General features: G+C 35.1%; 44 protein-coding genes and 1 pseudogene (1 of these 45 running past the window's edge). 39 read left to right on the forward strand and 6 right to left on the reverse strand.

What is annotated here, in order from left to right; all coding sequences use genetic code 11:
- The 27 genes from CWO92_RS18605 to CWO92_RS18735 all read left to right on the forward strand — a co-directional run.
- On the forward strand, positions 1 to 697 hold the 3' portion of the coding sequence (locus CWO92_RS18605; protein ID WP_101355756.1) for a ClpP family protease. Its footprint begins 38 nt before the window's first position; 697 of the gene's 735 nt are visible here — the last part of the coding sequence; its start codon lies beyond the left edge, outside the window; it ends in the stop codon at positions 695 to 697.
- The gene (locus CWO92_RS18610) at positions 694 to 900 is read left to right on the forward strand and encodes a YlzJ-like family protein (RefSeq protein ID WP_101355714.1); all 207 of its coding nucleotides are present in this window, start codon (positions 694 to 696) and stop codon (positions 898 to 900) included. The genes CWO92_RS18605 and CWO92_RS18610 overlap by 4 nt, the downstream gene beginning before the upstream one ends.
- A 108-nt stretch (positions 901 to 1,008) precedes the next feature.
- The gene (locus CWO92_RS18615; protein ID WP_101355715.1) at positions 1,009 to 3,318 is read left to right on the forward strand and encodes an FtsK/SpoIIIE family DNA translocase; all 2,310 of its coding nucleotides are present in this window, start codon (positions 1,009 to 1,011) and stop codon (positions 3,316 to 3,318) included.
- Between the two features lie 256 nt (positions 3,319 to 3,574).
- A complete protein-coding gene (locus CWO92_RS18620) occupies positions 3,575 to 4,300 on the forward strand; it encodes a GntR family transcriptional regulator (protein WP_101355716.1) in 726 nt (241 codons plus the stop codon).
- A 50-nt stretch (positions 4,301 to 4,350) separates the two neighbouring features.
- Positions 4,351 to 5,430 (forward strand): BMP family lipoprotein, encoded by a 1,080-nt coding sequence (locus CWO92_RS18625; protein ID WP_158175352.1) that lies wholly within the window; start codon positions 4,351 to 4,353, stop codon positions 5,428 to 5,430.
- A gap of 156 nt (positions 5,431 to 5,586) precedes the next feature.
- Positions 5,587 to 7,122, forward strand: a complete 1,536-nt coding sequence (locus CWO92_RS18630) for an ABC transporter ATP-binding protein (RefSeq protein ID WP_101355718.1) — start codon at positions 5,587 to 5,589, stop codon at positions 7,120 to 7,122.
- Positions 7,115 to 8,158, forward strand: coding sequence for an ABC transporter permease (locus CWO92_RS18635; RefSeq protein WP_101355719.1), 1,044 nt, complete (start codon positions 7,115 to 7,117; stop codon positions 8,156 to 8,158). The genes CWO92_RS18630 and CWO92_RS18635 overlap by 8 nt, the downstream gene beginning before the upstream one ends.
- Complete coding sequence (locus CWO92_RS18640; RefSeq protein ID WP_101355720.1) at positions 8,159 to 9,118, forward strand: ABC transporter permease; 960 nt, start codon at positions 8,159 to 8,161, stop codon at positions 9,116 to 9,118.
- Between the two features lie 247 nt (positions 9,119 to 9,365).
- Positions 9,366 to 10,661, forward strand: a complete 1,296-nt coding sequence (yfmF, locus tag CWO92_RS18645; protein ID WP_101355721.1) for an EF-P 5-aminopentanol modification-associated protein YfmF — start codon at positions 9,366 to 9,368, stop codon at positions 10,659 to 10,661.
- Entirely contained in the window at positions 10,642 to 11,931 is a 1,290-nt protein-coding gene (gene yfmH, locus CWO92_RS18650) for an EF-P 5-aminopentanol modification-associated protein YfmH (protein WP_101355757.1), read from the forward strand. Before yfmF ends, yfmH begins: the two co-directional genes overlap by 20 nt.
- Before the next feature lie 55 nt (positions 11,932 to 11,986).
- Positions 11,987 to 12,709 carry an elongation factor P 5-aminopentanone reductase gene (gene ymfI, locus CWO92_RS18655; protein ID WP_101355722.1) on the forward strand — a complete coding sequence of 241 codons (723 nt, stop codon included), beginning with the start codon at positions 11,987 to 11,989 and terminating at the stop codon, positions 12,707 to 12,709.
- Between the two features lie 158 nt (positions 12,710 to 12,867).
- Positions 12,868 to 13,128: a DUF3243 domain-containing protein gene (locus CWO92_RS18660; protein WP_101355723.1), complete on the forward strand. Its 261-nt coding sequence runs from the start codon at positions 12,868 to 12,870 to the stop codon at positions 13,126 to 13,128.
- Positions 13,129 to 13,325: 197 nt separating this feature from the next.
- Entirely contained in the window at positions 13,326 to 14,117 is a 792-nt protein-coding gene (locus tag CWO92_RS18665; protein ID WP_101355724.1) for a DUF3388 domain-containing protein, read from the forward strand.
- Positions 14,118 to 14,167: 50 nt separating this feature from the next.
- A complete protein-coding gene (locus CWO92_RS18670) occupies positions 14,168 to 15,088 on the forward strand; it encodes a helix-turn-helix domain-containing protein (RefSeq protein WP_235851638.1) in 921 nt (306 codons plus the stop codon).
- 99 nt (positions 15,089 to 15,187) lie between these two features.
- Positions 15,188 to 15,766: a CDP-diacylglycerol--glycerol-3-phosphate 3-phosphatidyltransferase gene (gene pgsA / locus CWO92_RS18675; RefSeq protein WP_101355726.1), complete on the forward strand. Its 579-nt coding sequence runs from the start codon at positions 15,188 to 15,190 to the stop codon at positions 15,764 to 15,766.
- 16 nt (positions 15,767 to 15,782) lie between these two features.
- A complete protein-coding gene (locus tag CWO92_RS18680) occupies positions 15,783 to 17,036 on the forward strand; it encodes a competence/damage-inducible protein A (protein ID WP_101355727.1) in 1,254 nt (417 codons plus the stop codon).
- A gap of 219 nt (positions 17,037 to 17,255) precedes the next feature.
- Positions 17,256 to 18,293 (forward strand): recombinase RecA, encoded by a 1,038-nt coding sequence (gene recA, locus CWO92_RS18685; RefSeq protein WP_101355728.1) that lies wholly within the window; start codon positions 17,256 to 17,258, stop codon positions 18,291 to 18,293.
- 385 nt (positions 18,294 to 18,678) lie between these two features.
- Positions 18,679 to 20,241 carry a ribonuclease Y gene (rny, locus tag CWO92_RS18690; protein WP_101355729.1) on the forward strand — a complete coding sequence of 521 codons (1,563 nt, stop codon included), beginning with the start codon at positions 18,679 to 18,681 and terminating at the stop codon, positions 20,239 to 20,241.
- 135 nt (positions 20,242 to 20,376) lie between these two features.
- Entirely contained in the window at positions 20,377 to 21,174 is a 798-nt protein-coding gene (gene ymdB, locus CWO92_RS18695) for a 2',3'-cyclic-nucleotide 2'-phosphodiesterase (RefSeq protein WP_101355730.1), read from the forward strand.
- Between the two features lie 252 nt (positions 21,175 to 21,426).
- Positions 21,427 to 21,687 carry a stage V sporulation protein SpoVS gene (gene spoVS, locus CWO92_RS18700; RefSeq protein ID WP_055740338.1) on the forward strand — a complete coding sequence of 87 codons (261 nt, stop codon included), beginning with the start codon at positions 21,427 to 21,429 and terminating at the stop codon, positions 21,685 to 21,687.
- Positions 21,688 to 21,951: 264 nt separating this feature from the next.
- Positions 21,952 to 23,496 (forward strand): tRNA (N6-isopentenyl adenosine(37)-C2)-methylthiotransferase MiaB, encoded by a 1,545-nt coding sequence (miaB, locus tag CWO92_RS18705; RefSeq protein WP_101355731.1) that lies wholly within the window; start codon positions 21,952 to 21,954, stop codon positions 23,494 to 23,496.
- Between the two features lies 1 nt (position 23,497).
- Positions 23,498 to 23,929 carry a YlbF/YmcA family competence regulator gene (locus CWO92_RS18710; RefSeq protein WP_101355732.1) on the forward strand — a complete coding sequence of 144 codons (432 nt, stop codon included), beginning with the start codon at positions 23,498 to 23,500 and terminating at the stop codon, positions 23,927 to 23,929.
- 308 nt (positions 23,930 to 24,237) lie between these two features.
- A complete protein-coding gene (locus CWO92_RS18715; RefSeq protein WP_101355733.1) occupies positions 24,238 to 24,777 on the forward strand; it encodes an outer spore coat protein CotE in 540 nt (179 codons plus the stop codon).
- A 155-nt stretch (positions 24,778 to 24,932) separates the two neighbouring features.
- On the forward strand, positions 24,933 to 25,307 hold the full coding sequence (locus CWO92_RS18720; RefSeq protein ID WP_101355734.1) for a VOC family protein: 375 nt from the start codon (positions 24,933 to 24,935) through the stop codon (positions 25,305 to 25,307).
- A 130-nt stretch (positions 25,308 to 25,437) separates the two neighbouring features.
- Positions 25,438 to 28,035 carry a DNA mismatch repair protein MutS gene (gene mutS / locus CWO92_RS18725; protein WP_101355735.1) on the forward strand — a complete coding sequence of 866 codons (2,598 nt, stop codon included), beginning with the start codon at positions 25,438 to 25,440 and terminating at the stop codon, positions 28,033 to 28,035.
- A 12-nt stretch (positions 28,036 to 28,047) separates the two neighbouring features.
- Complete coding sequence (gene mutL, locus CWO92_RS18730; RefSeq protein WP_101355736.1) at positions 28,048 to 29,952, forward strand: DNA mismatch repair endonuclease MutL; 1,905 nt, start codon at positions 28,048 to 28,050, stop codon at positions 29,950 to 29,952.
- A gap of 209 nt (positions 29,953 to 30,161) precedes the next feature.
- Entirely contained in the window at positions 30,162 to 30,386 is a 225-nt protein-coding gene (locus CWO92_RS18735) for a WYL domain-containing protein (RefSeq protein WP_101355737.1), read from the forward strand.
- A gap of 47 nt (positions 30,387 to 30,433) precedes the next feature.
- Here the strand turns inward: CWO92_RS18735 and CWO92_RS18740 are convergent, their stop codons facing one another.
- Together CWO92_RS18740 and CWO92_RS18745 are read right to left on the reverse strand one after the other, a co-directional pair.
- Positions 30,434 to 31,045 carry a hypothetical protein gene (locus CWO92_RS18740; protein ID WP_158175346.1) on the reverse strand — a complete coding sequence of 204 codons (612 nt, stop codon included), beginning with the start codon at positions 31,043 to 31,045 and terminating at the stop codon, positions 30,434 to 30,436.
- 149 nt (positions 31,046 to 31,194) lie between these two features.
- Positions 31,195 to 31,518 carry an SPW repeat protein gene (locus CWO92_RS18745; RefSeq protein WP_101355739.1) on the reverse strand — a complete coding sequence of 108 codons (324 nt, stop codon included), beginning with the start codon at positions 31,516 to 31,518 and terminating at the stop codon, positions 31,195 to 31,197.
- A gap of 543 nt (positions 31,519 to 32,061) precedes the next feature.
- Between CWO92_RS18745 and CWO92_RS18750 the strand changes: the two genes are divergently transcribed.
- The 8 genes from CWO92_RS18750 (at position 32,062) to glnA (ending at position 41,876) form a co-directional block, all read left to right on the forward strand.
- Positions 32,062 to 34,455: a penicillin acylase family protein gene (locus CWO92_RS18750; RefSeq protein WP_101355740.1), complete on the forward strand. Its 2,394-nt coding sequence runs from the start codon at positions 32,062 to 32,064 to the stop codon at positions 34,453 to 34,455.
- A gap of 220 nt (positions 34,456 to 34,675) precedes the next feature.
- On the forward strand, positions 34,676 to 35,626 hold the full coding sequence (gene miaA / locus CWO92_RS18755) for a tRNA (adenosine(37)-N6)-dimethylallyltransferase MiaA (RefSeq protein ID WP_101355741.1): 951 nt from the start codon (positions 34,676 to 34,678) through the stop codon (positions 35,624 to 35,626).
- 31 nt (positions 35,627 to 35,657) lie between these two features.
- A complete protein-coding gene (hfq, locus tag CWO92_RS18760) occupies positions 35,658 to 35,888 on the forward strand; it encodes an RNA chaperone Hfq (RefSeq protein WP_101355742.1) in 231 nt (76 codons plus the stop codon).
- Between the two features lie 389 nt (positions 35,889 to 36,277).
- Complete coding sequence (gene spoVK / locus CWO92_RS18770) at positions 36,278 to 37,219, forward strand: stage V sporulation protein K (RefSeq protein WP_101355744.1); 942 nt, start codon at positions 36,278 to 36,280, stop codon at positions 37,217 to 37,219.
- A 122-nt stretch (positions 37,220 to 37,341) separates the two neighbouring features.
- Positions 37,342 to 38,592 (forward strand): GTPase HflX, encoded by a 1,251-nt coding sequence (gene hflX, locus CWO92_RS18775; protein WP_101355745.1) that lies wholly within the window; start codon positions 37,342 to 37,344, stop codon positions 38,590 to 38,592.
- A 16-nt stretch (positions 38,593 to 38,608) separates the two neighbouring features.
- On the forward strand, positions 38,609 to 39,871 hold the full coding sequence (locus CWO92_RS18780; RefSeq protein ID WP_101355746.1) for a methionine gamma-lyase family protein: 1,263 nt from the start codon (positions 38,609 to 38,611) through the stop codon (positions 39,869 to 39,871).
- A gap of 200 nt (positions 39,872 to 40,071) precedes the next feature.
- The gene (locus CWO92_RS18785; protein WP_101355747.1) at positions 40,072 to 40,476 is read left to right on the forward strand and encodes a MerR family transcriptional regulator; all 405 of its coding nucleotides are present in this window, start codon (positions 40,072 to 40,074) and stop codon (positions 40,474 to 40,476) included.
- Positions 40,477 to 40,541: 65 nt separating this feature from the next.
- Positions 40,542 to 41,876 carry a type I glutamate--ammonia ligase gene (glnA, locus tag CWO92_RS18790; protein WP_101355748.1) on the forward strand — a complete coding sequence of 445 codons (1,335 nt, stop codon included), beginning with the start codon at positions 40,542 to 40,544 and terminating at the stop codon, positions 41,874 to 41,876.
- A 53-nt stretch (positions 41,877 to 41,929) separates the two neighbouring features.
- Here the strand turns inward: glnA and CWO92_RS18795 are convergent, their stop codons facing one another.
- The 4 genes from CWO92_RS18795 to CWO92_RS25855 form a co-directional block, all read right to left on the reverse strand.
- Positions 41,930 to 42,352 carry a hypothetical protein gene (locus CWO92_RS18795; RefSeq protein ID WP_101355749.1) on the reverse strand — a complete coding sequence of 141 codons (423 nt, stop codon included), beginning with the start codon at positions 42,350 to 42,352 and terminating at the stop codon, positions 41,930 to 41,932.
- Between the two features lie 198 nt (positions 42,353 to 42,550).
- Complete coding sequence (locus CWO92_RS25565; protein WP_165786709.1) at positions 42,551 to 42,721, reverse strand: hypothetical protein; 171 nt, start codon at positions 42,719 to 42,721, stop codon at positions 42,551 to 42,553.
- A 276-nt stretch (positions 42,722 to 42,997) separates the two neighbouring features.
- Positions 42,998 to 43,156 carry a hypothetical protein gene (locus tag CWO92_RS25570; RefSeq protein WP_165786721.1) on the reverse strand — a complete coding sequence of 53 codons (159 nt, stop codon included), beginning with the start codon at positions 43,154 to 43,156 and terminating at the stop codon, positions 42,998 to 43,000.
- Between the two features lie 172 nt (positions 43,157 to 43,328).
- Positions 43,329 to 43,472, reverse strand: a complete 144-nt coding sequence (locus tag CWO92_RS25855; RefSeq protein WP_207767818.1) for a hypothetical protein — start codon at positions 43,470 to 43,472, stop codon at positions 43,329 to 43,331.
- A 1,959-nt stretch (positions 43,473 to 45,431) separates the two neighbouring features.
- Between CWO92_RS25855 and CWO92_RS18810 the strand changes: the two are divergent.
- The 4 genes and pseudogenes from CWO92_RS18810 to CWO92_RS25575 form a co-directional block, all read left to right on the forward strand.
- A pseudogene (locus CWO92_RS18810) lies at positions 45,432 to 46,121 on the forward strand (IS3 family transposase); the annotation flags it as partial.
- Between the two features lie 1,494 nt (positions 46,122 to 47,615).
- A complete protein-coding gene (locus tag CWO92_RS18815) occupies positions 47,616 to 49,331 on the forward strand; it encodes an SIR2 family NAD-dependent protein deacylase (protein ID WP_101355751.1) in 1,716 nt (571 codons plus the stop codon).
- Positions 49,332 to 50,322: 991 nt separating this feature from the next.
- On the forward strand, positions 50,323 to 50,679 hold the full coding sequence (locus CWO92_RS18820) for a hypothetical protein (protein WP_101355752.1): 357 nt from the start codon (positions 50,323 to 50,325) through the stop codon (positions 50,677 to 50,679).
- Positions 50,680 to 51,323: 644 nt separating this feature from the next.
- The gene (locus CWO92_RS25575) at positions 51,324 to 51,491 is read left to right on the forward strand and encodes a hypothetical protein (RefSeq protein ID WP_165786722.1); all 168 of its coding nucleotides are present in this window, start codon (positions 51,324 to 51,326) and stop codon (positions 51,489 to 51,491) included.
- The last annotated feature ends 52 nt before the right edge of the window (positions 51,492 to 51,543 follow it).

Genomic DNA, 51,543 nt, shown 5'->3' on the forward strand with positions numbered 1-51,543 from the left:
GGATGTAAAGTCAAATATTGTAGAGAAAATCCAACAGCTTGGACAAACGAACGTTCCACAGCTTCCACAGGATAGTAATATCCATTGTTTAACAATCGTTGGCCAAATTGAAGGTCACATGCAACTGCCTCCACAAAATAAAACGACGAAGTATGAACATATTATTCCGCAGCTGGTTGCAATAGAGCAAAATACGAAAATAGAAGGCTTAATTATTATTTTGAACACAGTTGGTGGTGATGTAGAAGCAGGATTAGCCATCTCTGAAATGATTGCTTCATTATCTAAACCAACTGTTTCCATCGTATTAGGTGGAGGTCATTCAATCGGTGTACCAATTGCTGTTTCAACAGATTATTCTTTTATTGCAGAAACAGCAACGATGACAATTCATCCAGTCAGATTAACAGGTCTTGTTATTGGTGTTCCGCAGACATTTGAATATCTGGATAAAATGCAAGAACGTGTGATTAAATTCGTAATGAGACATTCAAATGTAAAGGAAGAGGTATTTAAGGATCTTATGTTTGCCAAAGGAAATTTAACTCGGGATATTGGTACGAATGTGGTTGGGGAGGAAGCTGTAAAATATGGTTTAATTAATGAAGTAGGCGGTATTGGTCATGCCTTAAAAAAATTAAATCAATTAATTGAAAGCAGAAGAGCAAATAAGCAGCATGAGGGGTTCATACAATGATACTTTATACAACGGTACCACAGGAATTAATTTTCCCGACTGAAGCTTCTGCATATGGCAAGCAAGAAATAATTACTTATAATGGCATCCCCATGATGGTGGAAAAAGTAGAGGAAGGAAAGCGGATTATTCGAATATTAAGCACGAATCCCGCAGATTATATGGAACAAAGTATTATGCCAGGACAAATTATTTCCGGTTAATATTAACGTAAGGTAAATACCTTAATAAAGATGGTTATGATATAATGAAAAAAAAGGAGAAGCAGCCTTATTATGGCTGCTTTCTTATATATTAAGTAGGGTGATGTAATGGCTAAGACAAAAAAAAGGACGCGAAAGGAAAAACAAATAAAATCGAATATAAGGTTCGAATTGACAGGAATGATTTTAATTGCATTGAGCATTATATCGATCATCAAATTAGGTGCTGTTGGCAAAGCGCTCGTTTTTTTCTATCGCTTTTTTCTTGGTGAGTGGTACATAATTGCGTTAGTAGGAATGATATGGCTAGCAGGATATTTCATCATAAAAAGAAATATACCTTTATTTTTTACGAGAAGGCTGGTCGGAATTTATTTAATTGTCATGAGCCTATTGCTGTTAAGTCACGTTAAACTTTTTGAGCTAATTTCTCAGGAAGGAAAACTTGTAAATGCTAGTGTTGTCACCAATACATGGGAATTATTTTGGCAAGAAGTCAAAGGTGAGTCGTCCACACCGGATTTAGGCGGAGGTATGATCGGTGCCGTTCTTTTTGCAGTATCTCACTTTTTATTTGATTCACTTGGTACGAAAATATTATCCATTGTTCTCATATTAATTGGATTTGTATTAGTAACAGGCAAGTCATTAGGACCATTTTTCGAAAAAGTGGGCAATAAACTTGGAGAATTCATAAAAGGTCAATGGAAGTCTTCAAAAATGGATCTTGAAACCTGGCGTAATAATCGAAAAGAGAAGAAGGAGCAAAGACAATTAACGGAGAGCATTGAACCTGCCGAGATTCCGATTAAAGATTCCAATGTTGAACATAAGAAAGAACCAACACCTATTATCTCTAGTTTTACAGAAAGAGCATATACTCCGGACGAAATGGATAATGAGCGAAAACAAGAATTCCAAGAAGCATCAGAAGGAGAACCAATGGAAGACGATTTGCCTCCCAATATTAGCTTTTCAGAGGTCGAAAATGAAGACTATCAGCTGCCTCCTATTACATTGTTAAAACGACCTAAGGCAACAGATCAAAGCAGTGAGTATGAATTAATTCATGCGAATGCGGCAAAATTAGAACGAACGTTTAATAGTTTTGGCGTAAAAGCACATGTTACCCAGGTTCATTTAGGACCAGCCGTAACAAAGTATGAAATTCATCCGGATATTGGCGTGAAGGTAAGCAAAATTGTCAGTCTTAGTGATGATCTCGCGTTAGCACTTGCCGCTAAAGATATTCGAATGGAAGCGCCAATTCCTGGGAAATCGGCAATTGGAATCGAAGTACCTAATTCAGAAGTTGCAATGGTTTCGTTACGAGAGGTGTTAGAATCTAAGGGAAATGATCACCCAGAGGCAAAGTTACAAATTGCTTTAGGAAGAGATATTACAGGTGAAGCGGTTTTAGCTGAGTTAAATAAAATGCCGCATTTACTTGTTGCCGGTGCTACCGGAAGTGGAAAGAGTGTATGTATTAATGGGATCATAACTAGTATTTTGATGAGAGCTAAACCGCATGAGGTAAAACTCATGATGATTGACCCTAAAATGGTAGAACTCAATGTCTATAATGGTGTTCCACATCTTCTTGCTCCGGTTGTGACAAATGCTAAAAAGGCTTCTCAGGCGCTAAAAAAAGTAGTAAGTGAGATGGAGAGAAGATATGAGTTATTTTCTCATAGTGGAACACGTAATATTGAAGGTTATAATGAACATGTTAAGCGCGACAATCTGGAAACGGGAACCAAACAGCCATTATTGCCTTATATTGTTGTAATTGTGGACGAGCTTGCAGACTTAATGATGGTTGCCTCAAGTGATGTAGAGGATTCCATTACAAGATTAGCACAAATGGCACGTGCTGCCGGTATTCATTTAATTATTGCCACTCAACGTCCATCCGTTGATGTTATAACTGGTGTAATTAAGGCAAATATACCATCACGCATCGCCTTTGCTGTTTCTTCTGCAACAGACTCTAGAACAATTCTAGATATGGGAGGGGCTGAAAAACTGTTAGGACGCGGGGATATGTTATTTCTGCCAGTCGGTGCTTCTAAACCAATACGTGTACAAGGTGCCTTTCTTTCTGATGAGGAAGTGGAGGATATAGTAGAGTTTGTTATTTCCCAACAAAAAGCTCAGTATCAAGAGGACATGATTCCAGATGACATACCTGAAGTTTCCGAGGAAGTAGATGATGAATTATATGACGATGCCGTGCAATTAATAGCTGAAATGCAGACAGCATCGGTTTCAATGCTCCAACGTCGCTTTAGAATTGGATATACACGTGCAGCAAGATTAATAGATGAAATGGAAAACAGGGGTGTGGTAGGCCCATATGAAGGTAGTAAACCGAGAGCTGTTTTAATTCCAAAACCTACAGAAGAACAATCATCTTAATGTGATTCTAGCTTAGAAAAGTCGTTTTTCTTAATACCCTGTTTCTTATAGGGCTTAATTAGGAAGAACGGCTTTTTTATTAATTTTTAATTCATAATATTCTTTATCTATTGAATGTTTCTACTTCGTTATTTTTCGACAAAATTTTAAATTTATATTTATTAACACAATAAAAAATGATATAGTAATTTCGATTAGTAGAAATAATACATCAGAGGTCTGATGTCTTAAGAATGTTTGGTGGTGGTTTCTTCAAATGTCAGTCAAAGCAGATAATCGTCATTTGTATCTTCAGGTCATTGATCACTTGAAAAATGATATTGAAAATGGCGTATATAAGGAAAAAGAAAAGCTTCCTTCAGAATTCGATTTGGCAAAGGAACTTGGGGTCAGTCGGGCAACATTACGAGAGGCTTTACGCATACTGGAAGAAGAAAACGTTATCACCAGGAGACATGGTGTAGGAACGTTTGTTAATGCCAGACCTTTATTTTCTTCTGGAATTGAACAGCTTAACAGTGTAACCAATATGATTTGTCAGGCTGGAATGGAACCTGGGACAATTTTCTTAAGTACAACAACTCAAGGACCAACAGAGGAAGATATCAAACGTCTATCTTGTCAAAAGGAAGAGGAACTTGCTGTTATTGAGCGAGTGCGTACTGCAAATGGGGAGCCAGTTGTCTATTGTATTGATAAAATTCCGGCACAACTATTCCCGTGGAATTTTTCGAATAGAGATGGATCGATATTTGAAACGCTAGAGACATATAGTAAAAAAAGAATCTCGTATGCTATTACAAATATCGAGCCAATCGGATATCATGAGAAAATTTCACCTATATTAGAATGTGATCCGGAAACGGCCCTACTAGTTTTAAAGCAGCTTCATTATGATGAAGAAGACCAGCCGATATTGTACTCTGTGAATTATTTTAAAGCAGATAAATTTAGTTTTCATGTATTGAGAAAGAGAATTTAAGTTTATGTGCTAAATATTTCTACTAAATCATGATTATAGGAGGAACAAAGGTGAAAAAGCGTAAAATTGGTTTAGCTCTATCACTAGTACTAGCTGCTGGAACACTTTTAGGTGCTTGTGGTACAAGTACAAGCACAAAGGATGATGGCAAGTCAAATGGTGGAAAGAGTAAATTTACTGTCGCGATGGTAACAGATGTTGGAGGAATTGATGATAAGTCATTCAACCAATCCGCATGGGAAGGTTTACAAAAGTTTGGAGCGGATAATGGACTCCAAAAGGGGACAAATGGATACAACTATTTACAATCACAAAGCCCAGCTGACTACACAACGAATTTAAATACAGCTGTTAGAAATAATTTTAAATTAATTTATGGAATTGGATATAACCTCCAAAAGGATATTGAAACAATTGCAGGACAACGTCCGAAGAGTAATTTTGCTATTGTTGATAGTGTTATCACTGGTAAAAAGAATGTTGCAAGTATTACGTTTAAAGAGCAAGAAGGATCTTTCCTTGTGGGTGTAGTTGCAGGCTTAACGACAAAAACAAATAAAGTTGGTTTTGTTGGTGGAACAGATAGTGACTTAATTAATAAGTTTGCTGCAGGTTTCCAAGCGGGAGTTAAAGCGGTTAATCCAAAAGCAAAACTAGATATACAATTTGCCGGTGCATTCGATAAAGCTGATAAAGGACAGTCCATGGCAGCTGCAATGTACCAATCTGGTGCGGATATTATATATCATGCTGCAGGTGCTACAGGTAATGGAGTTTTCACAGAGGCAAAAAATATAAAGCAAAAAGATCCTAATAAAAATGTTTGGGTAATCGGGGTAGACCGTGACCAAAATGATGAGGGTAAAGTTACTGTAAAAGGAAAAGAGTACAATGTAACCTTAACTTCCATGGTAAAGAGAGTGGATTTAGCAGTAGAAGACTTATCTAAAAAAGCAATGGAAGGGAAATTTCCTGGTGGACAACAAATTGAATATGGTCTAAAGGAAAATGCAATCGGAATCGCTCCATCTCAAGAAAATGTTTCAAAAGATGTTTTAAAAGCAGTGGATGAATGGAAACAAAAAATTATCAATGGGGAAGTTGACATTCCATTGAAACCAACTAAGTAATGGTTAAGGGATTGGCATTTGCCAATCCCAATAAAAATGTTAACGGAAAAGCAGAAGAAAATTTTACTTTTCCGTTAGGATTTTTAACCTTCCTAATGTCAGACCTCTAACCAATTCATAAGGGGAAAAAGATTTTTTAACAAGGAGTAGATGCGGGTGGAATATGTAATAGAAATGCTTAACATTCGAAAAGAATTTCCAGGCATCGTTGCGAACGATAATATAACGCTACAATTAAAAAAAGGGGAGATTCACGCACTGCTTGGGGAGAATGGGGCTGGTAAATCAACTTTAATGAATGTTCTATTTGGATTATATCAGCCTGAAAAAGGGGAAATTCGTGTAAATGGAAAACCGGTAAAAATAACCAATCCAAATATTGCGAATGAATTAGGAATTGGAATGGTTCATCAGCATTTTATGTTAGTGGAGAAATTCACTGTAACAGAGAATATTATCCTTGGTAAAGAACCAAAGACAGCAGGTGCCATTAATATAAAAAAGGCTGAAAAGGAAGTTAGGGAAATATCAGAAAAATACAATTTATCCGTAGATCCTCACGCGAAAATTTCCGATATCTCTGTTGGTATGCAGCAAAGGGTGGAAATATTAAAAACATTATATCGCGGTGCCGATATTATTATATTTGATGAACCAACTGCTGTTTTAACACCTCAGGAGATTACAGAGCTTATTCAAATTATGAAGGCATTAATTCGAGAAGGTAAGTCTATTATTCTTATTACTCACAAATTAAAGGAAATCATGGAAGTATGTGATCGAGTAACAGTAATAAGAAAAGGAAAAGGGATTGACACTTTAAATGTAAAAGATACCAATCCAAATGAATTAGCGAATTTAATGGTGGGTCGAGAAGTTGTTTTTAAAACAGAAAAGTCAGAAGCGCGGCCAAAAGAAAATATCTTGGAAATTAATAATTTAGTAGTGAATGACGCTCGAGGTGTACAAGCAGTAAAAGGTCTGGACCTAGACGTTCGCGCTGGTGAGATTGTAGGTATAGCTGGTGTTGACGGTAATGGTCAAACAGAATTAATTGAGGCTATTACTGGATTAAGAAAATCTGAGAGTGGGTCTATTAAGTTAAATGGAAAAGAAATAATAAATCAGAAACCACGTAAGATTACAGAATCTGGTGTTGGACATATACCTGAAGACCGCCATAAACATGGACTTGTGTTAGATTTTCCTATTGGGGAGAATATGGTTTTACAAACATACTATCAAAAGCCATTTTCAAAAGGCGGAATATTAAATTTTAAAGAAATTTATAAAAAGGCTAAACAATTAATTGGTGAGTTTGATGTTAGGACACCAAGTGAATTTACATTAGCTCGTTCTTTGTCAGGTGGGAATCAGCAAAAGGCAATCATTGGGCGAGAGATAGATCGCGATCCGGATTTTTTAATTGCAGCACAACCTACACGCGGTCTTGACGTTGGAGCAATTGAGTTTATTCATAAACGACTAATTGATCAGCGTGATAAAGGTAAAGCAGTATTACTTATTTCATTTGAATTAGAGGAAATCCTTAACGTCAGTGACCGAATTGCTGTAATTTATGAAGGGAAAATAGTTTCCATTGTTGATCCAAGAACGACGTCAGAACAAGAATTAGGTTTACTCATGGCGGGTGCAAATCCTGAGAAAGAAGGTGAAACTAATAATGTCTAACAAATATATAAATATATTAATTCCAATAATCGCTGTATTGCTAGGTTTAATTGCTGGTGCCATTATCATGCTAATAAGCGGTTATAATCCTATTGCTGGGTATGCAGCTCTTTGGAATGGTGCATTTGGACAAACTTTTTATATAGGTGAAACCCTCCGTCAAGCTACTCCTTACATTTTTGCAGGGCTTGCGGTTGCATTTGCCTTTAGAACTGGGTTATTCAATATTGGCGTGGAGGGACAACTTCTCGTTGGATGGATTGCTTCTGTTTGGGTTGGATTAGCTTTTGATCTGCCAAAGATAATTCACTTACCACTTGCTATCCTTGCAGCTATGATAGCTGGTGCTTTGTGGGGATTTGTACCTGGGTTCTTAAAGGCAAGATTAAGAGTTCATGAAGTAATTGTAACCATTATGATGAATTATATTGCACTACATGTTACTAATTATTTGGTAAGAAATGTGCTGTCTAAGCAAAAAGATTCAACTGCACATATTCACAATTCTGCATCATTACATTCTGATTTTTTACAAAAAATAACAGATTTTTCTACTTTGCATAACGGACTTTATCTTGCAATTATAGCCGCAATTATCATGTGGTTCTTACTTGAAAAGACTACTAAGGGATTTGAACTCAGATCGGTTGGTTTTAATCAACATGCATCACATTATGCCGGTATGAATGTTAATCGAAATATCGTTCAGTCTATGGTGATATCTGGAGTTTTTGCTGGTCTTGCAGGTGCAATGGAAGGGTTAGGAACATTTGGGTACGCCTTTTTGCAGCCCGACTTTTCTGGTATTGGTTTTGATGGTATTGCGGTAGCGTTATTAGGTGGTAATACAGCTATAGGTGTAGTAATAGCAGCACTTCTTTTTGGTGCTTTAAGAGTGGGTTCGTTAAATATGCCTATAGAAGCAAATGTTCCCAATGAACTAGTTGAAATAGTCATCGCCTTAATTATTTTCTTTGTTGCATCCAGTTACATTATCAAATGGGCAATAGGACGTTTTAAAAGGGAGGCGAAATAAATGAATTTTATGACGGCGCTAGAAATAATTGTATCATCATCCCTTTTAGTTGCTGCACCGCTGATTTTCACTGCATTAGGTGGCGTATTTTCAGAACGAGCTGGGGTTGTTAATATTGGTTTAGAGGGTCTTATGATTATAGGGGCTTTTACTTCAATTGTTTTTAACTTAACTTTCGCAAAAACGTTCGGTCCTGCTACACCATGGCTTGGACTTTTAGTAGCAATGATAGTTGGTGGAATATTTGCGCTAATCCACGGTCTTGCTTCTATCACATTTAGAGCGGATCAAACGGTGAGTGGTGTTGCAATTAACTTTTTAGCACTTGGACTTGCTGTTTTCTTAGTGAAGAAATGGTATGGCAAAGGGCAAACAGATATGATTGTTCAAAACTTTAGAAAGATTGATATACCAGGTTTAAGTCACATCCCAATAATAGGGGACTTATTTTTCAAGAACGTTACGTATGCTTCCTATTTGGCTATTATTATATCATTTGTTGTTTGGTATGTGATTTACAAGACCCCATTTGGACTTAGGTTAAGATCTGTAGGTGAGCATCCAATGGCAGCAGATACAATGGGCATAAATGTTATTAGAATGAGGTATGTAGCCGTGTTCCTATCTGGTGTATTTGGTGGAGTTGGTGGTGCCGTTTATGCGCAAACTATAACCCTGGATTTTAGCCATGCTACAATTACTGGTCAAGGTTTCATGGCACTAGCTGCGATGATCTTTGGAAAATGGCATCCGCTTGGTGCGATGGGTGCAGCCTTGTTCTTTGGTTTTGCACAAAGTTTGAGTATTGTAGGAGATCAAATACCATTCTTAAAAGATATACCAAGCGTTTACTTATTAATTGCACCTTATGTACTAACCATTCTTGCATTAGCTGGCTTTGTTGGAAGAGCAGAAGCGCCAAAAGCAGATGGTATCCCGTATATAAAAGGTCAACGATAATAAAAAGTTCCGATTTTCGGAACTTTTTTTATTTCATTGGTTTTCTCATTAAGGTTGAAAGGTATCCATATTAATAATGACTAAGTTTGCTTTTATTTGTTCACTGGGTTGTTATATATTAGCTAGCAATATTGTAGAGAAAATATCCTCTAATAAAGGTAAATACTTGTAGGACAACCTGATAAAAATGTATAGTTAGAATAACTTCTTTCCAAAATAGTAAAAGAAACCAAAAGGAGGTTTGTTCATGACGGTCGCTACCGAAACAATTATCCATAAAAATGGATATAATCTACATATTGTAAAAACAAAAAAATATAAAACAAATACATTAGTTTGGAAAATGAAAGCTCCATTAAATGAAGAAACCGTAACATTTAGGGCACTTCTCCCTAATGTATTACAGAGCAGCACAAAACAATACCCTACCACTACTGCCCTGCGTTCGTATTTGGATGATCTTTATGGCGCAGGATTTTATGTCGATTTAGCAAAAAAAGGTGAATATCATGTAATGTCTTTTACAGTTGATATTGCCAATGAGAAATTTTTAAAGGATTCTACTCCTTTGCTGCAAAAAGCAATTGACTTTCTTTCTCAAGTGTTGTTACATCCAAATGCAGAAAATGGATCATTCCATGAAGAAACGGTGGAAAAGGAAAAGAGAACATTAAAACAACGAATTCAGTCAATCTATGATGATAAAATGAGATATTCAAGTGTACGGCTTGTAGAAGAAATGTGCAAAGGAGAGCCATATGCTTTAGATGCAAATGGAAAATTAGACCAAATAGATAATATTACGGCAACATCTCTATATGAATATTATCAAAAAGCGATAAATGAAGATGAATTAGATTTATATATTATTGGGGATATCGATGAAAATCAAGTGGAATCATTTTGCAAGGAACTTGATTTTGCTGTACGTTCTCCACAGAGAATTGAAGCTAGAACGGATATACAAGTTGGAGAACCTAAAGAAATAAAAGAAAAACAGGATGTAAAACAAGGAAAATTGAATATTGGTTATCGTACCAAGGTGCGTTTTGGAGACCCTGATTACTTTGCGCTACAAATGTTTAATGGTATTTTTGGCGGATTCTCTCACTCCAAACTATTTATAAACGTACGAGAAAAGGCAAGTCTTGCATATTATGCTGCAAGCAGGCTAGAAAGTCATAAAGGTTTATTGATGGTAATGAGTGGAATTGAAGCAAAAAATTATGATCAGGCAGTTACCATCATTCGGGAGCAGCTCGAAGCAATGCGAAATGGAGAATTTTCTGATCAAGAAATAGAACAGACGAAAGCCGTCACCAATAATCAGTTACTCGAGACAACTGACACTTCTCGCGGGTTGGTCGAAATTTTATATCATAATGTTATTGGAAATGAAACATTTTCGGTTAATGATTGGTTAGAAAATATAAATAACGTAACAAAAGAACAGATTGTCAACGTTGCTTCAAAAATTGAATTAGACACGATTTATTTTTTGACAGGATTGGAGGGAACAGATGATGAAAAATCAAGTATTTGAACAGCTTAAAGAAACCCTATATTTTGAAAAGATGGATAACGGCCTGGAAGTGTATATCCTGCCAAAAGAAGGTTTTAATAAAACCTTTGCAACGTTCACAACAAAATATGGCTCTGTAGACAATGAGTTTATCCCTCTTGATAATAATAAATACCATCGTGTTCCCGACGGGATTGCACATTTTTTAGAGCATAAGCTATTTGAAAAAGAAGATGGAGATGTTTTTCAACAGTTTAGTAAACAAGGTGCATCTGCAAATGCTTTTACTACCTTTAATCGAACTGCATATTTATTTTCGAGTACCACTAATGTTGAAAAAAATTTGGAAACATTAATTGATATGGTTCAAAGTCCTTATTTCACAGAGAAAACAGTGGAAAAAGAAAAGGGAATCATTGGACAGGAAATAACGATGTACGATGATAATCCGGATTGGCGCCTATATTTTGGTGTCATTGAAAATATGTATAAGCACCATCCTGTAAAAATCGACATTGCAGGAACGATTGAATCAATTTCCCATATAACCGATAAATTATTATATGAGTGCTATAATACATTCTATCATCCAAGCAATATGCTTCTTTTCATTGTAGGACCTGTTGATGTAGAAAATATTATGAAATTGGTGCGGGATAATCAGAACAATAAAGATTATAAAGAACAGTCTGAAATTAAGAGGCGTTTTGAACAAGAGCCTCTTGAAGTGGCAGAAAAGAAAAAAGTATTAGAAATGAATGTTCAAACTCCTAAATGTTTGGTTGGAGTAAAGGCAAAGGATGTTCAGCTTGAAGGGGGAGAAATGCTGAAAAATGAGCTAACGATGAATGTTTTATTGGATATGCTCTTTGGAAAAAGCTCTGAGAATTATTATAGCCTATATAATGAAGGCTTAATTGATGAGACATTTTCATATGATTTTACATTAGAGTCAGGATTTGGCTTTGCTATGGTAGGCGGAGATACAGACCGACCGGATGAACTGGCAGAACGTTTACAAAAAGTGTTGATGGAAGCGAAAGATGGAATGCATTTAACAGAAGAAGCCCTTGATCGAACTAAGAAAAAGAAAATAGGAGGATTTTTAAGACAACTTAATTCCCCTGAGTTTATTGCGAATCAATTTACGAGGTATTTCTTTAATGGTATGAATTTATTTGACGTTGTACCTGTACTAGAAGATATAACATTTGCTGATTTAAAAAAGGCTGCGAATGAATTTATAGAGGAAGAAAGATTCACTGTTTGCCAAGTTATTCCAAAGAAATGAGGTTTGAAAAACTCGGTGCTCCGAGTTTTTTTGTTGCCGAAAGGGAGAGAGTTAGATGAAAAAATATGCTCTAATAACAGGAGCTAGTGGAGGAATTGGAAAAGAGACTGCGATACTCTTAGCTAGAAAAGGATGGAATTTATATCTTCATTATCATCAAAATAAAAAAATAATTGAAGAAATCGTATCTGCGGTCGCATCTTATCAAGTGGAAATCATCCCTATACAAGCAGACCTATCATCCCCACAGGGAGTGGAAAAGATTTTAAACAATACGTTTCATATCGATGCTATTTGCTTTATAAGTGGTATTGCACATTATGGTTTATTTATGGATACTTCCGAAACAATAATGAATGATATGTGGAACATACATGTACAAGCACCAATGCTTTTAACAAGTAAGCTTTTGCCAAAGTTAATGAGAAACCAGTCTTCACAGATCATCTTCGTAAGTTCGATTTGGGGACAAACTGGAGCATCATGTGAGGTTGTTTACTCCACCGTTAAAGGCGCGCAAATTGCTTTTGTAAAAGCACTAAGTAAAGAGGTAGCAAGCAGTGGAGTAAGAGTAAATGCAGTTGCCCCGGGGGCAGTAAAGACAAATATGCTTGCAAAATTTTCGGAAGATGAATTGCATGAGTTAGAATCGGAAATTCCATTAGGAAGATTGGCGGAACCTAAGGAAATTGCAGGAACTATAGCCTTTCTTTTATCTGAAGAAGCTAGCTATATAACTGGGCAGGTACTTGCCGTTAATGGAGGTTGGTATACATAAAGTGGAACTACGAGATGCAAAGATTTAATAACATGTTAGCAACGGATTAATTTTTGTCGTTATGGAAAAACACCAGCGAAAAATTCTTTGACTTATAGGTATAAGAATCTCTCTCTGTAGCAAAATAACTACGAACAAATATGAAGGAGGTTTATACTATGTCTGTCTTAGATAATTGGGATCAATGGAAAAATTTTTTAGGAGATCGCCTTAATCAAGCGAAATCACAAGGGATGTCTCAAGAAACAATCAATCAGCTTGCTGGCCAAGTTGGTGATTATTTAGCTGGCCAAGTTGATCCTAAAAATGAACAGGAAAGAGTATTGGCAGATCTTTGGTCCGTTGCAAATGAACAAGAACAGCAAGCTATTGCCAACGTAATGGTAAAATTAGTTCAAAATAATGGTACACAACAATAGGTAAAAATGCAGGGAGGGGACATTTAACCCCTCTTTTCTTTTTTTTTAGGAGTATTCATAAAAAAGGGGAGTTTTTCCTTTCATCTTGATTAAAAATCATTTATTATATAACCTAGGGTCAACGAATGTTTTTCTTTTAATATCAGAGGGTGAGGAACTCCAGTTGATAAAGATTTACTTTTTTGAAGGAGGTTTATATGGATCGTAAAGAATGGTATTTAGAATATGAAATTCAAATAAACCGACCAGGACTTTTAGGTGATATATCTTCCTTATTAGGGATGTTGTCTATAAATATTATTAGTATAAATGGCGTAGATGAGGGAAAACGAGGTCTTTTACTACTAGTAAAAAATGAAGAACAAATTGTTAGACTTGAATCTATATTACAAACGATGGAAACAATAAAAATAACAAAAATCCGAGAACCAAAATTGCGAGATAAGTTAGCTGTAAGACATGGCCGCTATATTCAAAGAGATGCGGACGATAAAAAGACGTTCCGCTTTATTCGTGATGAGCTTGGTATATTAGTTGATTTTATGGCTGAAATATTTAAAAAAGAAGGGCATAAACTAATTGGCATAAGAGGGATGCCTCGTGTCGGAAAAACAGAATCTGTTGTAGCAGCAAGTGTTTGTGCGAGTAAAAAGTGGCTCTTTGTTTCTTCTACTTTACTAAAACAAACTATTCGCAATCAGCTTATCAGTGATGAATATAATGCCAATAATATTTTCATTTTGGATGGAATAGTATCGACACAAAGGGCAAATGAAAGACATTGGCAACTAGTAAGAGAAATCATGAGAATCCCAGCTGTGAAGGTCATTGAACATCCAGATATTTTTGTGCAAAATTCTGAGTACACCTTAGAAGATTTTGATTATATTATCGAACTGCGAGATCATCCTGATCAAGAAATTACATACGAAGTGATTCAACGGAATAACTTTTTGAACGATGAAGGCTTCGGCGGTTTTGATTATTAGATAATGATTATAGTACATAACCACGAAAAGTTTTAAAATGAGATTGGCAGGTGTTATTGTTGACGGAACTAGGTAGCCGATTAAAAGAAGCAAGGAAAGCTAAGGGACTAAGCCTAGATGACTTGCAAGAAATAACGAAAATTCAAAAGAGATATTTAAGAGGAATTGAAGAAGGAAATTATGATAGTATTCCTGGAAAGTTTTATGTACGTGCTTTTATAAAGCAATACGCTGAAGCAGTTGGATTGGAATCTGAACAAATATTTGAGGAATTTAAAAGCGAGGTTCCGGTAACTCACAACGACGACATTAGTGAACAAATTTCTAGAGTTCAGTCGAGACGATCGGTTTCTGCGGGTACATCGAAAGTATTTAATATATTGCCGACGATTCTGGTAGTTGTTTTTATTGTTGCTGCAGCATTTTTGATTTGGGTTTTGGTTCAGAAATTTTCTGGATCTGGACAAGCTGAAAATCAAAACGTAAACAATAATAGCTCTCAGGTGAAGGTTAAGGAAACAGGACAGTCAAACACGGCAAAATCAAACAATAATGCTGATAATAGCCAAAAAACAAACTCTGAAAATGCTAATACGAAAAAAGATAAAAATGAAACCACGGATACCAAGGATGAAACAAAGCCTGAACAAGAGTTAAAAGTTGATAGTACCAGCGGAATTAATACAACTTACAAATTATCCAATACGGATAAATTCAAATTAACTGTTTCATCAACTGGGAGAACATGGATTTTGGTGAAGAATGGAATAAATGGTAAAACTATATATACTGGTACATTAAACGAAAATGAAAAACAAACTTTTGATTTTTCAAACGAAAGTCAAGCATATATCAGTATAGGGAATGTTCCTAACACTGAAATTTTAGTGAATGATCAAAAATTGGAGTATGCTAATAAAAACACTACTCAAAAAATTACAATTCAATTTGATCCTTTAAAAACTGAATAGTCATCTCCTGATGACTATTTTTAACTTTAAAGTTGGTACAAGCTTAAAATTTGCATACAGCTTGAATACTAGTCAGAAAAATATATTGGAGGAAGTACCTTGAATTTGCCTAATAAAATTACTGTAACACGAATTTGCTTAATCCCAGTATTTATTATTATAATGCTCGTCCCTTTCCCTTGGGGAAATGTAGAGCTGTTAAGTATCAGCATGCCTACAGCTCATTTAATTGGTGCGATTATTTTTATTATAGCTTCAATAACTGACTGGTTTGATGGACATCTTGCTAGAAAATATAATCTTGTCACAAACCTTGGAAAGTTCTTAGATCCATTAGCTGATAAATTACTAGTTTCTTCCGCACTCATTATTTTAACCGAGCTTGGTTTAGTTCCATCGTGGATTGTAATCGTCATTATTAGTAGGGAATTTGCGATTACTGGCTTGCGCGCAATATTAGCTGGAGAAGGAGAAATTGTTGCTGCAGCTATGCCAGGAAAAATTAAGATGTGGGCACAAACAATAGCTATTGCACTATTATTGCTTCATAATTTTCCATTTGAACCGATACATTTTCCTTTCGCTACCATTGCATTATGGATTGCTATGATTTTTACTGTTTATTCAGGCTGGGATTATATCTATAAAAATCGTTCCATCTTTTCCAATTCTAAGTAAAAAGGAGAAGCAACAAATGAATGCTGAAATTATAGCCGTTGGATCCGAGTTGTTACTTGGACAAATAGTGAATACTAATGCCAAATTTCTTTCTATCTCATTAGCGGAGATGGGAGTAAATGTGTTTCATCATACAGTTGTCGGTGATAATCCCCAAAGATTAAAAAAAAGCATTGAAATTGCTGAACAACGTGCAGACTTGATCATTTTTACAGGCGGTTTAGGACCAACGAAAGACGACTTGACAAAGGAGACGATCGCGAACCATTTGGGCAGAAGGCTTGTAACTGATGAAGCTGCTTTAAATTCTATTGAAGCATACTTTCTAAAAGTGAACAGACAAATGACGGAAAATAATAAAAAGCAGGCTTTAGTATTGGAAGGGGCCACAGTTCTACCCAATGAATTTGGAATGGCGCCTGGAATGTTTATCCATAATCAGAATCATTATTATATGCTTCTTCCTGGACCTCCATTTGAAATGGAACCGATGTTTACTAAATATGGACGTAGAGCAATTCTCGCTAAAATGGATAAGCGCGAACATATAGAATCTAGAGTATTGCGCTTTTTTGGAATCGGTGAAGCACAGTTAGAAACAGAAATCGAAAGTATAATTGAAGGTCAGTCTAATCCTACTGTGGCACCGTATGCTTCTGATGGTGAATGCACGTTGCGAATTACTGCTAAGCATCAATCTAGTGAGGAAGCATTGAGAATGATTGATGAAACGGAACGTATCATTCAAGAACGTGTAGGAGAATTCTGCTACGGATATAATGAAACCACATTAATGATGGAAACAGTGAAAAAATTAAAACGTTCAGGTCTAACTATCGCTTGTGCAGAAAGTTTAACAGCCGGAATGTTTGCAGCGGAAATGGCATCTATATCTGGAGTAAGTAATATTTTAAAAGGCGGAGTAGTATGTTATTCCAGTGAAGCTAAGGAAAAGCTAGTAAAAGTTAAAAAGGAAACATTAGATAAATACGGTGCAGTTAGTAAAGAATGTGCGGCAGAGCTTGCAGAGAATATTCGCACGATATTGGATACAGATATTGGAATCAGCTTTACAGGTGTTGCTGGTCCTGACAGCCTCGAAGGTAAAGAAGCCGGGACAATTTGGATTGGAATAGCTGTAAAAAACCAACCAGTAAAAACATTTTTACTATCACTAGCTAGTAATAGAAATAGTAATCGCCTTCGTACAGTGAAGTATGGCTGCCACTATTTAATGCGTGAATTAGAATCGACAAGCAACAAATCATAATTGTTAAATTATGGAAGAAACAATCGTTTTTAGAAGTACCTATTTATAAAAAAGGCATTTTCTCTAATGTAAATGCTCTTTTTTTATGCTTGAAATGAGGTGAAAATAATCGAATAGATGTTCGTTTTTTTGCTTGGCAAATCGCTGAAAAACAGGTATAGTAAGAATAAGGTATTTTTATAAAGTTAATAGAATAAGTGGAATGAGGAGGAAACATTTGTGAATGATCGTCAAGCAGCCCTAGATATGGCTCTTAAGCAAATAGAAAAACAATTTGGTAAAGGGTCCATTATGAAACTTGGTGAACAAACAGATAGAAAAATTTCAACAGTACCAAGCGGATCCCTTGCTCTAGATGTTGCATTAGGTGTTGGTGGCTATCCTAGAGGCCGTGTTATTGAAATTTATGGTCCTGAAAGTTCCGGTAAGACAACGGTTGCGTTACATGCTATTGCTGAAGTTCAGGCAGCAGGCGGACAAGCAGCTTTTATAGATGCTGAGCATGCACTTGATCCCGTATATGCTCAAAAATTAGGGGTTAATATTGATGAATTGCTTTTATCACAACCAGATACTGGAGAACAAGCACTTGAAATCGCAGAAGCATTAGTACGAAGCGGAGCTATTGATATTATCGTTATTGACTCGGTTGCAGCTCTAGTTCCAAAAGCCGAAATTGAAGGTGAAATGGGAGATTCCCATGTAGGTTTACAGGCACGTTTAATGTCTCAAGCCCTTCGTAAACTTTCCGGCGCTATTAATAAATCAAAAACAATCGCAATCTTTATCAACCAAATCAGGGAAAAAGTTGGAGTCATGTTTGGGAATCCAGAAACAACTCCTGGAGGTCGCGCACTTAAGTTTTATTCCTCTGTTCGTTTAGAAGTGCGTCGCGCAGAACAACTCAAACAAGGAAATGACATTGTTGGAAATAAAACTAAGATCAAAGTGGTGAAAAATAAAGTAGCTCCGCCTTTCCGTACTGCCGAGGTAGATATCATGTATGGAGAAGGAATATCAAAAGAAGGCGAAATTGTCGATATGGCTTCTGAGCTTGATATCGTTCAAAAAAGCGGTTCATGGTATTCTTATAATGATGAACGGGTTGGACAAGGAAGAGAAAATGCGAAGTTATTTTTAAAGGAAAATACTGATATCCGGGACGAAATTATGTTTAAGATTCGTGAGCACTTTGGTTTAGATGAAGCTAAGGAAGCACCGATTGATGAAAGTCAAGAGGAATTTGAATTAGATTAAGTTCGAAAGCAAAGCCATACGGCTTTGCTTTTTTCGCATAGATAATGTTTAGTGCAAATATTTTCTGCTGCCGCACTTATGGGATGTCTCCAGAGAAAAGTCATCATCTCAACAGCAGCACCTTGCTCTATTTTCAATTACTTAGTAAGATCTTGCCACTGCAATTTGAATATTCCTTGCATGCTAATGAACGAAGACTCTTCAGCATTTCTAATTTTCAATCCCCTTGACAATAAATATTCGCAACTATAAAATTAATATGTATAATTTTTTTAAAAAATGATATTTTTTGAAGCCTAAGTGCTGTTTATTGAAACCTTTGTAACAATGTGCAGCCGACATGTTTGAGACATGATAAAAGTTCATAGCAAGGGGAGGTGAAAAGATGACACCATTCGTAGCAATCATCTCCATTTTGCTTGGCCTAATCGTTGGTGTAGTTGTTGGCTATTTTGTTCGAAAATCTTTTGCAGAAGCGAGAATAACAGGAGCTAAAAATGCTGCAGAGCAGATTTTAGAAGATGCGAAACGTGAAGCAGAAGCCTTGAAAAAAGAGGCTCTATTAGAAGCAAAGGATGAAAATCATAAACTTCGTACTGATATGGAACGTGAACTTCGTGAACGAAGAAATGAATTGCAAAAACAAGAAAATCGATTATTGCAAAAGGAGGAGAACCTCGATCGAAAAGACGAATCACTAGACAAGCGTGAAACAACACTCGAAAAGAAAGAGGATTCTCTGAATCAACGACAACAACATATTGAAGAGATGGAAAGCAAAGTGGACGAGATGGTACAGACACAAAAATCAGAACTAGAACGTATCTCTGGTCTAACCCGCGAAGAAGCAAAGGCGATTATTATCAAGAGGGTTGAAGATGAACTCTCCCACGAAGTAGCCATCATGGTGAAAGAAAGTGAAAATCGTGCTAAGGAAGAAGCGGATAAAAAGGCTAAGAGCATTCTCTCTCTTGCAATTCAGAGGTGTGCTGCTGAACATGTTGCTGAAACAACTGTATCAGTGGTCAATCTTCCAAACGATGAAATGAAAGGTAGAATTATCGGCCGAGAAGGACGTAATATTCGTACATTAGAGACATTGACTGGAATTGATCTAATTATAGATGATACCCCTGAAGCTGTTATTCTTTCAGGATTTGATCCAATTCGAAGGGAAACTGCAAGAATTGCACTTGAGAAACTAGTTCAGGACGGAAGAATTCATCCAGCACGTATTGAAGAAATGGTGGATAAAGCAAGACGTGAAGTGGATGAACATATCCGTGAAATTGGTGAACAAACAACTTTCGAGGTTGACGTTCATGGACTCCATCCGGATTTAATAAAGATATTAGGACGTATGAAGTTCCGTACAAGTTACGGACAAAACGTTCTAAAGCATTCGATGGAGGTAGCACATCTATCGGGAATGCTTGCCGCAGAACTTGGTGAAGATGAAAGACTTGCTCGTCGCGCTGGATTATTACATGATATTGGAAAAGCAGTCGATCATGAAGTAGAAGGAAGTCATGTAGAGATTGGTGTTGAATTAGCTACCAAATATAAAGAACACCCTGTAGTCATTAATAGTATTGCTTCTCATCATGGGGATACAGAACCTACGTCCATTATTTCTGTCTTAGTTGCTGCTGCAGATGCATTATCAGCGGCACGACCTGGTGCTCGAAGTGAAACGCTTGAGAACTATATACGCAGACTGGAAAAACTGGAGGAAATCTCTGAATCCTATGAAGGTGTGGAAAAATCCTTCGCTATTCAAGCCGGAAGAGAAGTCCGTATTATTGTAAAACCAGAGCAAATTAATGACTTGGAAGCACATCGATTAGCGCGGGATATCAGAAAACGCATCGAAGGCGAACTTGATTATCCTGGGCATATCAAGGTAACTGTTATTCGTGAAACAAGAGCAGTTGAGTATGCAAAATAATAATCACTTTCTTGAAAAGCGGTGTAATTTACACCGCTTTTCATTGTTATAAATAATGGTGATTAAGTTAATTTGTATTTGAAATCCTATAGATATATAAGGTTGAATGATAATTGTTAATAGAAAGGGATTATAATGAAAATATTATTTGTTGGGGACGTTGTCGGTTCACCAGGAAGAGATATGGTATCAGAGTATTTGCCGAAGCTGAAAGCAAAATATCGCCCGCAATTTACCATTATTAATGGGGAAAATGCTGCAGGCGGAAAGGGAATTACTGAAAAGATTTATCGTGGATTTTTGGAGAAGGGTGCAAATGCTATTACTCTTGGCAACCATACTTGGGATAATAGAGAGATTTTCGAATTTATTGATGATGCAAAGTATATGATTAGACCTGCAAATTTTCCCGAGGGAACACCAGGTAAAGGTCTATTGTTTGTTAATATTAATGGGGTAGAAATTGCAGTAATTAATTTGCAAGGAAGAACATTTTTACCGCCATTAGATGACCCGTTTAGGAAAGCAGATGAGCTTATTAAAACAGCAAAAGCAAAAACCAATATCATTTTTGTAGATTTCCATGCCGAAGCGACTAGTGAAAAGCAAGCGATGGGTTGGTATTTAGATGGCAGAGTTTCTGCGGTAGTAGGCACACATACACATGTACAAACAGCGGATAATCGAATTCTGCCAAATGGGACAGCATATATAACCGATGTCGGTATGACAGGTCCTTATGATGGCATTTTAGGGATGGAAAGAGAAGTCGTATTGAAAAGATTTCTTTCTAGTCTCCCGGTTCGATTTGAAGTACCTAAGAGTGGTCGAACTCAACTTAGTGCGTGTTTAGTTGATATCGATCCGAAAACAGGTCATTCTAAAGCGATCGATACTATATTAATTAATGAAGACCATCCATTTGTCATTTAATAACTTGATGTCTAAAAATTTATAGAATTTTGCTCGGTAGATAACTTTTGAAAAATAATCTTCTCCTCAAAGAGCCTATCGGTTAGCAGATGGGCAATAGGCTTTAAGCATTTGATTTTTCTCCTCCTCTTTTTTGGGCAAGCCGGAATACATTCGAGTTCTAGTGAATATAGTAGCAATGGAATGATTATACCAGGATGGTTCACTCTGAATGGGCATTCGGTATTTGGGAAATAACAAGGAGGAGAAGAAATGGAGATATTAAAAGTTTCAGCAAAATCCAATCCTAATTCTGTAGCTGGTGCACTTGCCGGTGTTCTTCGTGAGAGAGGTGGCGCAGAAATTCAGGCTATTGGAGCAGGAGCATTAAACCAAGCAGTAAAGGCAGTTGCAATTGCTAGAGGCTTCGTTGCACCTAGCGGAGTTGACTTAATTTGTATACCGGCATTCACCGATATTCAAATTGAAGGAGAAGAAAGGACCGCAATAAAACTAATTGTGGAACCAAGATAACAAATGAAGCTTGTTTGTATTATTAAGCGAAAATAAAATCTGATTGCGAAAGCGGTCAGGTTTATTTTTTTACATGAAATACATATCCTTTCACACAGTAAGTGACCAAATTTCAACATTAGACTTCAGCTATTGTATTCAAAAGAAAAAGGCTTTATACTAAAATAATGTGTATATTAGTATTTATTATTAGGAAGTTCTAGAAATTTTAGTATAAAATAGATTGAATCCAAGTAGTTTTTTAGTTACAGAAAGGAGATTCTTATGAACGAGAAACAACGTTTGGAAGGTCAGCAAGTGAGTACAGTTAATCCAGCGGACAAAAAATCCGAAAAGGATTACAGTAAATACTTTCAATCCGTATATATCCCTCCAAATTTAAAAGAAGCAAGGAAACGTGGTAGAGAGGAAGTTAAATATCATAATGACTTCCAAATTGATGAAGAATTTAAAGGAATGGGAATTGGTAGGAAATTTTATATTCGTACATATGGCTGCCAAATGAATGAACATGATACAGAAGTCATGGCAGGTATCTTTATGCAGCTTGGTTATGAACCTACGGATACAGTTGAAGATGCAAACGTCATCTTATTAAACACTTGTGCAATCAGGGAAAATGCTGAAAATAAAGTATTTGGAGAAATCGGTCATTTAAAACCACTGAAACTTGAAAAGCCAGATTTATTAATTGGTGTATGTGGATGTATGTCCCAAGAAGAGTCTGTCGTAAATAAAATTCTTGAAAAACATCATCATGTCGACATGATTTTTGGAACACACAATATTCACCGTTTGCCGCATATCTTAAAAGAAGCATATATGTCAAAGGCCATGGTTGTGGAAGTATGGTCCAAAGAAGGAGACGTAATTGAAAACCTTCCAAAGGTTCGTAAAGGAAGCATTAAAGCATGGGTTAATATTATGTACGGCTGTGACAAGTTCTGTACTTATTGCATTGTACCTTATACTCGTGGAAAAGAAAGAAGTCGTCGCCCAGAAGATATTATTCAAGAGGTACGTCATCTGACTGCACAAGGATATAAGGAAATTACGCTATTAGGTCAAAACGTAAATGCATATGGAAAGGATTTTGAAGATATCGAGTATGGTCTTGGCGATTTAATGGATGATCTTCGCAAAATCGATGTGCCGCGCATACGTTTTACCACTAGTCATCCGCGTGATTTTGATGATCGTTTAATTGAAGTGCTTGCAAAAAAGGGTAACCTTGTGGAACATATTCATCTTCCTGTTCAATCCGGATCAAGTGATATCCTTAAGATAATGGGACGTAAGTATACTCGTGAACATTACTTGGAATTAGTGCGAAAAATTAAAAAAGCTATTCCAGATGTGGCTCTTTCCACGGATATTATTGTTGGTTTCCCTAATGAAACGGACGAACAATTTGAAGAGACTCTTTCTTTATACAAAGAAGTGGGCTTTGAAATGGCGTATACTTTTATCTATTCTCCACGCGAAGGTACACCAGCTGCTAGAATGCAGGATAATATTCCGATGGATGTAAAGAAAGACCGTCTCCAACGATTGAATAACTTAGTAAACGAACTTTCCCGCCAAGCATTAGAGAAATATGAAGGACAGACGGTGGAAGTGCTTGTTGAAGGGGAAAGTAAAAATAATCCGGATGTTTTAGCTGGTTATACAAGAAAAAATAAACTTGTAAACTTTAAAGGTCCAAAGTCTGCCATTGGCAAACTTGTTAATGTAAAAATTACAGAAGCGAAGACATGGTCTTTAAACGGAGAAATGGTAGAAGAACTTGAAGTTGCTGAGGTGAAGTAGAATGAAAAAATATACAAAAGACGAGATCGTAGCTCGTGCAACAGAACTTGCAAAGATGATTTCTGAAACAGAAGAGGTTGATTTCTTTAAACGTGCAGAAGCACAAATCAACGAAAATCAAAAAGTTCGAGAAATGATTGCAAGTATTAAGAGCTTACAAAAGCAAGCTGTTAATTTTCAACACTATGGAAAAACCGAAGCACTTAAGATGGTAGAAGCTAAAATTGAAAAATATGAAGCGGAATTAGATGAGATTCCAATTGTTCAAGAATTTAAACAATCTCAAACAGATGTTAACGATCTCTTACAAATTGTTGCATCAACCATCTCTAATACTGTTACAGATGAAATTATCATGTCAACTGGAGGAGACCTTCTTCGCGGTGAGACAGGTTCAAAAGTAAAATATAGTACACCAGGCAGCTGTGATTAATCATTGGGAAGACCATTATCTTTTTAGATAGTGGTCTTTTTAATTGAAAATTAAAATAGCATTAAAGAATGCAGAGATGTCGAAAGTCAGCCCCCCGCGTACCAATAGCCCAGAACACAATACCCCCGTTCACATATAATGAATTAACCCATATAAAGTTATTAGTTTCTATCCTGAACAAAGTGCTGTATTTTCAAAATATGAAAATCACAGTATTGTAAATCCCGTAGCACACGTAAAAATATTGGCACACTAGTCTATAGGCATGCATAGGATGAATTGAAAATAAATGAGGAGGGTTCGCTCGAATGGCAGAATATAGAGAAATAATAACTAAAGCGGTCGTAGCGAAGGGACGTAAATTCACACAGTCCAATCATACGATCACACCGCCGCATCACCCATCGAGCATATTAGGTTGCTGGATTATAAATCACAAGTATGAAGCGAAAAAGATCGACAAAAAAGTCGAAATAATTGGTTCATACGAAATAAACGTCTGGTATTCCCATGGTAACAATACGAAAACATCGGTTGTTACGGAAAAAGTGGATTATGTTGACGTTGTAAAACTAAGTTATCGCGACCCAGATTGTTTAGACGATAAAGAAGTTATTGCACGTGTCCTTCAGCAACCTAATTGTGTCGAAGCAGTTATATCACCAAATGGGAATAAAATCATTGTAAATGTGGAAAGAGAATTCCTCGTAGAAGTCATTGGAGAAACAAAAATTTGTGTTGCGATTCATCCGGATGGATGTGACTCTGATGATGAGTGGGAAGAAGAATTAGACGAGGAATTTGAAGAACTAGATCCAGACTTTTTAATAGGATCAGAGGAAGAGTAAAACTAGGAAGACAGCTTCCTAGTTTTCTTTTTGCTAATACATAATTCTTTCTTAATCCACTTTACTTATAGGTAGCCATAATTAATTTATATAAGGAATTACTCCATTTAATTTGTACAATGAAGGTGGAATTAATCAAATAAGGGGGCGTTCCTATGTCATTTTATTTTCAAGGAATTGATCATGTCCAGTTAGCTGCACCAAAAGGATGCGAGGATCAAGCAAGACATTTTTTTGGGAGTATTTTAGGTTTAACAGAGATTCCTAAACCAGAAAATTTAAGAGCAAGAGGTGGCTGTTGGTTTCAATGTGGAAATCAGGAAATTCACATTGGAGTAGAGGAGGATTTTAAAGAAGCCAAAAAAGCTCATCCAGGATTGATTGTCACTAATATTGGTGATTTGAAACAGACATTAAAGCATCATGAAATAACATGGAAAGAAGAACTTCCTATTGAAGGAAGGTCGCGAATTCATGTCTCTGATCCTTTTGGAAATAGAATGGAGTTTATTGAGTTCATAAATAAATAAAAAGGAAGAATCGGGTGGTGTTAGCCAGCCGATTTTTTTTTACAATTATTAGATTTCATGAAGAACAACCAGTGTTTATGTTATAATATTTTTTAGCTAAATATGTTGTACGGAAAGGAATTTGGTAGAAATGAGTCAATATACCCCTATGATTCTCCAATATTTGCAGGTGAAGGCAGATTATCAAGATGCCTTTTTATTTTTTCGCTTAGGAGATTTCTATGAGATGTTTTTTGAAGATGCTGTAAAGGCGTCTCAAGAATTAGAAATTACGTTAACAAGTCGTGATGGTGGCGGTGAGGAGAGAATTCCAATGTGTGGAGTTCCGTACCATTCAGCTGCTAATTATATTGAACAATTGGTAGAGAAAGGCTATAAAGTAGCCATATGTGAACAAGTGGAAGACCCTAAAACGGCAAAAGGTGTTGTGAAAAGGGAAGTGGTTCAGCTTATTACACCAGGAACCATGATGGAAGGAAAAGGAATAGCAGAAAAAGAAAACAACTTTATTGCCTCTATTACCTCTTTTGATAATCGTTCCTTTGGTTTAGCCTATACGGATTTATCAACGGGGGAAGGCCGTGTAACATTTATTGACAGTCTTTTTGAACATGTAGTAAATGAAATATCTGTACTTGGCGCAAAAGAAGTAGTGGTTTCGGAAACGTTGGATGAAATATATATTAAGCAATTAAAGGAACGCGCGAATACCACTATTTCCTATGAAAATGATACTGAAAAGAAAACAGAGTTTGAAAGAATAATAGCAGATATAGAATCAGAAGAATTAAAGCAGACGGTTATGCGTCTTTTAAATTATTTGCAAAGAACGCAAAAGCGCAGCTTAGATCATTTACAGCCAGTAGCTAAATTTGATATACATCAATTTATGAAAATAGATTATTATTCTAAACGTAATCTTGAGTTAACAGAAACTATTCGATCAAAAGGCAAAAAGGGCTCATTATTATGGCTTCTAGATGAAACAATGACTTCTATGGGAGGACGTCGATTAAAAAATTGGATTGATCGGCCGCTCATTGATAGAAAAGCTATCGAGCAAAGGCATTTTTTAGTGGAAGTATTTTTGGAGCATTATTTTGAGCGTCAAGAATTACGAGAACGATTAAAGGAAGTATATGATTTAGAAAGACTTGCGGGTAGAGTGGCTTTTGGAAATGTAAATGCTCGCGATTTAATTCAATTGAAGCATTCCTTACAGCAGGTCCCAGCTATCCATGCCATAATCGAACAGTTCGATCATAAAGAAACATCGAAACTAGCTAAACGTTTGGATCCTTGTGAAGAACTTACAGACCTACTTGAAAGGGCTATTCTAGAAAATCCGCCTATCTCCGTCAAAGAAGGGGGAATCATTCAAAATGGCTATAATGCTGAATTGGATCGTTATCGTGATGCAAGCCGTAATGGGAAAACATGGCTTGCACAATTAGAGCAGGAAGAGCGAAACCGCACCGGCATAAAATCATTAAAAATCGGCTACAACCGAGTATTTGGATATTATATTGAAGTAACAAAATCAAACTTACATTTATTAGAAGAAGGACGTTATGAAAGAAAACAAACGCTAACAAATGCAGAAAGATTTATTACACCAGAGTTGAAGGAGAAGGAAGCACTAATCCTTCAAGCAGAAGAGAAAAGTACGGAATTAGAATATGAATTATTTTTGCAAATTCGGGAAACGGTAAAAGAATTTATACCTCGTTTACAGAGTCTTGCCCAAATAATTAGTGAAATTGATGTTCTACAATGCTTTGCTACGATTAGCGAAACAAGACATTATGTAAAACCTGTTTTTAATCAGGAGCGGAAAATTGTAATCAAAGATGGTCGTCATCCTGTTGTCGAAAAGGTAATGGATGCACAGGGATATGTTCCAAATGATTGTTTTATGGATATGGAACGGGAAATGCTTTTAATCACAGGGCCCAATATGTCCGGTAAGAGTACGTACATGAGACAAATTGCTCTAACCGCCATTCTCGCGCAAATCGGATGTTTTGTTCCTGCCGGTGAGGCGATCCTGCCAATCTTTGACCAAGTTTTTACTAGAATTGGGGCTGCGGACGATTTAATTTCCGGACAAAGTACCTTTATGGTAGAGATGCTCGAAGCTAAAAATGCGATTACGAATGCAACGAAAAACAGTCTAATTTTATTTGACGAAATTGGGAGGGGTACATCTACTTACGATGGAATGGCACTAGCTCAAGCGATTATCGAATTTATACATGATCGTATTGGGGCAAAGACATTGTTTTCCACTCACTACCACGAATTAACGGTATTAGAGGACAATTTGTCTCAACTAAAAAATATTCATGTTAGTGCGATGGAGCAAAATGGGAAAGTAGTCTTTTTACACAAAATTAAAGAGGGACCGGCAGATAAAAGCTATGGTATTCATGTTGCGGAACTTGCAGAGCTTCCTCATGACCTAATTGTTCGTGCAAAAGAGATTCTTGCTGAACTAGAGGATAGTTCTGAACAACCAAGCGAGGCTCCTGCTATTAATATCAAAGAGGAAGCAATCCAGGCGCAGCTTTCTTTCTTCGATGAGCCTGCTAATACGAAGAGTAAGCAAGAACCATCATCAAAAGAAAAGAAAATTTTAGAAGAGCTAAGAAATATAAATCTACTTGAATTAAATCCATTGCAAGCAATGAATGAGTTATATGAATTGCAGAAAAAATTAAGAGGTTAGGTGGTGTGCTCCTTGGGGAAAATCATTCAACTGGACGATATCCTTTCAAATAAAATTGCAGCGGGCGAGGTAGTTGAACGACCAGCCTCCGTAGTGAAGGAGCTAGTCGAAAATGCTATTGATGCTGATAGTAGCATTGTGGAGATTGAAATTGAGGAAGCTGGACTTGGGAAAATCCGGATAATTGATAATGGGACTGGGATGGAAGAAGATGATGTCCTTCTTGCTTTTCACCGCCACGCAACGAGTAAAATTAAAGACGAGAATGATTTGTTCCGAATCCGTACACTTGGGTTTAGAGGGGAAGCCTTGCCCAGTATTGCTTCTGTATCACACCTTGAAATGTCATCCTCCACTGGCGTTGAATCTGGAACAAAGGTAGTGATAGAAGGCGGAAAATTACTGAGCCATGAAAAATGTTCTGGGAGAAAAGGAACGGATATCGTTGTCACAGATCTATTTTTTAATACTCCAGCACGGTTAAAATATTTAAAAACAATTCATACAGAGCTTGGAAATATTACGGATGTTGTCAATCGACTAACTCTAGCACATCCAGAAGTCTCGATTCGCCTAAGACATAATGAACGGTTACTTTTGCAAACAAGTGGGAATGGAGATGTTCGTCAAGTATTGGCAGCAATTTATGGGATGAATATCGCAAAACAAATGATTCCCATAGAAGCTAGCTCACTTGACTTTAAAATTAGTGGTTATATATCCTTGCCAGAAGTTACAAGAGCATCCCGAAATTATATATCTACCATGATAAATGGAAGATTCATTAAAAACTATTCATTGATTAAAGCTATTCAAGAAGGTTACCATACTTTATTGCCAATTGGTCGTTTTCCAATTATGTTATTAAACATTGACATGGATCCGATTTTAGTGGATGTAAACGTTCATCCAAGTAAACTGGAAGTACGACTTAGTAAAGAACAAGAACTAAATGAACTTGTGACAGGTACAATAAAGTCGGCATTTAAGGATAAAGTGCTAATACCTTCTGGCAATATTCATTCAAAAGACAGAGAGCCAGCACCGATTCAAACATCTTTATTACTCGATCATTTGCCGCAGGTAGATGAACCTGTCAGTAAGAAAGAAGAGGAACCAGTTTTTCAAAAGACTATGTATTCAAATGAATCACATTTACCTTTTGACGATATGAAAAGGGTATTTCATTTGGATGGAAAGAAATCATCGACTACAGAAACAGTGAAGGATACAGAGTATGTTTTCCCAGAAGTAGTCCAAGAACCATTAAATGACGACTTAGAGACTGACTATACCCTTCCATCAGAGGAGAAAATAGAGGAACAAGCGACTAGCCGGATTCCTCCTCTTTATCCAATAGGGCAAATGCACGGAACGTATATTTTTGCACAAAATGATAAGGGGCTCTATATTATCGACCAGCATGCTGCACAGGAAAGAATCAAATACGAATATTTTCGGGAAAAAGTTGGAAAAGTGGAGAAGCAACTGCAAGACCTTATCGTTCCGATTACTTTTGAATATTCAACAGATGAATATATTAAAATACAAGAAAATCTGGAAGAATTAGCATACGTTGGTGTCTTTATGGAACCATTTGGACACAATAGCTTTATTGTTCGTTCTCATCCCATTTGGTTTCCTAAGGGTGAGGAAAAGGAAACGATTGAAGAGATGGTAGAACAATTATTGTCGATGAAAAAGGTAGATGTTAAAAAACTGCGAGAAGAAGCTGCTATCATGATGAGCTGTAAAGATTCAATTAAAGCGAATCGACATTTGCGAAATGATGAAATACAAGCGTTACTTGATTCCTTGCGGCTCGCATCAGACCCATTCACATGTCCACATGGACGTCCAATCATTATACATTATTCTGTGTATGAGATGGAAAAAATGTTTAAACGAGTAATGTAGTCTATAAAGTAGTTAAAATCGGTATAAGGTTGCCGGTTTTAACTACTTTTTTCGTTTTAGCGATTCCACTTTTTATCATTGTATAAATAAATATGTAATGCTGGAAAGATGTTGTTCAATTTACAGGAAAAATATAAACATATTAGTATTTAAAGAACATATGTTTGTATATAATAAGAAATATACAATAGTATATTGGAGGGATAAAATTGAAAAGCATCCTTTTGAGAGCTCTTGAATCCGGTGATAAACTTGAAATGATTTATATCGCTAATAACAATGAAATTACACATCGAACTATTAGAATTCTTTCTGTCGAATTTGATTCCTTTACAGCTTTTTGCTACTTAAGAAACGCACATAGGACATTTTTAATGAAGAATATATTATCAATAACCCCGAAACGTAAGAAATATAATAGACATATTTCCTGATTAAAAAGAAGGCTGACTTATTAGTAAATTGCCTATTTGTAAATGGTTTATTCTATATTTTTTATTTTTTGATGAAGTATTTTGACCTCACGGAATACTATTTTTTGATTTGCATGAACAGTCTTCATAATTTCATGAAAGCTCATTCCTTCTTTATTGTATTGAATAATTACCGGTAAATCTGTATTAGTGGTCTTAGAAATAGCCGCCGCAACAATTAAAAAGTGAAGATCGGCATCTTGCTTTAAATAGTCGTTTATTTCTTCTGGTGTTCGACTCGTATAATTTGCTAAGATAGTGATAATTTTCTCTTTATGTTGTCTATTCAATCTTTTGGTTTTACGCATTTGATCCGTTTTTAATTTTTCCAAATCAACACCAAAATGATTTGCAGTCTCTTGCCAAGAACCGTTTTTCTTATAGAAACGTAAAATATACTCAATACCTTTGTTTGTATACAGTGAAATATGTGCTGCTTTGACAATTTCATGCACTGTATAACCTTGTTTTAAAAGCTTTTGAAATTCTTCATATGTTAACTGTAAATGCCCCTCTTCTTCCACGTTAATATGGTTCTCTTTAGTGATCGCAGTTGCTGTTGTTATGCTTATATATGTAAAAAACATGCCGATTAGGACAATGAATAATTTTTTTTTCACTCTTACTTTATCCTCCACTTCACTAAGTCCCATGTAGGATATCCAAATAAATCTAAAATATGTGTATGTGTAGTAAAAATGAAATACAAAACCCCTAAAGAAAGAATTCCTTAGGGGGAATATATGTGAAAATCTTAATAAGGTTATTACTAATTGCTTTGCTTTGAACCCATATTCCACAAGCTAAATAGAACTGTAACGACTCCAAGAATAACACTGGTCCAAGTTTCTCCACTAGATAAGGAATAAACAAATGGTAAGATAACAAACCATGCCCCGGTTAAAACGGTGATCCAGTTTTTCCAAGAATTCCACCCTGTTTCATTGGAAGCCCAGAAGGACATGATTAGTTGGATGAGACCAATCACAACACTGGACCAAAGTGCTCCAGATTGATCCGAAAATCCGAGAACCCAAGGCGCAATAATAAACCAAACACCAATCAAAGCATTTAATGTACTTCTTGTTTTCATGTCTGCACCTCCTTGAAGGTTTTCGAAATATATAATATTTCGTTACTAAATTGTATGAAAAATAATGATAATGTTTCATAAAAATTTCATTTTAAAAAAACAAAAGCTAAATGAAGCTTTTGTTCAACGTTCCTTTAAAGTTAATTATTGTCGTTTATCAACCTCTGCCTTTTAGAACCATAATCAATTCATCAACCAGATTCAATGAATAGACATAACGTATGAGCTTATCATACTTGCATTCGAAAGAGGTATCTCCTGTTCTATCATGAACCCCTTTCTCGCTTTGTTAAATACACTCCGGATAATAGCGTGAAGAATTGTACATGGATTTTTCCATCCATAGAGGAAAACTGCATAACAATTAATTGTAAATCTGCTTTATTTGAAATTTTAATGTATTTTGTTTATTAATAGACAAATATCCACTATGTTTTTTATTTTTATTATTAAGATGATGTGAAACATGGATAATTATTTTGCGAGTATAAGAGGACTTTTATACCGAATAGCCAATATTCATATATATGAGGGGGGAGAAAGATGGAGATTGTGGTTGAAAGAAAGCCGATTGGAAAGTGGAAAAAAGCCATACTGTGGACATTTATTTTTTTAGTGATTTTAGCTTTAATCATTGCACTCTTTCTGAATTTCTTTACTTTAAGGCTACTTCCTAAAACAGAAGGTGAAATCTATTTAAAAGGAATTAATCATCCAGTAAGTATTATTAGAGATGAAAACGGTGTTCCGCATATTAAAGCAAAAAATGAACATGATTTGTACTACGCTCAGGGGTATGTGGAGGCACAGGATAGACTATTTCAAATGGATTTAAGTAGAAGACAAGCGTCAGGCAGATTAAGTGAAGTAGTTGGAAAGGCAATGATTGAACGAGATAAATTTTTTCGAACACTTGGATTAAGAAGAGCGGCAGAGGAATCTTATCAACAATATTCTACCCAAGGGAAAAATGTTTTGAATTGGTTTGCAGAGGGTGTTAATGATTATATCAAGGATGCTATCTCCTCTAATCGCTTACCGGTTGAATTTACCTTATTAAATTATCAGCCAGAAAAATGGACGTCAATTGATTCCTTAACAATTGGAAAATACATGGCTTTTGATTTAGGTGGACATTGGAATGAACAAGCCTTTAATTATTGGGCATTGAAAAATGTTTCGGAGGAAAAAGCGAAGGAATTACTCCCGAGTTATCCTAAAGATGCACCTCTTATTATTTCTGAATTAAAAGAAAGTCAAATTGATATTGGCAAAAGCTTTGCTAGTGCGGTTAAACCCCCTGTATTTAACGGAAGTAATGATTGGGTGGTAAGTGGGGAGAAGAGTAAGTCTGGAAAACCGTTACTTGCAGATGACCCTCATTTGTCATTAGCGACCCCATCCATTTGGTATCAAATGCATTTGCAAGCAGACGATATAAATGTAAGCGGTGTCATATTTGCGGGTATTCCAGGAATTATATTGGGATCTAACGAACATATCGCATGGGGTGTTACTAATACAGGGCCGGATGTACAGGATTTATATATTGAAAAAAGAAATCCAAAGAATCCTAAGCAATTTCTGTACAATAAACAGTGGTATGATGCACGTATTATTAATGAGCCAATTAAAGTAAAGGGTGAAAAGACAATACCTTATAAGGTAACGATTACGAAACATGGACCTGTCATTTCAGAATTTGCATATCAAAATAAGGATAACACAGTATTTTCCCTACAATGGACAGCATTGGAACCCTCCAAAGAGCTGGAAGCTGTATTAAATATGAATAGGGCTAAAAATTGGAATGAATTCGAGACGGCACTACTCGATTTTCAAACACCGACACAAAATTTTGTCTTTGCATCGGATGATGGAACCATTGCATATAAAGCGAACGGAAAAATTCCAATTCGCAAAAAAGGGGATGGTCTCTATCCTGTACCAGGTTGGACAGATGAATATGGTTGGAAAGGATACATCCCGTTTGATCAACTTCCAAAGGTAGTGAATCCTGTTCAAGGCTTCATTTCTAGCGCTAATAATAAAGTAGTAAATGACCAGTATCCTTACCATATTAGCAATGTTTGGGCACAACCATATAGACAAACAAGAATTCAAGAGGTATTGAATTCTAAAGAAAAGCTTTCCGTAAGTGATATAAAATCCTTACAAATGGATCAAATGAATGTATCGGCTCGGGAATTTGTACCGCAATTTTTGAAATTACTAAATCAAGAACCTTTAACAGATATAGAGCAAGTTGCTGTTGATTTATTGAAGAAATGGAATTATAAAGATGACAAAGATTTAGCAGCACCATTGATATATAATTTTTGGATTAAGGAAATATCGAACGTGTTATTCGGGAAGCAAATACCTAAAAATGTTAGGGGCTTATTTGAAGGTGAGTCACAAGCGGTTGACCAGTTATTGCGAAATGCACTTAGTGGAAATGAAGGGGAATGGGTAGAAGAAAAAGGTGGAATTAAAATCGTATTGCGAACATCACTGAAAAATGTATTGACGGATTTAAAAGATAAATATGGTGAAAACCCTGAAGATTGGAAATGGGGTGATTACCACAAATTATACTTTGCTCATCCAATCTCATCCTCATCTAATATTTTGCAGTTAATTTTTAATCATGAAAAGCCAATTCCTATAGGTGGCAGTAAGGTTACTGTTCAGGCGGCAAGTAACGGTCAAGATGGAATTGTGAATCATGGAGCATCATGGCGTTTTGTTATTGATACAAGTGATATGGGCTCTTCCTACCACATTGTTGGACCAGGACAATCGGGTAATTTTAGAAGCAAGTGGTATCATGATCAAATAAATGATTGGGTGGATGGAAAGTATCATGAGACAACATTAAATATTAATGCTGAGAACGCAAAAGAGCTAAAATTACTGCCGATAAGCAAACAATGATTAGTTTACCGACTTATAATGAGTCGGTTTTTCAATTTAAAAAATAAACTAAAGTATGAACTGAAAATTTTTCGGTTATAATAATTAACTGTTCCAATAGTTATGTGATAATATGGTACGATAGAGAAGCATTGCTCATTCAAGTATAAATAATGTAGCATGCAGGGTGAACCTTCAAATAATTCATAAACTTATATAAGAATAAAGGCTGTGAAATTAATTGAATGATCTTCAGAAGCTTATCGTACTAATTGGTCCCACTGCTGTCGGTAAAACGGATACGAGTATTTATTTAGCGAAGCGTTTTAATGGTGAAATTATCAGCGGTGATTCTATGCAAATTTATAAAGGCATGGATATTGGAACTGCTAAAATATCGAAAGAAGAAATGGAAGGTATTCCACATCATCTTATCGATATTAAAAATCCGGACGAACCTTTTTCGGTTGCGGAATTTCAAAAGCTTGTCCGTGAAAAAATAGCGGAAATACATAATAGAAATGCCATTCCGATGATTGTTGGCGGTACAGGTTTATATATTCAATCGGTTTTATATGATTACCGGTTTTCTGATGATATCGGTAATGCTGAAATTAGAAACAAGTTGGAACAAAGAGCCAATTTGGAAGGAAATATGGTTTTATATGAAGAGTTAACAAGAATTGATCCGGAAAGTGCAAAAAAGATTCATCCCAATAATATTAGAAGAGTGATACGGGCATTAGAAATTTTTTATTGTACTGGTAAAACAGCATCCGATTATCAAAAACAGCAAAAACCAAATCTGCAATATAATGCAGCCTTAATTGGATTAACAATGGACAGGGAGAAATTATATAGCCGAATTAATAAGCGTGTAGATTTAATGGTGGAAAATGGCTTAATAGACGAAGTGAAAAGATTATATGATCGCAATCTGCGCGATGTCCAATCCATACAGGCAATAGGATATAAAGAACTTTATGCATATTTAGACGGAAAGATTTCATTGCCCGAAGCCATTGAACTGTTAAAGCAAAATTCTCGAAACTATGCTAAGAGACAGCTTACATGGTTTAGAAATAAGATGGATGTAAATTGGTTTGATGTGACGGAGAATTCCGAGCGTGCAAAAAAAATAGTAGAAATTTCAAACTTTATTGCAGGAAAGCTGCATGTTAAAATCGAATAAGTAGGAATAGAGATAGAAGAGGAGGATTTGTATGAAACAAGCAGTTAATATTCAAGATCAATTCTTAAATCAATTAAGAAAAGACGGCACTTCTGTAACGGTTTTTTTGTTAAATGGATTTCAATTAAGAGGTCAGGTAAAAGGTTTTGATAATTTTACCGTTTTATTTGAATCAGAAGGAAAACAGCAACTTGTTTTTAAACATGCGATATCAACCTTTGCCCCTCAAAAGAATGTCCAAATAAATTTTGATGAAGCGTAAAGTCGATAGGCGATAGACACGGAAGCTAAGCAGTGTATATACTTGTTAAATAACTAATAGATAAACTTAAATGCATCATTAAAAAACGTATCCCAGGAGATACGTTTTTTTATTCATGTATAAGGATTTGTAATGGATGTAATGTTTAGTAGCGTTTCCGAATAGAATGGATGTAAGGCATTATTTCTTGGGAAAGCGCGAAAAACGACAAATTGCTTCATTTCGGTTAAATCAATACGATGATCTTGTCGTCCTTTCGTACTTTGTGTACTATTTTTGTAAAAATGTTGAAGCATAATAATCCTTTTTCTTTGTTTTGTTATTCCTAGGCATTTGTCACAATTTATGCTTCTAAGCGTATACTGTTTTTAGAATGTGAGGTGAACGCTTTGGATCAACCTATACGTATGAAAAATAACGGACAAATCAGTATTGTTCTTAATGCCCAGCAACGAGAAATACCTCCATCCAGCATCCAAAAGGAAGTTGTTCCAAAGACGAATTCCGCAGAGCATGAAGCGCTTAGGGAAATTGAATCTGAATTAAGTGCTCTCGTCGGGATGGATGAGATGAAGAGAATGATAAAAGAAGTGTATGCTTGGATTTATATTAATAAAAAAAGAGAAACAGCGGGATTAAAAACAAGTAAACAAGCGCTTCACATGATGTTTAAAGGGAATCCGGGAACTGGGAAAACAACGGTTGCGAGAATAATAGGTAAATTATTTCAAAAAATGAATGTATTATCGAAAGGGCATTTAATTGAGGCTGAACGAGCTGATTTAGTAGGAGAGTATATTGGCCACACCGCACAAAAAACTCGTGATTTGATAAAAAAAGCCCTAGGGGGTATCCTATTTATTGATGAAGCATACTCACTTGGCCGCGGTGGTGAAAAAGATTTTGGAAAAGAAGCGATTGACACACTTGTGAAACATATGGAAGATAAGCAACATGATTTTATTTTAATATTAGCTGGTTATTCCAATGAAATGGACTATTTTTTAAGTTTAAATCCAGGGCTCCATTCAAGATTTCCGCTTGTATTTGATTTTCCAGATTATACTGTGGAGCAATTGATGGAAATTGGTAGACGAATGTTAAAAGAAAAGGAATATGTACTTAGTCAAGATGCAGAAAGGAAACTAAAGGAGCATCTGGCATTAATTAAGATGGTTAATCCCATCAGCTTTTCTAATGGCCGCTATGTCAGAAATATTATCGAAAAGTCAATTCGCTCACAAGCAATGAGGCTGCTATCGAATGGAACGTATGACCGTTATGACTTATTAACACTAAGAAGTATTGATTTGGTCTTTCCTGATTCATGATTGATGATTCAGTAAGCTAGTCAAATTGACTAGCTGTTTTTTTATGTATGTTTACATTATGATATTTTAATAAATAATTTGGTAAGATTAATAAGAAATGAAGTGGAAAGTGAGTTGTCGAAATGGCAGAGGTAATAAGAGAAAAGGCAATATTAGTGGGATGTCAGTTACATGATAATGAGGAACGCTTTCTATATTCAATGGAGGAATTGGCTTCTTTAACAGAGACAGCACAAGGACAGGTAGTAACGAAGGTTTCTCAGAAACGGGATCGCGTTGATCCATCCACTTACATAGGTAAAGGAAAGGTGGAAGAAATTAAGCATCTTGAAGAAGAATTGGAAGCAGATTTGGTCATCTTTAATGATGAATTATCTCCTAGTCAATTACGTAATTTATCTAATCTTTTGAATGGAAGAGTCATTGATAGGACCCAATTAATTTTAGACATTTTTGCCGGTAGAGCCAGATCGAAAGAAGGAAAATTACAAGTGGAGCTTGCTCAGCTTCAATACCTTCTTCCGCGCTTGATTGGTCAAGGAACCGAGCTTTCAAGACTTGGCGGCGGCATTGGAACAAGAGGACCCGGTGAAACAAAACTTGAGTCAGATAGAAGACATATTCGTAGAAGGATTAGTGAGATAAAAAATCAATTGGAAGCCATTGTCAGTCATCGTGAACGTTACCGTGAAAGAAGAAAAAAGAACAAAACATTCCAAATTGCATTAGTTGGTTATACGAATGCGGGCAAATCGACTTTATTTAATCGTATATCTAGTGCAGATTCATTCGAAGAAAATTTGCTTTTTGCAACATTAGATCCATTAACAAGAAAAATAATTTTACCCAGCGGATACTCTGCGCTTTTAACAGATACTGTAGGATTTATTCAAGACTTGCCGACTACATTGATTGCTGCTTTTAGATCAACACTTGAAGAAGTGAATGAAGCGGATATTCTGCTTCAAATTGTAGATGCTTCCAATCCTGATTATCATAATCATGAAAAAACAGTTCAAAAGCTTCTAGAGGAACTTAAAATGGACCATCTTCCGCAATTAACAGTGTATAATAAAATGGATGAGCGACATCCGGACTTTGTACCAACTTCAGAAAATCATATTATGATTAGCGCATTAAGAGAAGATGATCGCCAACGGTTAAGACAAAAAATTGAAGAAGAGGCCATTAAAATAATGGTTCCTTATCACGTTCTAATCCCATCAACGGAAGGAAAGCTTTTAGCACAATTAAAAATCGATACCATCCTTCGAGAACTTCTGTTTCAAGAAGATGAACAAATGTATAGATGCAAAGGGTTTGCTTTAGCGAATCATCCAGTGTTGGGGCAATTGGAACAATATCAGCAATAGAAGGAGCACTTAATTTATGTTTCAACATTTAATAAACGGAGATAAAATTCAAGTAATTGTCGAACAGACAGAAAAACAGATAGCCGAAGTTCATCGTCAAATCGATAAAAAAGTGGATGAGAATCAATTTAGGGTTTTACAAAGTTTTCAAAATCATCGTGTTAGTGATACACATTTTATTCCTTCCACAGGATATGGATATGATGATATTGGTAGAGAAACATTGGAAAAAATCTATGCCGAAGTGTTCGGTGCTGAAAAAGGGCTTGTACGTCCGCAAATCATTTCCGGTACACATGCTATTTCTATCGCGTTGTTTGGTATCCTGCGCCCAGGAGATGAATTGCTCTATATTACAGGAAAGCCATATGATACTTTAGAAGAAATTGTCGGCATCCGTGGCAGTGGGAATGGATCTTTAAAGGAGTTTAATATCGATTATAATAGTGTTCCTCTGACTAGGGAGGGGAGGGTTGATTTAGCAGCTGTTAAGAAGGCAATAAAACCCAATACTAAGATGATCGGGATTCAGAGATCAAAAGGATATGCAACTAGACCATCGTTCACTATTGATGAAATAGAAGAAATGATTTTATTTGTAAAAGACATAAAACCTGATATCGTCGTTTTTGTTGATAATTGCTATGGTGAATTTGTTGAGACTAGAGAACCATGTCATGTTGGTGCGGACTTAATGGCAGGTTCCCTCATTAAAAATCCCGGTGGTGGTATTGCCAAAACAGGCGGATATATCGTTGGAAAAACGGAATATATTGAATCATGTTCTTACCGAATGACATCCCCAGGAATTGGTGCAGAAGCGGGAGCTACATTATTCAGTCTACAAGAAATGTATCAAGGATTTTTCTTAGCTCCTCACGTAGTTGGACAAGCATTAAAAGGTGCGGTATTTACCTCTGCTATTCTTGAGAAATTTGGAATGAATACACATCCATCCTGGAATTCAAATCGAACCGATTTAATCCAATCAGTTCAATTTGATGATCCCGATAAAATGATTGAATTCTGCCAGGCTGTTCAATTTGCATCACCTGTTAATTCTTATGTTACTCCTTATCCGAGTTACATGCCTGGCTATGAAGATGATGTCATTATGGCGGCAGGAACTTTTATTCAAGGTGCCAGCATTGAATTAACAGCAGATGGACCTTTACGACCACCCTATACTGCTTATGTACAAGGTGGATTAACATATTCACATATTAAAATTGCGGTCTGTTCTGCATTAGATAGATTGATGAATAAGGACTTAATATAAGAAAAGCAGAAGCCACTTTTCTAGTTCAAGCCCTTAATATTGCAACTAAAAGGAGTTAATCAGTACATAAAGGATCACCCAAACAAATAGGTGATCCTATTTTTTAAAATTTTAATGTGATATTTTCTAACATGTCATTGACTATTTTATTTACATGGAATATAATCGTAGCATGAGAGGGAAGAAAGGAGAATGAAAGCATGAACAAAAAAGAAATCAGACGTTCTATGCCGATATTGCCAATAAGTACAGTAATGCAATTAACTGAACTCTCAGCAAGACAAATCAGATATTATGAGGAACATGAACTGATTTCTCCGTCACGTTCTGAAGGAAACCGCCGTCTTTATTCTTTAAATGATGTCGATTTGCTATTAGAAATCAAGGAGTATCTTGAACAAGGTATTAATATGGCAGGAATTAAAAAATTATTAACGATGAAAACTGCAAAAATAGAAGCAGAAAAGGTTGAGCCTGTAGAGGTAAACAAAACAAATATTTCCGACGAACAAATTCGCAGAGTTCTTCGCGAAGAAATGCTGCAGGCAGGAAGATTTCAACGACCTTCGATGAAACAAAATGAATTCCCAAAATTTTATCATTAATTTTTGCTATTGTGTATAAAGCAGTTGCTTTTATATAACTTATTTCCTAGAGGAGGACAAACAAATTGTCAAAGTATAGCCGTGAAGATATTCTTCGCATTGCTGAAGAAGAAAATGTTAAATTTATCCGTCTGCAATTCACAGATATTTTAGGGACGATTAAAAATGTGGAAATTCCTTTAAATCAATTAGGTAAAGCATTAGATAATAAAATGATGTTTGACGGTTCTTCTATTGAAGGTTTTGTTCGTATCGAGGAATCAGATATGTATTTGTACCCTGATTTAGATACATGGGTGATATTCCCATGGACTGCTGAAAAAGGAAAAGTAGCAAGATTAATTTGTGATATTTATAATCCTGATGGAACTCCATTTGAAGGAGATCCTCGTAATAACTTAAAACGTATCTTAAAGGAAATGGAAGAATTAGGGTTTACTGATTTTAATCTTGGACCTGAACCAGAATTTTTCTTATTTAAATTAGATCAAAAAGGTGAGCCTACCCTTGAATTGAATGATAATGGCGGTTATTTTGATCTTGCACCAACAGATTTAGGCGAAAACTGTCGTCGCGATATCGTGCTGGAGTTAGAAGAAATGGGATTTGAAGTTGAAGCATCCCATCACGAGGTTGCGCCAGGCCAACATGAAATCGACTTTAAATATGCACATGCTTTAAAGGCTTGCGATGACATTCAAACGTTTAAATTAGTAGTAAAAACTATTGCTCGTAAGCATGGATTACATGCTACCTTTATGCCAAAACCACTATTTGGAGTAAATGGCTCTGGTATGCATTCAAATCTCTCCTTATTTAAAAATGGCAAAAATGCTTTTTATGATCCAAATGGAGAATTAGAATTAAGTGATGTAGCGTATCAATTTATTGCAGGAATTATCAAACATGCACCAAACTTTACTGCAGTAACAAACCCTACTGTTAACTCTTACAAAAGATTAGTTCCAGGATATGAAGCACCATGCTATGTTGCGTGGTCTGCACAAAACCGTAGTCCGCTTATTCGAATTCCAGCATCACGCGGTTTAAGTACACGTGTGGAAGTTCGTAGCGTGGATCCGGCAGCAAATCCATACTTAGCAATGGCTGTATTATTAAAGTCTGGATTGGATGGAATTAAAAACGGTTTACAAGCTCCTGCTCCTGTTGACCGCAATATCTATGTAATGAATAAACAAGAAAGAGAAGAAGCAGGAATTATCGACCTACCAGGAACTCTTATTCAAGCATTAGATAAACTGAAATCTGATGAAGTAATGGTTAGTGCACTTGGCGGTCACATACTCGAACATTTCCTTGAAGCAAAAGAAATTGAGTGGGATATGTTCCGTACGCAAGTCCATCCGTGGGAAAGAGAACAATATATGCAACAATTTTAATGGATAAACATTGATTTGATAGGGTTTATGAAGTGGTCAATATATACTGGAGTCTAACTTCGGTATGATTGACCACTTTTTGACCCCAAAATAACCGATACCTCATCCACAATAATTTCTGACTCAATAATAGAAGAGAAGGGGAGTTGGGTAAGCTGAAAGTCATTATTTACATTTTTTAAAGTAGCCAGTAGTTTATTTTCTTGATCGAGTAAAATTGCTTCAGTGTGATCAAGATTCATGAAGAATTGATCTTTATTGAGGTTATTTTTATTAATAAGATTATTTATTTTTTGTATATCATTTTCAATATTTTTCTTTTCTGTTTTACTTACTATAATATTAGTCATAGCAATTGATGTAATCATTAGAATCAAAAAGATAATAAAGAGAGGCGGATTAATAAACACGAATAGCGATAAGATACACATTATCATACAAAAAATTGTACCCGCAATGAAATAATTTTTATTCATGGAACCACTCCAAAAGATTGTTATAGTTCCATTATATTCATAAAAGTCATCTTTTATAAGAAATGACTAACAATAAGAAATAGGGTAGGTGACACAAATAAAAAATCCCCACAATTCTTTGTGAGGATCAATCTCCAGTATATGCGTGTGCACAACTTTAATGAGTATAAAGGAGTGTGGGGAATAAGTCAAACATACTTAAACATCCTTATTTCTCATAAATTTAATCAATTCATCTAGCTTTTCATTTCGTTCCTTATCTATAGTAATTTTATCTTTCATAAAACGAAGTACAGAAATCACAAAATAAATAATGAATAAGAAAATAACTAAGTAAATTAGCATTGCTAAAAATGAAAAGACAGCCACAAGAATCCCCCTTTTTTTATATAATTTCTACAATAAGGGGATAATTCCTCCCCACAAAAGGAAAAAGACCTCAACAAGTTAATGTGAAGGATCAAGCTTTAAAGAGGTCATATCTCATACTTATGTAATTTTTCTTTTGCAGCAATGATTTATGTTGATTTATTATGAATCCATTAGCTTTATAAAATTTGTATGTATCTGGATTATATTCAACATCAGCATCTACCGTTATAAATCTACAAGCTATCCCTAATTCCTCTAAAGCCATCGTATAACCTAGGCACATCCATAATAGAAACTACCATAATGGTATTTTTTGTGCTTTTTTGAAGTTGCTAGTTTACCAATTTTTATAGCTGGCACAGAATTAAAAGGTATTTCTAAGCCCAATCTCTTTTTCTCTTCTTTGTCCAATAAAAAAGCATCAGTTAACAATGCGTCCTTCAAGTTCATTTAATACTTTGCTCATACTAACAACTCTGTCATAGAGAGCGTTGTATTCTACAGGTTTTTTATTTTCACCTTTGCCGTTAATCCAAAGTGAGTCAATATCATCATCACCACGTTGTTCAAGACACTGTCTAATTAACTCTTTAGTATCATTCAATTACACAGGTCTATATCGTTTACCGATAACTTCATTAGCACGATTTCCTTCCGATAAACCATGTTTATTTATCTGAAATACTTCATTCCTACGAGCTGCACTGACAAACATCACCATAAATAATACTGCATCTTGTTCTATCACGTTTAATGAGTTCTTCCCTTAGTTTCATAATTTGGTCATAGGTTAAAAAGAAATCATCTTCTTTTGTTTTAACAGGATCTTTCGGCAAACCTCTAACTTTTTTCGCAAGGTTATTGTCGTAATCATAATCATCATCGTCTTCTATGTAAGTAAGCAGCCGTATATCTTGCGTCAAATTGACTCTAATTTCATCTAATTAAACATATTCTATAAACAGGATTTGCTTTCCTTTTTTATTCAATTAGTTTCTCCTATAATTGATTAAAGGCCACAAACTTTACGAAAAGAGCCTTTTTCATACAGTATTTACGTTGATCACCAAGTCCCCATATCTATGACCACCGAATGACCACTTTTGATGGTATAACGTTTGGAAATGTTTGAAATCATAAATGTACTTTTCTTTATCTAAAGGGATTTTTGAAAAAAATTGAAAGCGATAAAAAGTCACAAAGTTCCGTACGCAAGTCCATCCTTGGGAAAGAGAACAATATATGCAACAATTTTAATGAAGGAACCCCTTGATACTGTTAGTGTTGAGGGGTTTTTATTTCGGTCAATTTCTTAATGGTTCTCTGCAGAAATCGTAATGCCTGATATTTCCCGATTTTAAATCAAAAAAATTGTTCGTGTACATTCTTCTTATGTTCCTCAAATTTGTTCATCCTGTCCTGTTCAATTTTCTTGCTAATGTGAGAATAAACATCAGCAGTTATTTGCTTACTACTGTGTCCTAGTGTTCCTGTATGTATTTCATATTGGCGCCTGCTTCTAACTGTAAAACTGCATGAGTATGCCTTAATGAATAGGGAGACCATGAAGTTGACACTTCTTTAATATTTTTACAAAAGAATTAAATAAGTTTGATTTTGGCATATAATTTCCATCATTTCTTCAAAGAACGTTGAGATCAAAATGATAAGTGCTATTTTATTTTGGTTTTGATATATTTGATGGAACCGTAGATAATTAATTAAACGAAAATATAGGAAGTTGGGAATGAACTCGGTAGATTACCTTTAAATCATGAATATCCCTCAAAAGAAGGGTGAAACAAGGAAACAGACAGTCGGAAACGTAACTCCTGCTGCCAAACGAATTGCCTGTGAAATGAATTTTTGCTTTAAGTTGCTTTCTAAGATGACACGTGAAAGTGACAAAGTTTTAAAACCCATGCTTTCAATTTAAAATAATCAAGCTCTATAGAACAGAATGCCGATGTGGTTGAGTTCCTTTGGCATAATCCAAACGATAAACATTAGGATGGGAAAGTGATACTTAGCAACTAATCGCAAAAGGTAGAGACACTGGCTTTAATGAGTTTAGGCTTTTGTTCAGAGGAAGCTGCAGTTCGTGGAGTTGCCAAGGGATAAAACTAAATAGTTAAAGGGAAGATAACTAGGGAAGAACCTTCCCCTTTATAAAAATCTAATGTGCTATTACATCTTTGTTAGTGCTAAATTAATTCACGACTATTTATTTCAGACACAAGCAACATTAATAGATTTCTAGTTTCTTGGTTAATACTATTGTTATTTGATGCTGTATATCTAAGAATACTTCTATACATGTTTAGAACAACTATATCTGGAAATTCTTTGATCATATTAATAGTATCCAACTTTCGAAGCCCCCTTTCTTACGGGGAAGATTCTTCGATATTTATTATAAAGATTTATCTTTTTTGATATTAGAAATAGTGATAGTGGTTGCATCTTTTAAAGATACTGACGGTATATAATAATCTTTTATTAAAACCAGAAGTCACGAAAAAATAAACTTTACGTTTTGATACTATTAAAGGATATAACCGTGAAAATGAGGGATCATTTAGACCAGAAGAATATTTAAATGGATTAGAAGATTTAACGTCAACAGAAGTGAAGGTATTAATCATTCTTTATGAGACTCTATGCTCTTTCGAAAAAATTGGAAGAAAATGAACTGTAGCATTCTAAAAGATTGATTTATGAAGAACATGAAGGTCGTTATGGATACCGCCGTATTCGTAATGAACCAACGAATCGTAGGCAAAAAGTGAATCACAAGAAAGTTCAACGTATCATGAAAGAATTAGGATTAAAATGCCTTGTTCGTATGAAAAAATATAAATCATATAAGGGTACAGTTGGCAAAATTCCCCCCAATATTTTAGACCGCAATTTTACCACAACTGCCAAATCAAAAGTGGGTTACAGATATTACGGAGTTTACATTATTCGGTGAAAAGCTTTATTTATCACCTGTTTTAGCTTTATTTAATGGCGAGATTATCACCTACACAATCAGCTCTAGATCAACTTATTCCCTTGTTTCAGAGATGTTGGAAAAAGCTTTAGAGTGCTTATCCATCAGCTTCTAATGCATTCAAATCAAGGCTGGTATTATCAAATGAAACGATATCAGCATGCGCTTTAGTCCAGAGGCATTGTGCAAAGTATGTCTTGTAAAGGAAACTGTTACGATAACTCAGTGATTGAGAACTTCTTTGGTATTATCAAGTCAGAATTCCTCTACTTAAAGGAATTTAAAAGTATAGAACATTTTTAAATGGAAAAATATATCGATTACTATTATACGAAATGGATGAAGGCAAAATTAAAAATGAGTCCGGTGCAATACCGAACTCATTTTCCGCAAGTTGCCTAATGAAATAACCTCTAATTTTTAGAGGTCACTTCAATACTGTTAGTGTTGAGGGGTTTTTATTTCGGCAATTTCTAAATGTTTCTCTGGAGAAATCGTAATGCCCGATAATTGCCCGATTTTTAAATCAAAAAAATTATTAGAGTACATTCTTCTTATGTTCCTCAAATTTGTTCATCCTTTCCTGTTCAATTTTCTTGCCGAATGTTAGAATCAACATCATCTGTTATTTGCACACTACCGTATCCAAAGTGTTCCTGTANTTCCTGTTCAATTTTCTTGCCGAATGTTAGAATCAACATCATCTGTTATTTGCACACTACCGTATCCAAAGTGTTCCTGTATGTATTTCATATCGCGCTGCTTCTAATTGTAAAACTACATGAGTATGCCTTAATGAATGAATAGGGAGACTAGGAAGTTCACACTTTTTTCATATTTTTGCAAGGAATTAATCAGACTGGAATGCGGTATTAAATTTTCATCAATTCTGCAAAGGACTGTATAAGTACTATTCAAAGCCGTTTTATTTTGTTTCAGATAAATCTGATGGAACTGTAAATTATTTGAGATTGATTGTCTGATAGTAATTATATGTTTTGAATGATACGTTTTTACATCACCAAAAATTTTTTTTGCTTATACTTACTGTTCTTGAAAGTTTAATGATTTATTTAATATCATGGTATTATTTTTTAGGCAATCTCTGTCTCGTTGAAGGGTTATTGCGTTATCTTTCCTCATCCCAGTTTCAATTAAAACCTTAAAAAATCTCCAATATCTTCAGGTTTAAAAAACTTAATCTAATTTTTTAGTTCTTTTTATAGATACATCTTCAAATGACGGTTTTTATCCATTATTCTACAACCTTCTCAAATAACCATAGATGGTTATTACGAAGCACCGCATAAATGATTCGAATACAAGTAAATGGTGATGAAACAATTGAAGCCCTGTGCAATTGGAATTAGGGAAACAATATTTATTCCCTAAGCATGTGTCGAGATTCGTTAGGGAAGGAGGCAAAATAAGTGGGGAACAAATACATTTTAAACTTCCGGAGATAGACATAGAGAAAACTAAAGAAGTTGTTGAAGCTGATCTTGAAAGTATCGTTTTTATTTACTAACGCATTCAGGAAGAAAAGTTGCCAAAATTAAAGATATCTTTTTCAATTGTACCTCCTGCTTATACCAATGCATTTCATTTATCTACCAGAATAAGTAATGATTGATAAAGTGACTTACACTGGGAATATATAAGAAAGGCAGAATACAGGATTGATTTAAAAAAGTCATCATTAAGTGATATTTCTACGTCCAAGAAATATTTGATTAAGGAAATTATAATGATATGGGCTTCAGTGCAAGAAGGGATTATCGACAAAAAACGAGAATATTTTATATGCTTGCTTTTCTGTTGAGAATTGAGGTATATAAAAAAAGAAGAGCATCTAAAAGGTGCTCTTTTCTTTAATAGGATTGGGAGGAATGAAATATGGGTAAAGGTAAAATACCAGATCAATTAATTCTAGATATAGTAAATGATAAAGTAGTTCCTTTTATTGGGGCAGGATTTAGTAGGAGTTTTGGTTATTTAGGTTGGATGGAGTTATTAAAAAAACTTTCTATTGAGATAGGAATAAAAGATCTGAGAAGTAAGGATTTTGAAAATGGTGATCCTTTGCAAATAGCACAAGCATTTTATCAATTTTTTAAAGAGAAAAATAAATCCCGTACATTAGAAAAATTAATGAATAGGTTAGAGCTAGGAGAGGAAAATCAAGATCTACAAATATTGATTGAAAAAGCGGTAGATAAAGAGGTTGAACATTTATTAGAGAAACATTTTAGTCAAAAAATGTTGAGTTTAGTTGAATCTAATAATGAAAATATGGTTAAGGAAGATATAGATAAGTTAAAGAAAATTAATAAAATTCCATTCCATTATATTGTTACTACAAATTATGATAAGGTTTTAGAAAACGAAATATATCGGGACAAGGGATATGGAGTTTTGCATCCTGGAAAGGGGCGCGAACTGGATTGGAATGAACATGATAAAACAATTTTAAAAATTCATGGTGATAAGGATTCAGATGAAGGTATCGTTTTTACTCATGAACAATATTATAAATTTATGCACGAGTATGGATTTTTTAGAAATAAACTGTATACGCTTTTTTCGACGAATACTATCTTAATGATTGGATATGGGTTTAATGATATTAATATTCATCATACATATTTTCAATTTATAAAAGATTATAGTGAAAACTTAAAGTCTCATAAAAAACTATACATGCTTTTAACTGATTTTGATAAAAAACATAAATGGAAATCTTATTTCCCTTACTATAAAAAATACTTAGAGTCATATAACGTAGAAGTCATTGAATATGAGGATTTACCAAGTTTCATTGAGGATTTAGTACATGAGTATGAAATTGAAACATCATCTAGTGATATCTACCGGTTATTAAATGTGGAAGGAAAAGATCTAACTGATCCATTATTGTCCATTGTGAATGGAGAAAATTTGTCAGTAATTGACGATATTGACAGACAAATAGGATTAGACATTATTAAAGTAATAACAAAGTTTTTTAGAAACCCATTTATTCTAACTGGAAAACCATTTTCCTTAAGCATTGATGAGGAGGGGTTAACACATGACATAGCTGAAAGATTATTCAATGGAGTATTAAGAATCATTACTGTACATCCTAGTTGTAAATCAAAATTCGAATACTTTGAACTGATAAAAGAAACATTAAAGTTTGCATCGATATCAACTACGTGGTCGACTGTTTCTTGGAGAATTAGGGAAGTATTTAAATTAATGGAAGTGTTAGAGTATAAGCCAAAAGATGTATATGATTTACTTACTGGAGAATATCTTTTTACTATATTTTCACAATCTCATCCAGATAAATATTTAAAAGCTTATGACGCGGGACAGTTTATTCAAAGAAAAATTCCATATTTTCCGGAGTTTTATATAAAAAGTTATTTAGCTTTTTTGAAAGATTACATATATGGAAATGAACTAATTGATTATCCATCTGTAAATGATTTTTGGGTAAGCCAGATAAGAGAAAAATTACAATTTAATAACGAGATAATTGATATGTGCGATGTAATTGATTTAACATTATCAAATAACCGAGAAAAGGACTTTAATTACCATGAAGATGACGATGATATATGGTAAATTCTAGTTAAATGTCAGATAAAAGATAAATTTTGTATAGAATAACCTCTGAGCATTTCATTAAAAGAGTATTAAATTTATATCAAAGGAAATTTGATTAAGTGGTGTTCATTACTAATGAGTAGTGGCTGTCGTTTTTTATTACTACATTCCTGCTTATGGAAAAATATAAGCCTTTCTAAAACTTTGCTACTGTGACTTTGAAATAAGGTTTAACTGTTTATAAAAATAGTTAAACCGTTTATAAAAATGATTAAGAAAATCCCTCTTAATTTTTCTTGAATAAGAAAAGGGATTCATCATAAGCAGAAGATGTGATTTAGTTGAGTATCATTACATTAATAATTAGGAGGAACTGATTATGAGCTACACAAGACATTACGAGGGCTTACAGTTAGTTTTTGGACGGATGATCTAGGCAGTACGCCAAGATCTAATGGGTATATTTCGAAAGTCTAGGGTCAAGTTTCGTCTAGGCGATAATCCAGTACGAACTGTGATTAATTGACAGCATCACGTGCACGAAGACGGGGTAATCACTGCTTCCGCGGTCAATTTCTCTTTGGGAACATCCTATGCATTATTATGTACAATCAACGACTATTTGGAGGTTCTGGACTCTACCAGAAAAGTGTGACCCTGTCCGTTGGTATTTACAGTTCACCGAGTCTTGTAATTATTTGTGCAGTTCAGTTCCTCATCTACCGAAATAAATACAAACAATGAAACCACTGCAAAGGAATTTTTGCGGTACAAGGCCAATAACTTTGTTAAACTAAGCATCTACGACAGTTTTATATACTTTAATATTCACGAACGTTCGTTCGCTATCTAGTTAACTATCAACTTCACAAGATGCGGATTACCGATACAAGAAAGAAAATATTAAAGAAAAAATAAAATATACAGTAATGCTATGAAGAAATTATATTTATAAAGAAAAGGAAATAATCTCCTTTTGTCGAATTGAATGATGAAAAGGAGGATTTTTATGTTTGAGAGAAATAATAATGTAGCTTGGGTCTTATCAATAATTGGGGTTATTGAAATAGTAGCAGGTGTATTTTGTAGTTTTATATTTAGCAATGTAGATGGTATATTCTCAATTAGTTTATTTTTACTACTAATCATTTCAGGAATATTAATAGGAGTATTGTTTTTTGCGTTAAGTGAAATTATTGAGTTGTTACATTCTAATAAACAATTAAGCATAGAAACAAATTCATTATTGAAATTAAATAATGAGAAATTGGATAATTTAATCCATTCGCAAATAAAAAAAGACATCGCTATGACTACAAATGGAGATAGTTTGCAAACAAAAAATTCTAATCAAAGTATTGACTGAAAATTAAGCCCGAATAAGTTAGTAATAGAACTGATAAAAGCTCCTGAACTGACTATGTTTATGTAAATGATAGAAAGAATTACTTTTGAAATGGTTATTATAATAAATAATAATGTCCGTGAAATTTCAACCGCTAATTTAATAGAATGGGTTAAAAATAGAAAACGAGAACTTTATATATTAATTGTTTGAAGCACCCTCATTAAAGGGTGTTTTAACTTTATAACTCATGAAGCACGTTAAAAATTTATGAATGGTACCACCCAGAAATACAATTGTTAGTAAGCCACCATGAAATTTTCAATCTTTTCATTATCAAATAGATATCTTGCACATGATGAGTGAGGATTCGCTATTTCTCTCAGTGCTGCATTGGTAACGAAGATGAAATGCACTATACGAAAATGTGCAAAAAGCAAACCCAATATTCATCACCCTTTAAGCAGTGATGCAGTTGATTTTTAAGGATGAGCGGATTATTTTCAGTGACAGTCCAATGATGAGATAGCATAGCAATAATTGTTACTGTTTTATAGGAATGTTCAAGTTTATGAGCATAGTGTATTTTGACATGTAATTCCAATAATTTCAATCATTGTATACGTAAAACTGTACATAATACTTGTGTAAAGGAGTGATATTTTATGAAGTGGAACGAAGAAGCCGCACCGAATAACAACACCCCCTCGGAGGTGTTGCAAACATCTAAATTTGTGGAAAACAAGAAGCAACACTTTCATGAATTTGCTGAAGAACTCTCGGATGGAGGAGAAAGAGATAAATTTATAAAAAAGCAATCGCTTAAAAAGTAAGAAAAAAGGCTGGGACAAAAACCTCCTCTGAAATAAAAAAAGCTGATGGCAT

It is taken from the genome of Heyndrickxia camelliae (genome assembly GCF_002844575.1).
Classification (GTDB): Bacteria; Bacillota; Bacilli; order Bacillales; family Bacillaceae_C; genus Margalitia; species Margalitia camelliae.

What these genes read in the sequence shown, in the direction of transcription:
- CWO92_RS18610 (WP_101355714.1), top strand. Translation starts at nt 694, where the DNA reads ATGATACTTTATACAACGGTACCACAGGAATTAATTTTCCCGACTGAA.
- CWO92_RS18615 (WP_101355715.1), top strand. Translation starts at nt 1,009, where the DNA reads ATGGCTAAGACAAAAAAAAGGACGCGAAAGGAAAAACAAATAAAATCG.
- CWO92_RS18620 (WP_101355716.1), top strand. Translation starts at nt 3,575, where the DNA reads ATGTCAGTCAAAGCAGATAATCGTCATTTGTATCTTCAGGTCATTGAT.
- CWO92_RS18635 (WP_101355719.1), top strand. Translation starts at nt 7,115, where the DNA reads ATGTCTAACAAATATATAAATATATTAATTCCAATAATCGCTGTATTG.
- CWO92_RS18640 (WP_101355720.1), top strand. Translation starts at nt 8,159, where the DNA reads ATGAATTTTATGACGGCGCTAGAAATAATTGTATCATCATCCCTTTTA.
- yfmF (WP_101355721.1), top strand. Translation starts at nt 9,366, where the DNA reads ATGACGGTCGCTACCGAAACAATTATCCATAAAAATGGATATAATCTA.
- yfmH (WP_101355757.1), top strand. Translation starts at nt 10,642, where the DNA reads ATGAAAAATCAAGTATTTGAACAGCTTAAAGAAACCCTATATTTTGAA.
- ymfI (WP_101355722.1), top strand. Translation starts at nt 11,987, where the DNA reads ATGAAAAAATATGCTCTAATAACAGGAGCTAGTGGAGGAATTGGAAAA.
- CWO92_RS18660 (WP_101355723.1), top strand. Translation starts at nt 12,868, where the DNA reads ATGTCTGTCTTAGATAATTGGGATCAATGGAAAAATTTTTTAGGAGAT.
- CWO92_RS18665 (WP_101355724.1), top strand. Translation starts at nt 13,326, where the DNA reads ATGGATCGTAAAGAATGGTATTTAGAATATGAAATTCAAATAAACCGA.
- CWO92_RS18680 (WP_101355727.1), top strand. Translation starts at nt 15,783, where the DNA reads ATGAATGCTGAAATTATAGCCGTTGGATCCGAGTTGTTACTTGGACAA.
- rny (WP_101355729.1), top strand. Translation starts at nt 18,679, where the DNA reads ATGACACCATTCGTAGCAATCATCTCCATTTTGCTTGGCCTAATCGTT.
- ymdB (WP_101355730.1), top strand. Translation starts at nt 20,377, where the DNA reads ATGAAAATATTATTTGTTGGGGACGTTGTCGGTTCACCAGGAAGAGAT.
- spoVS (WP_055740338.1), top strand. Translation starts at nt 21,427, where the DNA reads ATGGAGATATTAAAAGTTTCAGCAAAATCCAATCCTAATTCTGTAGCT.
- miaB (WP_101355731.1), top strand. Translation starts at nt 21,952, where the DNA reads ATGAACGAGAAACAACGTTTGGAAGGTCAGCAAGTGAGTACAGTTAAT.
- CWO92_RS18710 (WP_101355732.1), top strand. Translation starts at nt 23,498, where the DNA reads ATGAAAAAATATACAAAAGACGAGATCGTAGCTCGTGCAACAGAACTT.
- CWO92_RS18715 (WP_101355733.1), top strand. Translation starts at nt 24,238, where the DNA reads ATGGCAGAATATAGAGAAATAATAACTAAAGCGGTCGTAGCGAAGGGA.
- CWO92_RS18720 (WP_101355734.1), top strand. Translation starts at nt 24,933, where the DNA reads ATGTCATTTTATTTTCAAGGAATTGATCATGTCCAGTTAGCTGCACCA.
- mutS (WP_101355735.1), top strand. Translation starts at nt 25,438, where the DNA reads ATGAGTCAATATACCCCTATGATTCTCCAATATTTGCAGGTGAAGGCA.
- CWO92_RS18745 (WP_101355739.1), bottom strand. Translation starts at nt 31,518, where the DNA reads ATGAAAACAAGAAGTACATTAAATGCTTTGATTGGTGTTTGGTTTATT.
- CWO92_RS18750 (WP_101355740.1), top strand. Translation starts at nt 32,062, where the DNA reads ATGGAGATTGTGGTTGAAAGAAAGCCGATTGGAAAGTGGAAAAAAGCC.
- hfq (WP_101355742.1), top strand. Translation starts at nt 35,658, where the DNA reads ATGAAACAAGCAGTTAATATTCAAGATCAATTCTTAAATCAATTAAGA.
- hflX (WP_101355745.1), top strand. Translation starts at nt 37,342, where the DNA reads ATGGCAGAGGTAATAAGAGAAAAGGCAATATTAGTGGGATGTCAGTTA.
- CWO92_RS18780 (WP_101355746.1), top strand. Translation starts at nt 38,609, where the DNA reads ATGTTTCAACATTTAATAAACGGAGATAAAATTCAAGTAATTGTCGAA.
- CWO92_RS18785 (WP_101355747.1), top strand. Translation starts at nt 40,072, where the DNA reads ATGAACAAAAAAGAAATCAGACGTTCTATGCCGATATTGCCAATAAGT.
- CWO92_RS18795 (WP_101355749.1), bottom strand. Translation starts at nt 42,352, where the DNA reads ATGAATAAAAATTATTTCATTGCGGGTACAATTTTTTGTATGATAATG.
- CWO92_RS18815 (WP_101355751.1), top strand. Translation starts at nt 47,616, where the DNA reads ATGGGTAAAGGTAAAATACCAGATCAATTAATTCTAGATATAGTAAAT.
- CWO92_RS18820 (WP_101355752.1), top strand. Translation starts at nt 50,323, where the DNA reads ATGTTTGAGAGAAATAATAATGTAGCTTGGGTCTTATCAATAATTGGG.
- CWO92_RS25575 (WP_165786722.1), top strand. Translation starts at nt 51,324, where the DNA reads ATGAAGTGGAACGAAGAAGCCGCACCGAATAACAACACCCCCTCGGAG.